This is a genomic window from uncultured Tateyamaria sp., from assembly GCF_947504105.1.
In the GTDB taxonomy this organism is placed as follows: Bacteria; Pseudomonadota; Alphaproteobacteria; order Rhodobacterales; family Rhodobacteraceae; genus Tateyamaria.
The window spans coordinates 1-57671 of the sequence record NZ_CANNGP010000012.1 but is presented as its reverse complement, the minus strand read 5'-3'; the positions used below and the strand labels follow the sequence as shown (position 1 = coordinate 57671).

At 59.0% G+C, this 57671-nt stretch carries 53 protein-coding genes, 1 tRNA gene and 1 pseudogene (1 of these 55 running past the window's edge); 28 read left to right on the top strand and 27 right to left on the bottom strand.

All coding sequences use genetic code 11. The annotated features are described in order from the left end of the window. Positions 1-262, bottom strand: the beginning of a protein-coding gene (locus Q1A75_RS09945; RefSeq protein WP_299592175.1) for a lytic murein transglycosylase. 1094 nt of this gene lie to the left of the window's left edge; 262 of the gene's 1356 nt are visible here — the first part of the coding sequence; it begins with the start codon at positions 260-262; its stop codon lies off the left edge, out of view. A gap of 68 nt (positions 263-330) precedes the next feature. Beyond that, entirely contained in the window at positions 331-1050 is a 720-nt protein-coding gene (locus tag Q1A75_RS09940; protein WP_299592177.1) for a YafY family protein, read from the bottom strand. 84 nt (positions 1051-1134) lie between these two features. Here Q1A75_RS09940 and Q1A75_RS09935 point away from each other — a divergent pair, with 84 nt between their 5' ends. After that, positions 1135-1818 carry a glutathione S-transferase family protein gene (locus tag Q1A75_RS09935; RefSeq protein ID WP_299592178.1) on the top strand — a complete coding sequence of 228 codons (684 nt, stop codon included), beginning with the start codon at positions 1135-1137 and terminating at the stop codon, positions 1816-1818. On the opposite strand, the gene rnr is transcribed toward Q1A75_RS09935, so the two are convergent. The 4 genes from rnr to dapE are packed head-to-tail and all read right to left on the bottom strand — an operon-like array spanning position 1815 to position 6232. Beyond that, positions 1815-4070: a ribonuclease R gene (gene rnr / locus Q1A75_RS09930; RefSeq protein WP_299592179.1), complete on the bottom strand. Its 2256-nt coding sequence runs from the start codon at positions 4068-4070 to the stop codon at positions 1815-1817. The two genes, Q1A75_RS09935 and rnr, sit on opposite strands and share 4 nt — an antisense overlap. 31 nt (positions 4071-4101) lie before the next feature. Continuing rightward, positions 4102-4671 carry a TIGR04282 family arsenosugar biosynthesis glycosyltransferase gene (locus tag Q1A75_RS09925; protein ID WP_299592180.1) on the bottom strand — a complete coding sequence of 190 codons (570 nt, stop codon included), beginning with the start codon at positions 4669-4671 and terminating at the stop codon, positions 4102-4104. Further along, positions 4668-5090: a GNAT family N-acetyltransferase gene (locus Q1A75_RS09920; RefSeq protein ID WP_299592182.1), complete on the bottom strand. Its 423-nt coding sequence runs from the start codon at positions 5088-5090 to the stop codon at positions 4668-4670. Before Q1A75_RS09920 ends, Q1A75_RS09925 begins: the two co-directional genes overlap by 4 nt. Continuing rightward, on the bottom strand, positions 5087-6232 hold the full coding sequence (gene dapE, locus Q1A75_RS09915) for a succinyl-diaminopimelate desuccinylase (RefSeq protein ID WP_299592184.1): 1146 nt from the start codon (positions 6230-6232) through the stop codon (positions 5087-5089). The genes Q1A75_RS09920 and dapE overlap by 4 nt, the downstream gene beginning before the upstream one ends. A gap of 244 nt (positions 6233-6476) precedes the next feature. Between dapE and Q1A75_RS09910 the strand changes: the two genes are divergently transcribed. Together Q1A75_RS09910 and Q1A75_RS09905 are read left to right on the top strand one after the other, a co-directional pair. Then, on the top strand, positions 6477-8075 hold the full coding sequence (locus tag Q1A75_RS09910) for a Hint domain-containing protein (protein ID WP_299592186.1): 1599 nt from the start codon (positions 6477-6479) through the stop codon (positions 8073-8075). Further along, on the top strand, positions 8072-9151 hold the full coding sequence (locus Q1A75_RS09905) for a Hint domain-containing protein (RefSeq protein WP_299592188.1): 1080 nt from the start codon (positions 8072-8074) through the stop codon (positions 9149-9151). Before Q1A75_RS09910 ends, Q1A75_RS09905 begins: the two co-directional genes overlap by 4 nt. Before the next feature lie 12 nt (positions 9152-9163). On the opposite strand, the gene Q1A75_RS09900 is transcribed toward Q1A75_RS09905, so the two are convergent. Further along, a complete protein-coding gene (locus tag Q1A75_RS09900; RefSeq protein WP_299592190.1) occupies positions 9164-9919 on the bottom strand; it encodes a class II aldolase and adducin N-terminal domain-containing protein in 756 nt (251 codons plus the stop codon). A 173-nt stretch (positions 9920-10092) separates the two neighbouring features. Here Q1A75_RS09900 and ade point away from each other — a divergent pair, with 173 nt between their 5' ends. The 3 genes from ade (at position 10093) to Q1A75_RS09885 (ending at position 13781) form a co-directional block, all read left to right on the top strand. Next, positions 10093-11895, top strand: coding sequence for an adenine deaminase (gene ade, locus Q1A75_RS09895; protein ID WP_299592192.1), 1803 nt, complete (start codon positions 10093-10095; stop codon positions 11893-11895). Beyond that, positions 11892-13352, top strand: coding sequence for an AMP nucleosidase (locus Q1A75_RS09890; RefSeq protein ID WP_299592194.1), 1461 nt, complete (start codon positions 11892-11894; stop codon positions 13350-13352). The genes ade and Q1A75_RS09890 overlap by 4 nt, the downstream gene beginning before the upstream one ends. Before the next feature lie 141 nt (positions 13353-13493). Beyond that, positions 13494-13781, top strand: a complete 288-nt coding sequence (locus Q1A75_RS09885; RefSeq protein ID WP_039684873.1) for an HU family DNA-binding protein — start codon at positions 13494-13496, stop codon at positions 13779-13781. Between the two features lie 53 nt (positions 13782-13834). Here the strand turns inward: Q1A75_RS09885 and Q1A75_RS09880 are convergent, their stop codons facing one another. Further along, the gene (locus Q1A75_RS09880) at positions 13835-15202 is read right to left on the bottom strand and encodes a DUF3179 domain-containing protein (protein ID WP_299592196.1); all 1368 of its coding nucleotides are present in this window, start codon (positions 15200-15202) and stop codon (positions 13835-13837) included. A 131-nt stretch (positions 15203-15333) separates the two neighbouring features. Between Q1A75_RS09880 and Q1A75_RS09875 the strand changes: the two genes are divergently transcribed. The 8 genes from Q1A75_RS09875 to Q1A75_RS09840 all read left to right on the top strand — a co-directional run bounded on the left by Q1A75_RS09875 (position 15334) and on the right by Q1A75_RS09840 (position 23762). Further along, on the top strand, positions 15334-16203 hold the full coding sequence (locus tag Q1A75_RS09875; protein ID WP_299592198.1) for a DMT family transporter: 870 nt from the start codon (positions 15334-15336) through the stop codon (positions 16201-16203). 71 nt (positions 16204-16274) lie between these two features. Next, entirely contained in the window at positions 16275-16673 is a 399-nt protein-coding gene (locus tag Q1A75_RS09870; RefSeq protein ID WP_299592200.1) for a thioredoxin family protein, read from the top strand. After that, a complete protein-coding gene (locus Q1A75_RS09865) occupies positions 16663-17649 on the top strand; it encodes a GlxA family transcriptional regulator (RefSeq protein WP_299592202.1) in 987 nt (328 codons plus the stop codon). Before Q1A75_RS09870 ends, Q1A75_RS09865 begins: the two co-directional genes overlap by 11 nt. A 52-nt stretch (positions 17650-17701) precedes the next feature. Beyond that, positions 17702-18949 carry a glycosyltransferase family 4 protein gene (locus Q1A75_RS09860; RefSeq protein ID WP_299592204.1) on the top strand — a complete coding sequence of 416 codons (1248 nt, stop codon included), beginning with the start codon at positions 17702-17704 and terminating at the stop codon, positions 18947-18949. 3 nt (positions 18950-18952) lie between these two features. Further along, positions 18953-19723, top strand: a complete 771-nt coding sequence (locus Q1A75_RS09855; RefSeq protein WP_299592206.1) for an NAD(P)-dependent oxidoreductase — start codon at positions 18953-18955, stop codon at positions 19721-19723. Next, on the top strand, positions 19723-20340 hold the full coding sequence (locus tag Q1A75_RS09850) for a sugar transferase (RefSeq protein WP_299592245.1): 618 nt from the start codon (positions 19723-19725) through the stop codon (positions 20338-20340). Before Q1A75_RS09855 ends, Q1A75_RS09850 begins: the two co-directional genes overlap by 1 nt. 186 nt (positions 20341-20526) lie before the next feature. After that, a complete protein-coding gene (locus Q1A75_RS09845; protein ID WP_299592208.1) occupies positions 20527-22434 on the top strand; it encodes a nucleoside-diphosphate sugar epimerase/dehydratase in 1908 nt (635 codons plus the stop codon). Between the two features lie 80 nt (positions 22435-22514). Beyond that, entirely contained in the window at positions 22515-23762 is a 1248-nt protein-coding gene (locus Q1A75_RS09840; RefSeq protein WP_299592210.1) for a capsule assembly Wzi family protein, read from the top strand. On the opposite strand, the gene Q1A75_RS09835 is transcribed toward Q1A75_RS09840, so the two are convergent. Next, positions 23759-24223, bottom strand: coding sequence for a glutathione peroxidase (locus Q1A75_RS09835; protein ID WP_366142194.1), 465 nt, complete (start codon positions 24221-24223; stop codon positions 23759-23761). The genes Q1A75_RS09840 and Q1A75_RS09835 overlap by 4 nt on opposite strands. A gap of 184 nt (positions 24224-24407) precedes the next feature. On the opposite strand from Q1A75_RS09835, the gene msrB reads away from it, so the two are divergent. Continuing rightward, a complete protein-coding gene (gene msrB, locus Q1A75_RS09830) occupies positions 24408-24851 on the top strand; it encodes a peptide-methionine (R)-S-oxide reductase MsrB (RefSeq protein WP_299592213.1) in 444 nt (147 codons plus the stop codon). Then, positions 24848-25354, top strand: a complete 507-nt coding sequence (gene msrA, locus Q1A75_RS09825) for a peptide-methionine (S)-S-oxide reductase MsrA (RefSeq protein WP_299592215.1) — start codon at positions 24848-24850, stop codon at positions 25352-25354. Before msrB ends, msrA begins: the two co-directional genes overlap by 4 nt. Before the next feature lie 30 nt (positions 25355-25384). On the opposite strand, the gene Q1A75_RS09820 is transcribed toward msrA, so the two are convergent. From Q1A75_RS09820 to Q1A75_RS09800, 5 genes are all read right to left on the bottom strand, one after another. Next, a complete protein-coding gene (locus Q1A75_RS09820) occupies positions 25385-27373 on the bottom strand; it encodes a hydantoinase/oxoprolinase family protein (RefSeq protein WP_299592217.1) in 1989 nt (662 codons plus the stop codon). Between the two features lie 25 nt (positions 27374-27398). After that, positions 27399-28442 carry a tRNA epoxyqueuosine(34) reductase QueG gene (gene queG / locus Q1A75_RS09815; protein ID WP_299592247.1) on the bottom strand — a complete coding sequence of 348 codons (1044 nt, stop codon included), beginning with the start codon at positions 28440-28442 and terminating at the stop codon, positions 27399-27401. A gap of 63 nt (positions 28443-28505) precedes the next feature. Then, positions 28506-29171 carry a glutathione S-transferase family protein gene (locus Q1A75_RS09810; protein WP_299592219.1) on the bottom strand — a complete coding sequence of 222 codons (666 nt, stop codon included), beginning with the start codon at positions 29169-29171 and terminating at the stop codon, positions 28506-28508. Between the two features lie 55 nt (positions 29172-29226). After that, entirely contained in the window at positions 29227-29952 is a 726-nt protein-coding gene (gene mtgA / locus Q1A75_RS09805; RefSeq protein ID WP_299592221.1) for a monofunctional biosynthetic peptidoglycan transglycosylase, read from the bottom strand. Positions 29953-29988: 36 nt separating this feature from the next. Next, positions 29989-30639, bottom strand: coding sequence for an SGNH/GDSL hydrolase family protein (locus Q1A75_RS09800; protein WP_299592223.1), 651 nt, complete (start codon positions 30637-30639; stop codon positions 29989-29991). Positions 30640-30804: 165 nt separating this feature from the next. Between Q1A75_RS09800 and Q1A75_RS09795 the strand changes: the two genes are divergently transcribed. After that, entirely contained in the window at positions 30805-31038 is a 234-nt protein-coding gene (locus Q1A75_RS09795) for a hypothetical protein (RefSeq protein WP_299592225.1), read from the top strand. Here the strand turns inward: Q1A75_RS09795 and gltB are convergent, their stop codons facing one another. The 4 genes from gltB to Q1A75_RS09775 form a co-directional block, all read right to left on the bottom strand. Further along, the gene (gene gltB / locus Q1A75_RS09790; RefSeq protein WP_299592227.1) at positions 31039-35568 is read right to left on the bottom strand and encodes a glutamate synthase large subunit; all 4530 of its coding nucleotides are present in this window, start codon (positions 35566-35568) and stop codon (positions 31039-31041) included. A 1-nt stretch (position 35569) separates the two neighbouring features. Then, entirely contained in the window at positions 35570-35998 is a 429-nt protein-coding gene (locus tag Q1A75_RS09785; RefSeq protein ID WP_299592229.1) for a GFA family protein, read from the bottom strand. Further along, the gene (locus Q1A75_RS09780) at positions 35995-36456 is read right to left on the bottom strand and encodes a GFA family protein (RefSeq protein WP_299592231.1); all 462 of its coding nucleotides are present in this window, start codon (positions 36454-36456) and stop codon (positions 35995-35997) included. Before Q1A75_RS09780 ends, Q1A75_RS09785 begins: the two co-directional genes overlap by 4 nt. A 194-nt stretch (positions 36457-36650) precedes the next feature. Continuing rightward, positions 36651-38093, bottom strand: coding sequence for an NAD(P)-dependent oxidoreductase (locus Q1A75_RS09775; protein ID WP_299592233.1), 1443 nt, complete (start codon positions 38091-38093; stop codon positions 36651-36653). A 213-nt stretch (positions 38094-38306) separates the two neighbouring features. Here Q1A75_RS09775 and Q1A75_RS09770 point away from each other — a divergent pair, with 213 nt between their 5' ends. Continuing rightward, the gene (locus Q1A75_RS09770; RefSeq protein WP_299592235.1) at positions 38307-39110 is read left to right on the top strand and encodes an undecaprenyl-diphosphate phosphatase; all 804 of its coding nucleotides are present in this window, start codon (positions 38307-38309) and stop codon (positions 39108-39110) included. On the opposite strand, the gene Q1A75_RS09765 is transcribed toward Q1A75_RS09770, so the two are convergent. Further along, positions 39107-40087, bottom strand: a complete 981-nt coding sequence (locus Q1A75_RS09765; protein WP_299592237.1) for a complex I NDUFA9 subunit family protein — start codon at positions 40085-40087, stop codon at positions 39107-39109. The two genes, Q1A75_RS09770 and Q1A75_RS09765, sit on opposite strands and share 4 nt — an antisense overlap. Before the next feature lie 199 nt (positions 40088-40286). On the opposite strand from Q1A75_RS09765, the gene Q1A75_RS09760 reads away from it, so the two are divergent. Both Q1A75_RS09760 and Q1A75_RS09755 read left to right on the top strand, forming a co-directional pair. Further along, positions 40287-40373 (top strand) — tRNA-Leu (locus Q1A75_RS09760). Positions 40374-40678: 305 nt separating this feature from the next. Continuing rightward, positions 40679-43672: a hypothetical protein gene (locus Q1A75_RS09755; RefSeq protein WP_299555771.1), complete on the top strand. Its 2994-nt coding sequence runs from the start codon at positions 40679-40681 to the stop codon at positions 43670-43672. Between the two features lie 106 nt (positions 43673-43778). On the opposite strand, the gene Q1A75_RS09750 is transcribed toward Q1A75_RS09755, so the two are convergent. The 4 genes from Q1A75_RS09750 to Q1A75_RS09735 form a co-directional block, all read right to left on the bottom strand. Continuing rightward, entirely contained in the window at positions 43779-44210 is a 432-nt protein-coding gene (locus tag Q1A75_RS09750) for a universal stress protein (protein ID WP_299555769.1), read from the bottom strand. Next, positions 44207-46795: a TRAP transporter permease gene (locus Q1A75_RS09745; RefSeq protein ID WP_299555767.1), complete on the bottom strand. Its 2589-nt coding sequence runs from the start codon at positions 46793-46795 to the stop codon at positions 44207-44209. The genes Q1A75_RS09750 and Q1A75_RS09745 overlap by 4 nt, the downstream gene beginning before the upstream one ends. Before the next feature lie 88 nt (positions 46796-46883). Beyond that, entirely contained in the window at positions 46884-47849 is a 966-nt protein-coding gene (locus Q1A75_RS09740; RefSeq protein ID WP_299555764.1) for a TAXI family TRAP transporter solute-binding subunit, read from the bottom strand. Positions 47850-48205: 356 nt separating this feature from the next. Next, positions 48206-49045 (bottom strand): nitroreductase family protein, encoded by an 840-nt coding sequence (locus tag Q1A75_RS09735; RefSeq protein WP_299555762.1) that lies wholly within the window; start codon positions 49043-49045, stop codon positions 48206-48208. A 129-nt stretch (positions 49046-49174) separates the two neighbouring features. Here Q1A75_RS09735 and Q1A75_RS09730 point away from each other — a divergent pair, with 129 nt between their 5' ends. The 7 genes from Q1A75_RS09730 to Q1A75_RS09700 all read left to right on the top strand — a co-directional run bounded on the left by Q1A75_RS09730 (position 49175) and on the right by Q1A75_RS09700 (position 54723). After that, positions 49175-49888 (top strand): 2Fe-2S iron-sulfur cluster-binding protein, encoded by a 714-nt coding sequence (locus Q1A75_RS09730; RefSeq protein WP_299555760.1) that lies wholly within the window; start codon positions 49175-49177, stop codon positions 49886-49888. Beyond that, entirely contained in the window at positions 49888-50220 is a 333-nt protein-coding gene (locus Q1A75_RS09725) for a succinate dehydrogenase (RefSeq protein WP_299555758.1), read from the top strand. The genes Q1A75_RS09730 and Q1A75_RS09725 overlap by 1 nt, the downstream gene beginning before the upstream one ends. Then, entirely contained in the window at positions 50217-50567 is a 351-nt protein-coding gene (locus Q1A75_RS09720; protein WP_299555756.1) for a succinate dehydrogenase, read from the top strand. Before Q1A75_RS09725 ends, Q1A75_RS09720 begins: the two co-directional genes overlap by 4 nt. Before the next feature lies 1 nt (position 50568). Next, on the top strand, positions 50569-52326 hold the full coding sequence (locus Q1A75_RS09715; RefSeq protein WP_299555754.1) for an FAD-binding protein: 1758 nt from the start codon (positions 50569-50571) through the stop codon (positions 52324-52326). Between the two features lie 181 nt (positions 52327-52507). Continuing rightward, a complete protein-coding gene (locus Q1A75_RS09710; RefSeq protein WP_299555752.1) occupies positions 52508-53464 on the top strand; it encodes a fumarate hydratase in 957 nt (318 codons plus the stop codon). Next, on the top strand, positions 53461-54060 hold the full coding sequence (locus Q1A75_RS09705; RefSeq protein WP_299211586.1) for a short chain dehydrogenase: 600 nt from the start codon (positions 53461-53463) through the stop codon (positions 54058-54060). The genes Q1A75_RS09710 and Q1A75_RS09705 overlap by 4 nt, the downstream gene beginning before the upstream one ends. A 3-nt stretch (positions 54061-54063) precedes the next feature. Further along, the gene (locus Q1A75_RS09700) at positions 54064-54723 is read left to right on the top strand and encodes a fumarate hydratase C-terminal domain-containing protein (RefSeq protein WP_299552410.1); all 660 of its coding nucleotides are present in this window, start codon (positions 54064-54066) and stop codon (positions 54721-54723) included. On the opposite strand, the gene Q1A75_RS09695 is transcribed toward Q1A75_RS09700, so the two are convergent. Genes Q1A75_RS09695 through Q1A75_RS09680 form a run of 4 tightly spaced genes read right to left on the bottom strand, consistent with a single transcriptional unit; the run spans position 54720 to position 56993 of the window. Continuing rightward, positions 54720-55343, bottom strand: a complete 624-nt coding sequence (locus Q1A75_RS09695) for a glutathione S-transferase family protein (protein WP_299552413.1) — start codon at positions 55341-55343, stop codon at positions 54720-54722. The two genes, Q1A75_RS09700 and Q1A75_RS09695, sit on opposite strands and share 4 nt — an antisense overlap. Before the next feature lie 20 nt (positions 55344-55363). After that, a complete protein-coding gene (locus Q1A75_RS09690) occupies positions 55364-56107 on the bottom strand; it encodes a sulfite exporter TauE/SafE family protein (RefSeq protein WP_299552416.1) in 744 nt (247 codons plus the stop codon). Next, complete coding sequence (locus Q1A75_RS09685; protein ID WP_299552419.1) at positions 56104-56460, bottom strand: LysR substrate-binding domain-containing protein; 357 nt, start codon at positions 56458-56460, stop codon at positions 56104-56106. The genes Q1A75_RS09690 and Q1A75_RS09685 overlap by 4 nt, the downstream gene beginning before the upstream one ends. Next, entirely contained in the window at positions 56397-56993 is a 597-nt protein-coding gene (locus Q1A75_RS09680; RefSeq protein ID WP_299552422.1) for a LysR family transcriptional regulator, read from the bottom strand. Before Q1A75_RS09680 ends, Q1A75_RS09685 begins: the two co-directional genes overlap by 64 nt. A gap of 391 nt (positions 56994-57384) precedes the next feature. On the opposite strand from Q1A75_RS09680, the pseudogene Q1A75_RS09675 reads away from it, so the two are divergent. Then, positions 57385-57671: pseudogene (locus tag Q1A75_RS09675) on the top strand (hypothetical protein); the annotation flags it as partial.

Genomic DNA, 57671 nt, shown 5'->3' with positions numbered 1-57671 from the left:
TGATCCATCGCTGAAAATCCGCATTGGACGCTGATGCTTCCACACGCGGTGGGGATGATGCTTGCACCGCGGCCGGACGCAGCTGTGGACGCACCACCGTTAGAGTTGTCACATCAAGTGGTGACAAGGTCTGTGTCCGGGTAACCGTATCCACAACGGGCCGCTGTTCCGGCCTGATAGAAGATGGAATGGCCTGTGCCATTGCTGTGCCAGCAATGAAAATCGCGCTGCCTGCCGCGCTAAGGGTGACTGCCCACCGCATGTTTTGCCTCATAATCGCTTGTGCCGCGTTTTCCCCAATGTAGCGAAAATCAGCCGTCCGGCAAAGGCTCAGTCGAAATGGGCGCGGTCCTTCGCCACTTCGTGAACTTCTGCCCTGATGCGCGCCAGGTGATCGCGCAGTAGCGAAACACGGTGCGGGCGAAAGCTCTGGTCCGTCACACACAGCTCATCCATGCGGTCCAAACGGAACACGCGGAAGTCCTCGCGCAGGTGACACCACGCCAACAGAACATTGGTATTTTCCATGTAGACGATGCCCAGCGGTTTGACTGTCCGCTCGGTCTGGTCGCCTTTGGCATCCTGATAGGCAAAGTGCACACTTACCTCGTCCCATGCCGCCTGTCGAAGCGTGCCCACATCAATGCGTGGCGGATCAGGCCGCCAATACCGCCGTGCATCAAGCACGGCATGTTTTAACCGGTGCGCCTGTTTCGGCGGCACGCGGGCCTGAATCTTTGCCAGCGCGGACGTCGCCGCCTTCGCAAGGGCGGGATCCGCAATGACTGCAACATCGCGCAGCCCCAGAACCAACGCTTCCAACTCGTCATTCTCGAAACCAAGTGGGGGCAATGAGGCATCTTCGATCAGCGTAAAGCCGAACCCCGCCTCCCCATCGATAACGGCGCCAAGGCCACGCAACTCGTCGATATCGCGATAAATCGTGCGCAGCGACACGTCCATTTCATGGGCAAGCGATTGCGCCGTGATGGGGGGCGTCAGCCGCCGCAAGGTCTGCATCAACTGAAAAAGGCGGTGTGTTCTGGTCATGCTTCATTCATATCACATGTGCTGCCAGTTTCTGACAGTATGCCTCGATATCTCAAGCTCAGAATTTATTTTGAGGAGAGAAAGATGCTGACCCTTGTGACTTACCCTCCCGCCTTTGGCCAACCCAGCGGCAGCCCGTTCTGCGTCAAGGCGCTGTACCTTTTGAACCTGTCCGGGCTGCAGTGGCAGCGCAAAGACACCGCTGATCCGCGCAGTTGGCCCAAGGGCAAGCTGCCCGCCCTTTGGGTCGATGATGAGATCATCGGCGACAGCGACAATATCCGCGCCTGGCTGGAAGAGCACGGCGCCCGCTTTGACCAAGGGCTGAGCGATCTGGACCGCGCCACGTCGCGCGCCTTCATCCGCATGGCCGAAGAGCACATGTACTTCCACGTTGTTATGGATCGTTGGGGGGACAAGGCCGTTTGGCCCCTGGTTAGAGACACATATTTTGCTGCAATCCCCGCTTTCCTGCGCAAATTCATCACGCGTAGCATCCGCCGCATGCTCTTGCGCGGCATGGATGCGCAAGGCCTTGGCCGCTTGACCGCGGGTGAGCGGATCGAGCCGGATCTGTTGGCCATCACCGATCGCCTGTGGCACGGCCCGTTCCTGTTCGGACCGAAACCCAGTGCGGCAGACGCCAGTGTCGCCGCCATGCTCGGCGCCATGGCCTCCACCCCCGGGGGTACGGCACTCTCACGCCGGGTAAAACAGGACGTGATGCTGGTCGACTACATGAAACGGGTCGAGGCGGCGCTGGGTTAGCGCCGCTTGCGGCTCACCTTGCGCTTGGCCTTGTCCGACCGGCGTTTGGCATTGGCAGGTTTGCGGCGCGGACTGCGACCTGCCGGGCTGCGCCGACCGCGTGGCAGGTCCTGTCCGTCCAGAGTGAGAAGCTCCAAAGCGATGCCGCCCGTCACAGGCACCGCTTCGGCCAGGCGCACGGTCGCGCGCTGCCCTAAACCGATGATCATGCCGGTGTCGGACCCCATCAGCGTGTTCGCCTCGCGGTCAAAATGGAAATACTCCGCACCAATGGACCGCATCGGCACAAGACCGTCCGCCCCGCTGTCATCCAGCTTCACAAAGATGCCGAATTTGGCAATTCCAGCCACACGGCCTTCAAGCTCGTCGCCCACACGCTCACTCAGATACGCGGCAAGGTAACGATCCGTCGTGTCCCGCTCCGCCACCATGGATCGGCGCTCCGTGTCCGAGATGTGGGTGCCCGTCTTTTCCAGGTTCTCGATGTCTTCCGGCGTCAGCCCGTCCTTGCCCCAGCCATGTGCTGCAATCAGCGCCCGGTGCACAATCAGGTCAGCATAGCGCCGGATGGGCGATGTGAAATGCGCATAGCTGCGCAAGGCGAGTCCAAAATGCCCAAAGTTCTGTGGGCTGTAATAGGCTTGCGTCATCGACCGCAGTGTCGAGATATTGATCAGCTCTGCATCTTCCGTGTCCGCCGCCTGCGCCAGCAGCCGGTTCAGATGCGCCGTCTTCAGCACCTGCCCCTTGGCAAGGGTCAGCCCTGCCGCTTGCGCCGTTTCCCGCAAACTGTCCAACTTGTCCGGCGAAGGTTCTTCGTGATTTCGGAACAAGAGCGGTGTTTTCTTTGCAATCAACGTCTCAGCCGCGGCAACATTCGCCAGTACCATGAACTCTTCGATCAGACGGTGAGCATCCAGCCGGTCCTTGAAGGCCACCGACCGCACCGTGCCATCCTCGTCCAGAACAATCTGTCGTTCCGGCAGGTCCAACTCAAGCGGCTGACGGCGTTTGCGCGCCTCGACCAAAGCCGCGTAAGCGGCATAAAGAGGCCGCAAAACAGGCTCTAACAAGGGCTGTGTGCGGTCGTTCGGGTGCCCGTCAATGGCGGCCTGCACCTCCTCATAATGCAGCGACGCGGGTGAGCGCATCAGGCCACGGTGAAAGCTGTGCCCGATCTTTTCGCCATGCGCGTCGATCTGCATCCGCACCGCGATACAGGCGCGCGGCACGCCCTCGTGCAGCGAACAAAGATCGCCCGAAAGCCGATCTGGCAGCATGGGCACAACCCGATCCGGGAAATAGGTCGAATTACCCCGCTTCTTCGCCTCGCGGTCCAACGCAGAACCGGGCGTCACATAGGCTGCGACATCCGCAATCGCCACCCAGATGACATGCCCACCTTCGTTCTTGGGATCGTCGTCGGCATGGGCATAGCACGCGTCGTCGTGATCCCGCGCATCGGACGGGTCGATGGTGATCAGCGGCATGTCCCGCAGGTCTTCCCGGCCCTTCAGGCCTTTGGGCTTTTGCGCATCGGCTTCGGCGATCACCGGATCAGGAAAGGCGTCAGGAATACCGTGTTCATGGATCGCAATCAGCGACACTGCTTTCGGCGCGGACGGATCGCCCAAACGTTCAACGATGCGCGCGCGCGACAGGCCAATCCGGTTCTTGGGGCCTGCCTGTTCGGCCTCCACCAACTCACCATCCTTGGCACCGTGGGTCGCGCCAGCAGGCACTGACCATTCCTTGTCACTGCCCTTGTCGACAGGCACGATACGTCCGCCCTCGGCTCCGGCACGAAACACGCCCAATATACGGCGCGGGTTGGTGCCAATACGGCGGATCAAACGCGCCTCGTAGTTATGATCGCTGTGCTTGACCAATGTCAGACGGGCAAGAATGCGATCCCCGGGTCCAAGGACTGGATCAGACGCGCGCGGCAGGACCAGGATCTTGGGTTCGACCCCTTCGCCCTGCCACTCCATCGGGCGGGCAAACAGATCACCGTCACCATCTGGCTCTTCCACCTGGAGAACACTGACAGGTGGCAGGCGGTCCGGGTCCTGATACGTCTTCTTGCGCTTTTCCAGATGCCCCTCGGCCTCCAGCTCTTTCAGCAGGCGTTTGAGGTCGATACGCGCAGCACCTTTGATCCCGAAGGCCTTGGCGATGTCACGCTTTGCAGTCAGGGTCGGATTGGCGGAAATCCAGTCCAGTATCTCGGATTTTGTGGGAATACGGCTCATGGGTTCGAGGTAGCACGCACATACAGGGGCGTCATCGCAAATCGTCGATTGTGTCGACATCCGCCAATGTGTCGACCAGTGCAACACGGGGCATACCCAGCGCCGCACGGCTGTCATCAAGCGCATGTTCTGTTGACCAGCGCACCTCATTCAATGCCGATTTACCCAATTTAGAGCCTGCTTTGACCCCAATCAGCCAATACCCGCCATCCGGCGCAGGCCCAAAGACTGAATCATGGTTGCCCAGCGCCGCGAATGCCTTTGAGATACGCTTTCTGGTGATATCCGGGATGTCAGCCCCGATCACGCAGACCGGACCACCTGCTTGTCGCATCATCCGGATCATCCGGTCGCCAAGGTTGCCCCTACCTTGCGGCCACCGCTCAAACCGTCCCGGCCAGACACGACTGCCCATCCCCTCGTGATCAGGCGCAACGGCAAGCACCACGCGCCAGCGGGGGTCTTCAATCCGGCGCAAAAGCGCGCCCACTTGATGTCGAAACCACCACGCAGACGCGACCATACCGATATCTCGACCCAGACGCGTTTTGACGCGGCCCGGTTTGGGCACTTTCAACATAACAACCAGCGTGGACCTCAAAGCGGCCGCTCCATATCGCGGTGCGGTATACCGGCATCATCATAGATCGGGCCAAAGGCGGCAAATCCAAGCCGTTCATAGAATGCCAACGCGTGGGTCTGTGCGCCAAGCTTGGCCTTCGAAACACCGCCCTGTCGGCGGGCAACATTAAGACACGCCTGGATGATCGCCGCACCAAGGCCCGTGCCACGCGCCTCTTTCAACACGCATACACGCCCTATCTTGGCGACGGAGCCTTGCACCAGAATGCGTGCACATCCCATCGGCGTGCCCTCAACATGAGCCAAAACATGCAATGCATCTTTGTCCCGGCCATCCACCTCTTCCGCCTCACTGACACCTTGTTCTTCGATGAATACGGTGCGCCGCAGCGCATGACATGCGGCCAAATCGTCGGTCTGTTCGATCTGCCAAGTCACTTGAAATAGTCCTGCAAGATGCGGGCATAGATCGATTTCAACTGACGAATATGTGCCACCTCCACATGTTCATCAACCTTGTGCATGGACTGACCAACCAGCCCAAACTCGACAACCGGGCAATGGTTTTTCACGAACCGCGCGTCCGAAGTCCCTCCAGATGTGCTGAGAACTGGTTTCACCCCGGTCTCAGCTTCGACTGCCGCGGCCACAAGGTCAGACAGGTGCCCCGGCGGGGTCAGGAAACTTTCGCCAGACACTTTGACCGTTACGTCGATCTCAACACCATAGGCGCTTGCCACTTCGTCCGTCTGCGCCTTCAACCACGCGGTCAGGCTGTCACCCGAATGGATATCATTGAAGCGGATGTTCACTGCCGCGCGGGCTTGCGCAGGAATTACGTTGGTGGCCGGGTTGCCGGTATCCACCGTGACCACGGCAAGGGTGGACGGGTCGAAGTGATCCGTACCCTGATCCAGCTCGTGACTGGCCAACCGGTCCATAAGACGCATCAGCGGGGGCAGAGGATTATTGGCGCGATGCGGATACGCAGAGTGACCCTGCACACCAGTGACGCTGAACCAAGCGGTCATTGATCCACGCCGACCGATTTTCATCATTTCGCCCATCGTGTCGGGGCAGGTCGGCTCACCCACAAGGCAGACGCTCATCGCTTCGCCCTCTTCCTCCATATGCGCCAATAGGGCGGTCGTCCCGTCGACCGCGTCTCCCTCCTCATCCCCTGTGATCGCCAAGATGATCCCGCCATCCGGCGGCGTGTTCGTAACGAAATCGATGGCGGCGGCGGCGAAGGCAGCGACGCCCGACTTCATGTCCGTCGTGCCGCGACCGTACATGACGCCATCGCGTTCTTCGGCACCGAAGGGCGGCATGGTCCAATCCCCGGCATTGCCGATCGGCACCACATCCGTGTGCCCGTTGAAACCAAAGGTCCGCGCATGGCCCTTGGCACCGAAACGGGCAAAGAGGTTGCGAATGCCGCCACGATCAGCCCATGCACATTCGAAACCAGCCGACGACAACAGGTCGTGCAGGATATCCAAAGCCCCCGCATCCATCGGTGTCACCGACGGGCAGCGCACAAGTTCAGCGGTCAGAGCAGCAGGATCAACAGGTTGCATGAATAAGCCCCTTTGCAAGCATGTGGCGAAAAGGACGCGTTGCGAACACCTTACGCCGCCAAGACAGTTAACAGCCCGCAAATAGCTGTGCTAGGGTCAGGGCAATAATATGACCCGAGGCAGGGCATCAGCAGTTCGGCCGCCAACGTGCGGCCACCCAAGTGCATAAAAAGGCACACAAGACGCGCGGATCAACCGCGTGCGCTGCGCTTGTTCTGTCCGCAACTATTGGGGTGGGGCAAACATGCCGGCAGCAGAGCTTCCGATTCAAACGGTGCGCGAAGGCGTTGATGCGTCCGATATGGCAGATGCCATCTTTGGCGACGGCGTTCAGGTGGTGTCAGCGTCGTATACCGGCGACCGGGACAGTGCCGGGATCTATTCGAACGGTGACAGCATCTCGCCCGGCGTGACCCCAGGCGATACCGGTGTCATCCTGTCAACGGGCGAGGTTGAGGATTTTACCAACTCCTCCGGTCAAGAGAACCAGGCGACCAACACGTCGACCAACACCTCGGGACAAAACAACAATGGCCAGTTTAATGCGGCGGCAGGGGCAAGAACCTTCGACGCATCTTATCTGGATGTCGACTTTATTCCGGATGGAAACCTGATGACGATGCAATTCGTTTTCAGCTCGGAAGAGTATCCCGAATTCCAGAACTCGATCTACCAGGACTTTGTGGGCGTCTGGGTCAACGGCGACCTTGTTGAAATGGAAGTTGGTGACGGCGATACCGACCCAGGAAACATCAACACCACCAACAACATCAACATGTTCGTCGACAACTCAAATGATGACTTCAATACCGAAATGGACGGGTTCACGATCACCCTGACCTTGACCATGGTCGTCAACCCGGACGTGGTAAATTCGATCCGGATCGGTATCGCTGATGTTGCGGACAGCCAGTTCGATTCCAACCTGTTGATTGCCGGGGACTCGGTTCAGACATCTCTGGTTGCCGTTGGCGATGACGTGAACGTCTACCCGGACGGGACAACATCGTTCAACGTACTCGACAACGATGTGTCGCCCGTGGGCAGCACGCTGACAATCACGCATATCAACGGCCAGCCTGTCAGCTACGATTCCGTCACCGGGATCGGCACGACAATCACCCTGCCGACCGGACAACAGGTCACGATCGGGCCCAACGGCGAACTGACCGTTGTTGGCGACGGTGACGAAGAAGACTTCAACTTCACCTACACCGTCACAGACGGCAACAATACGGATGTCGGTTTCGTCAACGCAACATCCATCCCCTGTTTCGTGGTGGGCACCCTGATTTCGACGCCCGAGGGCGAGGTCCCGGTAGAAAGCCTGAGCGAAGGGGATCTTGTCCATACGCAAGACGACGGCGCGCAGCCCTTGCGGTGGGTCGGAATGCGTACCGTTGCGGCACAAGATCAATATGCCCCAATCCTGATCCGGGCAGGCACATTCGGCCAACATGATGATGTCATGGTCTCTCCTCTGCACCGCGTGTTAATCCGCGACAGCCTGGCTGAACTGCTGTTTGGCGACCGGGAAGTCCTGGTCGCAGCCAAGGATCTGGTCAACGACCGCTCCGTCACCCGGCGTGAGGGCGGAACAGTCACCTATGTCCACCTGATGTTCGACAAACATCAGGTTGTGTTCTCGGGCGGTTTGGCAACCGAAAGCTTCCTGCCCGGCCCTCAGACGACCAAGAGTTTCGAGCGCGAGATCGTAGAAGAGATTTGCAGCATCTTCCCTGAACTCGACCCAGAAACGGGCGAAGGGTACGGCCCGGCGGCGCGCCGTACCTTGCGCGGATACGAGGCCGGTCTATGGCGCAAGGCGCGTGCCGCCGCATGACCTGGATCGGCGTCAACGATCACGAGGACGGTCGGTTTTCAAAAACCGGCCTGGGCAAAGACGTGTCGATTCCAAGGCTTGGGCCGATGTTAGAACGCGGCACGCTGATGTTCGAAACACAGGTGGCCGGGCACGAACGGCCGCACGAGCTGCTCGGGATCGCTCATCCGTTTCCATGGCCACGCGAGCTTTCATTTCGCGCGATACCGGGTGGTGGCATCGCGATGCTACATCGCCACAACACCGATATCACGCATGCAGCCATCCGCTGGGCCAATGATGGTCGCACCAATACATTACGTGTGACTTATGCATGGAACGCACCCGAAGGCTGGGGACGCCTTGCATTGGAACGACCCGAGGGCAACCGTATCGTCAGTCGCCCCGTTCATATGCCCCGCCCTTTCCTGACCGACGATCTGCGCGACATCGTACTGGCTCATCCCGCTCGCACCGTTTCACAAGAAGTACTGTTTAGCGCCATCAGCGATCAAATCCTTCCGATAGGTCCGATGCCATCACTTCATCCAGCCACCCCCATCGCGACGCCAAGCGGATACAGACCCGCCGAAAGCTTGCAGCGTGGGGACACGGTTGTAACTGATACAGGCGATGTCATCCCTGTGCTGCATACGGTGCGCCACACTGTTCCTGCGCGCGGCAGCTTTACCCCGGTACGCTTGCGTGCCCCCTATTTCGGTCTGCAGCGGGACATCATCGTGGCACCCGAGCAGCGGCTTGTTCTGAAAGGGTCCGAGGTTGAATACATCTTTGGCCAAGAAGCGGTTCTTGTCCCCGCCCGTCACCTTGTGAACGGTCACGCCGCCATCTGGAACTCGTGCGGCAGCACAACCGAATACGTGCAGATCATCCTGCCGGGGCACGAGTCACTCGTGGCGGCAGGCTGCGCTGTCGAAAGTCTCTATATCGGGCGGATTCGCCGCGATGCGGAGCGTTTGGATGCAAGTGTGCTCGCAGACATCCCAAGCCGTCTGCTGCCCGAACATGCGCGACCCATTCACCAGGTGCTGGGACCGTTCGAAGCGATTACGCTGGTCGATCAGCGCGCAGCTTAAACGGGCCGGTGATCAACTGGCATAGTTTGATCCTTCCTCGTCCAGAATGGCCTTCAGCTCGGCCAGATGCCGCAAATCCTGCTCGGGATAGTCCTCGATCTCTTGCGCCGTCTTTTCTGCCACTTCATCCGGAATCAGGCGCAGCGGCTTGCCGGTTTGCAGCGCCAACAGATAGGTCTGGCAGGCCCGTTCAAAATAGAACATCCGATTGAACGTTTCGGCCACTGTATCGCCAATCACCATGATCCCGTGATTGCCCATGACCATCACCTTCTTCTTCGGGTCATCGAACAGACTGGCACAGCGTTCACCCTCTTCCTCGAAGGCAAGGCCGCCGTAATCCCCATCAACCACCACACGATTGTAAAACATGCATCCGTTCTGATCGACGGGCGGCAATGTACTGTCAGCCAAGGCCGCAAGAGCCGTGGCATAGGGTGAATGCACATGCATGGCACATCGCGCATGCGCACAGTGCCGATGCATCCCGCCATGCAGCCCCCACGCTGTCGGATCGGGCGCGTCTGGCCCCTCCATACTGTCGGGATCATTGGCATCCACAACAATCAGGTCCGACGCCTTGATGCGCGAGAAATGCATCTGGTTGGGGTTCATCAAAAACTTCGTCCCGTCGTCATTGATGGCAAGGGAGAAGTGGTTCGCGACCGCTTCATGCATGTTCAAACGCACGGTCCAGCGAAAGGCAGCGGCCAGATCAACGCGCTCCTGCCAATTGTCCATGTTGGGGCGAATCCGTGCGACGGTCATGATGCTCTCCCATTGCCTGGATCAAACCGTGCACGGCGACCCTGCTTCGATCAATACAAATCCCACTCCGCTCGCGAAACCACATCAGCCAAACCCCGCCTGTCGAAATGGCAGTTTCACAACATCTGCGCGGTCCCCCTTGCACCTCCCCGCGAAACTTGATCATTTAGGACATGGAACATGACCTTTTCCCGTCCTGGCCCGATGTTGCCCCCGATCTTGTAAATGTCGCCGCTGGCCGTGCGCCTGCAGATACTGTCATTCGCGGTGGCATCTGGGTGAATGTGCACACGCGCGAGGCCCTGCCAGACCACGACATCGCAATCAAACACGGGCGTATTGCATGCGTCCTGCCGGACGCCAGCCCGCAGATCGGACCGGGTACTCAGATCATCGAGGCGCATGGCCGCTACATGATCCCCGGCCTGTGCGACGGGCACATGCATATCGAATCCGGGATGCTGACACCCGCCGAGTTTGCCGCTGCCGTTATTCCACACGGCACCACCACCATGTTCACCGACCCGCACGAGATCGCCAACGTGCTTGGCCTCAAAGGCGTCCGCCTGATGCATGACGAGGCGCTGATGCAGCCCGTAAACATCTGGACACAGATGCCCTCCTGCGCGCCCTCGGCACCAGGGATGGAAACGACAGGGTACGAGATCAGCGCCGAGGATGTGGCTGAGGCCATGGCATGGCCGGGCATCATCGGTCTGGGCGAGATGATGAATTTCCCCGGCATGGCGGCGGCCGATCCGCAGATGCTGGCCGAAGTCGCGGCGACCCAACGCGCAGGCAAGACCGTCGGCGGACACTACGCATCGCCCGATTTAGGGCCTGACTTCGCGGCCTATGTTGCCGGGGGCCCCGCGGATGATCACGAAGGGACGTGCGAAGCTGATGCCATTGCCCGGATGCGCCAAGGCATGCGGTCCATGATCCGGCTGGGCAGCGCGTGGTACGACGTGGAAACGCAGATCACTGCGATCACCGAAAAGGGCCTCGACCCCCGCAACATGATCCTGTGCACCGATGATTGCCACTCTGGCACGCTGATGAATGACGGGCACATGAACCGCGTCGTGCGGCACGCCATCGCATGTGGATGCGACCCGCTGGTCGCCCTGCAAATGGCGACGATCAACACGGCCACACACTTTGGGCTGGAGCGTGAAATCGGATCACTGACACCCGGACGCAGGGCGGATGTGATCCTGACATCCGACCTCAAGACACTGCCCATCGAACAAGTGATCGCGCGCGGAAAAACAGTCTCTATCGATAGCGAACTGACGGTTGAATGCCCGCATCTCGACTGGCCCGCCAAGGCACGGCAGACCGTGAACATGGGTGCGCCCAAGACGGCCACCGACTTCGAGATTGCAGCGCCAGAGGGGCGCAACTCCATCACTGCAAACGTGATCGGTGTTGTCGAAAACCAGGCACCAACCAAGGCGCTGAAACGCGACATGCCTGTCAGCGACGGCAAGGTCGAAAGCCACGGCGACACTTGCCAGATCGCGCTGGTCGAACGGCACCAGGCGACCGGCGGCGTGACAAACGCGCTGGTGTCCGGCTTCAACTACCAGGGCAAAATGGCCATGGCCTCGACCGTGGCGCATGACAGCCACCACATGATCGTCGTCGGCACCGACCGCGAGCAGATGGCACTGGCCGCCAACCGGCTGGCCGAAGTGGGTGGTGGCATCACCATCTTCCGCGACGGCGAAGAACTGGCGCTGGTCGAACTGCCCATTGCGGGCCTGATGTCAGACAGCCCCGCCCGTGACGTTGCCGCAAAAGCCGACAAAATGGTGCAAGCCATGGTCGACTGCGGCTGCACCCTCAACAACGCCTATATGCAGCACTCGCTGCTGGCGCTTGTCGTTATTCCTGAACTGCGTATCTCAGACCTTGGACTGGTCGACGTGCGTACGTTTGACTTCATTCCAGTCCTCGAGCAAACAACATGAAAAAATTAGAACAAGCCGGTCACGGCCACACCGAATTCCACGATGCCAAAGCCGCAGTGGCCCATCTGCACGAACTTTATGACGACGCGGTCCAGTTTTTGAGCGGCCAGTTTCAACACGCGATGGAACACGGCGCGCCCGAAGGGCGGATCAGAGCCTTTTATCCCGAGATTCGGTTTACGACTTCAACCTATGCCCGTGTGGACACACGGCTCAGCTTCGGTCACGTGGCCGATCCCGGCACCTACGCCACGACCGTCACACGCCCCGACCTGTTCAGGAACTACCTTGAACAGCAGATTGGCCTACTGATCGCCAACCACGACCAACCGGTCGAAATCGGGTACTCCAACACCCCGATGCCCGTGCACTTTGCGGTCGCGAACGATCCGGACATCACTGTCCCGCAACAGGGTGCCGCAGCATTCCCCCTGCGCGATGTGTTCGATGTACCGGACCTCAGCAACACGAACGACGATATTGTCAACGGCACATACGAGTCCATGGACGGTATCGGCCCACTCGCCCCCTTCACGGCCCAGCGCATCGACTACTCACTGGCACGGCTGACGCATTACACCGCGACAGATGCACATCATTTCCAGAATCACGTCCTGTTCACGAACTACCAGTTCTACGTATCGGAGTTCGAAACCTACGCCCGCGCGCAACTGGATGACCCCGACAGCGGCTACACGTCTTTTGTGTCTACCGGCAATGCCGAGATCACGACGGGCGACCAGTCGCTGCCCACAAGTCCCAAGATGCCGCAGATGCCAACCTACCACCTCAAGCGCGAGGATGGATCTGGCATCACATTGGTGAATATCGGCGTTGGACCGTCAAACGCCAAAACAGCAACAGACCACATCGCCGTCCTGCGCCCGCATGCGTGGTTGATGGTTGGGCACTGCGCAGGCTTGCGCAACAGCCAGGCGCTTGGCGACTTTGTTCTGGCGCACGCTTACCTGCGCGAAGACAACGTTCTGGACACAGACCTGCCACCGTGGGTGCCAATCCCGGCACTTGCAGAAATTCAGATCGCGCTGGAACAGGCTGTGGCCCAGACCACCCAGCTGGAAGGATACGAGCTGAAACGCATCATGCGCACCGGCACCGTTGCCAGCTATGACGACCGCAACTGGGAACTGCGCGACCAGCACGGCCCCGTGCAGCGCCTGTCCCAATCCCGCGCCATCGCGCTTGATATGGAAAGTGCAACAATCGCCGCCAACGGCTATCGGTTCAGGGTACCTTACGGCACACTCCTGTGTGTCTCGGACAAGCCGCTGCACGGCGAATTGAAGCTGCCGGGCATGGCCTCGAACTTCTACAAAGAGCAGGTCGCACGCCATTTGATGATCGGAATTCACGCGATGGAGCACCTGCGAACCATGCCGCTGGAACGCATCCACAGCCGGAAATTGCGGTCTTTCGAGGAAACTGCCTTCCTGTAACGGGCATCAAACGGCGAAAAACAGCGGAAAACCCCTTATTTTAGCTTGCCTTGCGCCACTATTCGTTGTGTGTTCGCACAACATTCCGTTATATTGCGGATCAGAGGCCCAAGTTGTCGGGCAGACGAAGGAGACCATGAAATGGCAAAACCAATGACAAAAACCCAACTCGTCGCCGCGCTGGCCGAAGAAATGGGGACAGACAAGAAATCCGCAGGCGGCGCGCTGGACGCGATCTGCGGGCTGATCACCAAGGAAGTTTCGGGCGGTGGCGCAGTCACTCTGCCGGGCGTTGGCAAAATCTACTGCCGCGAGCGTCCCGAGCGCATGGTGCGCAACCCTGCCACGGGTGAACAGTTCAAGAAAGAAGCGGACAAGGTCGTGAAAATGACCATCGCCAAAGCGCTGAAAGACAGCGTGAACGGCTAGGTTCAGTCTTCTGAAGACTTTAAAGGGTCGCCTGTCAGGCGGCCCTTTTTTGTTCAGCCCTCAAAAACGGTGGCTGCACCCCCGAGGTAGTTGTCCCAAGCGAACCAGTAGCTGATGTGCCCGGCCACGCGCTCCAGCCGCGCACCATCAGGGCCAAACAGAGCATCCTCGGTCACCCGCCACTCAACGCCAGCTTGGTCTGCAATCCTGCCACCCGTCTTGGTAAACGTCCGGTCGCCACGCTCATAAGCACGCACACTACGTTTCTCCACGTCACCAATCAGCAACAGCGGCGTGTCAGCGATCCCGTCATTTATGATGGGCATGCCATCGAACGCCTCCAGCGGCCAGGCGCGTGCAGCCCCGAACTGGCGGACGGCAAAGATATAATCCTTTTGCGCCAACTGCCGCTGATCCACCTGCGCCGGGAACATCAGGTCGGGCGACGCGAAATAGTCGTTGTAAACCACACCTGATCCGTAATCCCGCCGAAACCCGGTATCGAGGCTTAGCACTTTGGTCCCTGGATTGGATGCCTTCCAGCTGTCCCATGTTGTGATGACAACTGGGCGCTGCTGCAATTCGATCCCGCTGTTCACAAGCGGCCCCACGACGGGTTTGCCGGTCCATTGGTTCCAAAGCGAATGCGTCTCGCGGTCAAACATCAGCTTGTTCGAGCGATACAGGAACCCGGACGACCCGAACACCAACGGCTTTGACCGCCCCGGCACGTCCGTCTCAAACAGAATGCCCGAACCACACAACGTGCAATACGCCAGCGCCACCGGAACGCCCCCAATCACCTCGTTGAACATCTCGTGCCAGCCCATGATCCGCAACGGATAGGCCCGCACATCACCATTGATGGACACGCCAAAGACCAGATCATCGCCCCGCAAATACTCGGCGTCCCCAGCCGCGATCAGGTCGGGGTTGTCGAGCGACGGAATGCCGTCCTTGACCACACCGCCCCAGGTAATCTCTTCCAGCCGGATACGCATCTGATCGGGCTTGATATGTTCCGGGCGCAAGAAGAGGTCAAAGTCGTCATCGACCCGCAGCATCACCTCGCGCTTGTAGGTTGGAAAGTCGGGGTGTGGTTTGATTTGTGGGTTCTGCTCTTGCCACAGCATCCATTGGAACCAATCGGTGAAGAAATCTTCGCCCGTGATCGCCGTCAGCGTTTCGGCGATCTGAGGTCCGCGGGAACGGGAGAAGCGCAGGGACGCAATCAGAGCGGCGGCCATGTCCGGCGATCCCCGCTCCTTCATCCAGGCCAGCGCGTCTTCGAACTCTGTGGTTGGAGCAGACAAAGCGGCGCGCATGGCGTCCAAAGCGCTGAGGTCTTGCGACAGGGCGGCACGGGGCAACAGTGCACCGGACAAGGTGAGGCCACCAAAGGCGCGGCGGGTCAGGGTCATGTCAGTCATCCTCTGCTTTGTCGTCTATGTGCACCGAAACGCGATCACATACATTGCAAAGGGCTGTGAACAGCGCCTTGCATCCCCGCCCAATTTCCCCGAACGTCCGCCCAAGACGAAAAGGGACGGTCATGGACATCCGCGCACTTCTGATGGGCCTGACCTTTGCCCTGATCTGGTCGTCTGCCTTTACCTCGGCCCGGATCATCGTGACACATGCGCCGCCCCTTGCGGCGTCTTCCCTGCGGTTTTTCATTGCCGGGATCATCGGTGTCGCCGTGGCACGGATGATGGGGCAGACATGGAACCTGACCCGCGATCAATGGCGGGCCACGCTGATCTTTGGGCTGTGCCAGAATGCCATCTACCTGGGCCTGAACTTCTACGCGATGCAGACGGTGGAAGCGTCGGTCGCATCCATCATCGCCTCGACCATGCCGTTGATGGTCGCCTTTGCGGGGTGGATCGTCTTCCGGGACAAGCTGCCGCCGCTGGGGATTGCCGGGCTGGTGCTGGGGATCGCAGGCGTGATCCTGATCATGTCGGCGCGGCTGGATGCGGGTGTTGATCTCTATGGCGTGGCGCTCTGCGTGATTGCTGCCGTCGCCCTGACCGTCGCGACCCTGTCCATGCGCACAATGTCATCGGGCGGCAACCTCATGATGGTGGTGGGCTTGCAGATGTTCGTGGGCGCCGTCGTGCTGGGCATCGTCTCGGCCCTGATCGAAACGATCGAAGTGACACAGACACCGGCGCTTTACGCCGCCTTTGGATACACCGTTCTTGTTCCCGGTCTTGCCGCAACATGGATCTGGTTCGCGCTTGTCGCCCGAATTGGCGCAACCAAGGCAGCGACCTTCCACTTTCTCAATCCATTCTTCGGTGTGGCCATCGCAGCGGCACTTTTGGGCGAACGTCTGGGCGCGCAGGATATCTTGGGCGTTGCGATCATCACGGTCGGTATTCTTGCGGTGCAATTGTCACGGCAGGCCAAAAGCTGACCGAAGCCCACTTGCGCGCGCCGCCGCCTGCAATATTGTGCTCCGATATTTCAGATTTCGGAGCCCAATTGATGCGCCGCCGCACCTTTCTTTTGTCTGCTGCCGCCTGCGCTGTGCCATCGCTCAGCGCGGCGTATTCAGCGCAAACCTACACGCCTGCCATATGGCGCGATCTACGCGGCACCGATCAGACGGTCGTGATGAACTTTCGGGCCAGCTGGTCCCTGACGTGCCAGATCAAATCAGACCTGATTGCAGAAGCGCTGGCGGAAAACCCGGCTTATGGCGATCTGACCTTTGTCGATGTGGATTGGGACACGTTTGGCCCTTCACAAATGACCCAACGGCTCAAGGTACAGCGCCGGTCCACACTGCTGGCGATGAAAAACGGGGACGAGGTGACGCGCCTGGTGAACGAACCCTATGCCCGCAAGGTACGCGCACTCCTGGACGCAGCCCTTGCCGCCTGAGGCGACGACCCCTCGGCGCTATGCCTTTTTGCTGATCCCCGGCTATTCCCAACTGGGCTTTGCCTGTGCGCTTGAAGCGCTGAGCCTCGCCAACCTGCACCCATCGGGGCAAACGTTTTATACGTGGCGCGTGGTCGGAGAAACCGGGGATCCTGTACCCGCCTACAACGGGATCACCGCTGCAGTTGATGCAGCCCTGCCCGAACTGGCCCGCGACGAAACGCTGGTCGTCTGCGCTGGTAACCGCGCGGCCGAGGGCAGCACCAGACCGGTCCTGAACTGGTTGCGCCGCGAAACACGCAAAGGCATGGATTTCGGAGCGTTGTCTTCGGGAACCTACACGCTTGCTTTGGCCGGGTTGCTGTCAGGAAAACAAGTCACAACACATTGGGAATACCGCGAGGCACTGATTGAACTGTTGCCGGATGTGATCATCGAAAACAGTCTGTATTCGAAAGATGGACGCATCTTCACCACCGCAGGTGGGGCCGCATCGATGGACATGATGCTGGACCGGATCAAATCGGAATACGGCGTCGACCTTGCGACCTGGGTGGCAGACCAGATGGTTTACACCGACCCACGGGCGGCAAGCCATGGTCAAAGACTGTCTCGGCGCGCACGGCCAGACATGGCCCATGGCAAGCTTGGGATGGCACTGCAGATCATGGAAAACAATCTCGAAGATCCTTTGCGCCCGGATGAAATCGCGGACCTGATCGAATTGAGTACGCGGCAATTGGAACGGTTGTTTGCCAAACATCTGGGGATGTCACCCAAGCGGCACTATCTGCAATTGCGGCTCGAAAAGGCGCGTGGGTTGTTGCGGCAGACCAATCTGAGTGTCACGGATATCTGTGTCGCTTGCGGCTTCCGATCTTTGTCGCATTTCTCAAAAAGCTATCGCGGCACCTTTGGGTTGAGCCCCGGACAGGAAAAACGCGGCACGGGGTCGATGTGGCCAACGCAGCCCTGATTGCAGCAAAGCCAACCGCCATGTATCCAAACCAAAAAGAGACGAGGGACAGATGAAGTTTCTGTTTGTGCATCAGAACATGCCGGGGCAGTACCGCGAACTCATCCAGTGGTTGGCCGCACAGGGCGGCCACGAGATTGTTTTTCTGACGCAACGCCAAAAAGCACCGCAATTCGCAGGCGTTGAAACTGTCGTATACCAATCGCATCATCAGGCCAAAGAGGATACCTATGGCCTCTCACGGACATGGGAAAACGCGGCTGGTAACGGCTTTGGGGCGGTTCTGGCATTGCAGAAGATCGTCGCCAAAGGCTTCACACCGGACATCGTAATTGGCCACGTTGGCTGGGGCGAGATGTCCTTCTTTCGCGAAGTGCTGCCCGATACCCCCATGATCGGGTTCTTTGAATACTACTATTCGGTCCATGGTGGACCTGTCGGGTTTGATCCCCAAAGCCCGGTCAGCGAACACGCGCCTTTCATCATGCATGGTCACAACGTGGTGCCGCAGGTCAATTTCAACGTCGTCGATGTGGCCCACAGTCCGACCTATTGGCAACGCGACCGGTTCCCCAAACACTTCCACGACAAGATCTATGTTTGTCACGACGGCATTCGAACCGACAAGCTGACGCCAAACAAGAAGGCAAAGGTCACGCTTGGCCGGATCGGTCGGCCCCTGACCCCCAAGGACGAGATCGTGACATTCATGTCGCGCAATCTCGAAACCACACGCGGCTATCACCAGTTCATGCGCGCTGTTCCCAAGATCCAAAAGGCGCGGCCCAACGCCCGTGTCCTCGTGATCGGCGGCAACGACACGTCCTACGGTGGCAAGAACAAGCACCCTGGCGGTCTGCGCGGTCAGATGGAGGCCGAAGTGGGCCACCTGCTCGACTGGGACCGGCTCCATTTTCTGGGGCAGGTGCCGTACGAGAACTATCAAAACATCATCCAGATCAGTTCGTGCCATATATATCTGTCGATGCCGTTCGTGCTGTCTTGGTCCCTGCTCGAAAGCATGTCGATGGAAGCAACAATTGTGGCCAGCGACGTGGCCCCGGTGCGCGAGGCAATAGAACATGGCAAAACGGGTTTGCTGGTCGACTTCTTCGATCCCGACGCCATTGCCGCGCAAGTGGCAGACGTTCTGGACAAGCCGCGCGACTATGCACACCTTGGCCCTGCCGCGCGGCAGCATGTGATCGATACTTACGATTTCGAAACCGTTTGCCTGCCGGAACACATACGCCAGATCAACGCGTTGGTCCCGGCAGACAAACAAATCAAAATGGATTGACCCATGCGGATCGTGATGCTTGGTGCCGGCGGAAAGCTTGGCCGGTTGCTCAAGCCACGCTGGCAGGGTGACGCGCTTTGGACAACGCGCGCTGACGTCGACATCGCCGATCCCGATGCCTTGGCGGGTGCATTGGAGGGGGCAAACGCGATCTTTTGCCTTGCGGGTGTCACCCACGGATCCGACGCTCCCATGGAGCTGAACACGACCCTTGCCCGTCAGACACTTGATGCAGCCGGTGGCGCGCATGTTTTTCTGTTTTCATCTGCCGCTATCTACGGCGCCTTACAGGGCGCCCTCATCGAAAGTGGGCCAACATCACCATTAAGCCATTATGCCTCAACCAAGTTGGACATGGAGAGAATGGCCGCCGCACATCCAAATCCGAGCACATCATTGCGGTTGGGCAACGTGGCAGGTGCGGATGCAATCCTTGGTGGATGGAAACCCGGTTTTCAGCTCGATCAACTGGACGATGGCACAACTCCGGCACGCAGTTATATCGGGCCGGGGAAATTGGCAGAAGTACTAAACGCGCTCACGCGACACGACAGCTTACCCAAAGTATTGAACATCGCCGCGCCCAGGGCCGTGCACATGGGCGATCTTCTGGACGCGGCTGCGCTGGAATGGACGCCGCGACCGGCGACGGATCGCACGATTGCCCGCGTGTATCTGGACACGTCTAGCCTTGAACAGTTCACATCGTTTAGTGAGTCCGACAGCACGGCTGCGGGCATCGTGGCAGACTGGACGGAAGGAGCACGCACATGATGACTTGGCGCAAGCGCATCTTCGACCTGTTCTTTGCCAGCCTCCTGGTGATCCTTCTTGGCCCAGTCATCCTGTATCTGATCTGGATCGTCTGGCGGAAACAGGGCCGGCCGCTTTTCTATGTTGCAGAACGGATGAAATCGCCAACAGACAGTTTCGGGCTGTGGAAGTTCCGCACCATGACAATCGACAATAACGATCAGGGCGTTTCCGGCGGCCATAAGGAGGCGCGGATCACACCATTGGGTGCCAAATTGCGGGCCAAGCGGTTGGATGAGTTTCCACAGCTGTGGAATATCCTCAAAGGCGATCTGTCCTTTGTGGGACCGCGTCCGCCCCTTCGCGAATATGTTGAAAGGTTCCCCGAACTATACGCTAAAGTATTGAATTCGCGGCCCGGTGTGACCGGGCTGGCAACCATCCGTTTTCACAAGCACGAAGACCGTCTTTTAGCGCGGTGCAGCACGCCGGAAGAGACAGACAACACATATTGCCGCATTTGTGTGCCACGCAAAGCGCGCCTGGACCTCATCTATCAAAAGAATCAAACCACCTGTTACGACTTTGATTTGGTCTTTCAAACTATTGGCAATCTGTTCCGTCGCCAGCGGCGGTAGGATCGAATCCCTTACCGAATCGGTTGTTATGTGCAATTAGTGCGTTGAGACGCTTATTTAATGGGCATTTTTTGGCACTTTTCCGCCGGGTACCGGCCATCTTTTCTGCATGTGCAAAATGGCTGCACGATTCCTTTATGTAATCGTGTTAGCGCTGTTCGCAGCCGGGAAAGATAAGGGGGCAACATGTTGGACCTGCTCAAGCTGCTTTCGCGCACGCAAAAGCGAAATGTATTGATCGTCGTTGACACGATCCTCATTCCGGCAGCGTTATTTTTCGCGTTCAGCCTGAACTTGTCGGGTCAGGCGGCATGGATCAACTTCCAGGCGTATCTCCCCATACTGCCCTACATGCTGATCGTCGCAGCCGGGCTTTCTCTGTGGCTCGGCATCTGTTCAACAACCCTGAACGAATACGAAGCTGCATCGATCGGGCGCACCGGGGTCTTTTCCTTGCTGCTGACAATGACGTCGATACTGCTGACAACCGCGGCCAACATGCCGCTTCCGTTATCAACGCAGATCACCTTCGGCATCTCGTTCTTTGTCTTCTCGATCATGAGCCGAGCCATCCTGCTGCAGGTTGTGCTGGCCATCTACCGCAATGGGTCCGACAGGTGTCGTGTTCTGATCTACGGTGCAGGTACCACCGGTATGCAACTGGTGTCGGCCCTGCGCGGCCACGAACAGATCGAACCCGTCGCTTTTGTCGATGACAATAAAGCGCTTCAAGGGGTGAACGTGCTGCGGTTGCCTGTCCATAGCCCCGTCCGCATTGCAGAAATTGTGGCCGAAAAGAAAATTGACCGGGTGCTGCTCGCTATCCCGTCGCAAAGCCATCCCAAGCAGATGCAGGTCGCACGGCGGTTGCAGAAAATGGGGCTGGAAGTACAAACCCTCCCATCGTTTTCCCAACTGATCGGAGAAGAGGCGCTTGTCGACAAACTGAAACCGATTAACCCACGCAACTTCCTGGGCCGCGATGAGGTCATGACAACTCAGAACGGAGGTGATGAAGCCTATGCCAATCGCCGTATCCTGATTTCTGGCGCGGGCGGCTCCATCGGTTCGGAACTCAGCCGTCAGGTTCTCGACTACCATCCGGAAAAAATCGTTCTGTACGAGCTGAATGAGCTTGCGCTTTATCAGATCCATCAGGAACTGACCCAACTTGCCGAAGGCAGCGACATCGAAATCGTGCCGTTGCTGGGGTCGGTCACCGACGGGCGGCAGGTGCGGAGTGTGCTGAAAGATCACGACATCCAGGTCGTTTTACACGCCGCCGCTTACAAGCATGTACCACTTGTTGAATTCAATCCGCTCGCGGGGCTGGCAAACAATGCCCTGGGCACTCAGACACTGGTCACCGAAGCGGCCAGAGCCGGAGTTGAGCGGTTCATGCTGATTTCGTCGGACAAGGCGGTGCGGCCCACAAACATGATGGGCGCATCCAAACGTCTGGCTGAACTGGCGGTGCAAGACATCGCACAGCGCATCGCAACGCCAAAGGGTTTGAAATTTTCGATCGTCAGATTTGGCAACGTGTTGGGTTCTTCCGGATCGGTGGTGCCACTGTTCCAGGAACAGTTGCGACGCGGTGGACCGCTTACCGTTACACATCCCGAGGTGTCCCGTTATTTCATGACTGTTCAGGAAGCTGTGAACCTGGTGCTGCGCGCCGCATCCATGGCCAAGGGCGGCGAAGTGTTTGTTCTGGATATGGGCAAACCTGTTAGAATTGAACGACTTGCCAGGCAGGTGATCGAAAGCGCCGGTTTCACGGTGCGCGATGCACAATACCCCGACGGAGACATCGAGATCGAGTTCACCGGCCTGCGCCCAGGCGAAAAGATGACCGAAGAGCTGACGCTGAGCGGAACACAGGTTGGCACCGGACACAAAAAGATCTTTTTCACCGTCGAAGACTGCCTGAGCGAGATCGAAGTCGCGTCTGCCATGCGGTCACTGCGTCAGGCACTGGCGGCAAGTGACGAAACCGCGGCGCGCGGTGTTGTAAAGCGCTGGGTCGAGGGGTTCGGACAGAAAGAGCCGCAAGCGGAAAACAGCATAGAGATTGCACATCCCGTCCAATAGAACATCAAACCTGTTATGATACGGTTCGATTACAACACAGAAACATCTTGCAACTTCTGTTTCATTTCAGAGGACTGACAGTGAAATACCTTACCAAACACAAACAACATGCGTTTGTCCTGGGGCTTGTCTTTGTAGCGGCCCTTGATGATCCCGCTCTGGCGGAAACCAACTACACTCTCAGCTTCGGTGCCATCTCGGACGACTTTCTGGGGCGAACCGAGCAATACGGCATTCTTGCATATGATGGTCTCTCGATATCGACCAGCACGCGGGTCGGGCAGTTTGCCTTCGACCTGACGCTGGGCGAAACCTTCGAAAACGAAGCCGTGGACAGCGTGCTGATCTTCGGCGATGCGGGCTACAGGTTCGGCAATGACAATTGGCAAGTTGGTGTTGGACAGTTTGAAAGACACTGGTCGCCGTCAGAATACACATCCTTGATCTTGTCGCGGAACGCGCCTGCCTTCCCGTCCGTGTACATCCGCAAGGAAGAGGCACGAACTTCTGATGTGCCGGTTCTCAGATGGATAGGGCCCTGGAACGGGGAAGTCTTTATTGGGCAAACCGACGATTTAAACCAGCCTGACAACTCGCTGATATTGGGCATGCGGCTGGGCTTTGAGCCCATTCCGGACCTCGAAATCGAATTGGTCCGGGTCGCGCAGTATGGCGGATCAGGCCAACCGGACGGGTTCGACACATTCCTTGATGTACTGGTTGGCAATTCCAACGAGGGCGACAGCGCGCCAGCCAACCAAATCGCTGGTGTCGGGGCATCTTACCGCTTTGGCCCGGACACGTTCAGCAACCGCATATACGGCCAGGCCGTGGGTGAAGACGAAGCAGGCGGACTGCCGTCGTGCTTCTTCTTCCTTGCCGGGCTTGAAAACAAATCGCGGCTCTTCAATGCCGACAGCACGATCACGCTCGAATATGTGGATACGACGGTGAACTTCTCAGACGCCGGGTTCTGCGGACCGAACACTGCCTACAACAACGATGTCTATTCCTATCGGAATGAGGGTGTGGTGATGGGCGCCGCCATCGGATCGGAAAGCCGCTCTGCCAGCCTCCGGGGCAAACATGATTTTGACACCTGGGCGCTGGACTGGAACATCGGCAAATTCACGATCAACGATGCGTCCAACCCCAATCACAGCCTGAGCACCACGCGGGAAACAGGCACGGTTGTCTCGTTCGGCGCCAGCACGCAGCTTTGGGGCGGTACATTGCAAGGGATCGTTGCACACCAGTCATTTGATCTGGACACCGCGGAACAAGACAGCGGCGTGCGCGTGGGCATCAACTACAGCCAATCGTTCTAGGGTCCTGACCCCGTCAGGGCCGCTTCGACAGCATTGGTGATATCGCGCGACATGGGGGCCGTTCTGGCCCCCCATGTGCCCAACACGGCGCCATCCGCACCGATCAACACCTTGTTGAAATTCCAGCGCGGCACGAAACCCGCTTGGTCCCGAAGGGTCCTGTAGAACGGATGCGCGTTATCACCCTTGAGCGGCAGGATATCCGTCATCGGCATGTCCAGACCAAAGGCCATCTCACAGAACGTGCGCACCTCGTCTGCGCTGTCCAGTTCTTGCCTGAACGCATCAGATGGCACCGCCAACACAACCAGACCTTCGTCCCTGTAGGTGTCGTAAAGGGCCTGCAATGCCTCGTATTGGCCGGTATAGGCGCATTGCGATGCGGTATTCACCACCAGCACCGGCTGCCCGTCCCAGGCGGACATGTCGATCACACCACCATCAATTGACGGAAATTGCATATCGCGCATACCCGCGCTCGCAACCGGTGCAAGTGCAACAAAAAGACAAACAAGAAATGCACGCACGTGATCACTCCTCTTTCGGGGTCACAGCAAATGTAGGACGCAGGCGCGCGCAGTCATCCCCTTTCAATTCCAACCAACAACCCCAAATATAAGGAAACACTGAACGGACGGACAAACCATGACCAAGTACACAAAAAACCCCGACGTCATTGCAACACTCTCGCCCGAGGAGTTTTACGTCACACAGGAAAGCGGCACGGAACGCCCCGGCACAGGCAAGCTGCTGAGCAATAAGGAACCGGGCATCTATGTCGACATCGTATCGGGCGAACCGCTTTTTGCATCCTCCGACAAATATGAAAGCGGCTGCGGCTGGCCCTCGTTCACCAAACCCATCGAAAACGTGACCGAACATCAGGACGCCAGCCACGGAATGGTCCGCACCGAAGTGCGCAGCAAGCACGGCGACAGCCACCTCGGTCACGTCTTTCCCGACGGCCCCCGCGACCGCGGCGGCCTGCGCTACTGCATCAACTCGGCCTCTCTGCGGTTCGTACACCGTGACGATATGGAGACCGAAGGCTATGGTGCCTACCTGAACCAAGTGGAGGATGTGGCATGAACGACCAACGCGCAGTACTGGCTGGGGGCTGTTTCTGGGGCATGCAGGACCTGATCCGCAAGAAACCGGGGGTCAAGGCAACCCGCGTCGGCTACACCGGCGGGGACGTCCCCAATGCAACCTACCGCAACCACGGCACCCACGCCGAAGGGATCGAGATCATCTATGACCCCTCGGTCATCACCTTCCGCGACCTGCTTGAGCTTTTCTTCCAGATCCACGACCCAACCACACTGAACCGGCAAGGCAACGATGTGGGCCTCAGCTACCGCTCTGCCATCTACTACGTGGATGACGCCCAAAAGCAGGTGGCGCTGGATACCATCGCGGATGTGGAAGCCTCCGGCATCTGGCCCGGCAAAGTGGTGACCGAGGTCGAACCAGTGGGCGATTTCTGGGAAGCCGAACCCGAACATCAGGACTACCTCGAACGCATCCCGAACGGCTATACGTGCCATTTCGTACGCCCCGACTGGGTTCTGCCCAAACGGGCCGCTGAATAGAGGCAATGGCGGGCATCGCGCCCGCCCTTTTCACAGGGCGATACCCGGTCGCCCTGTCGCCTCGGCAACCAACACGGCCTCGACAAACACCTCGCGCGCCTCCGCCTGCGCCGTGCGAATGTCCCGCGCGACATGCAGCTCGACATCAGATGCCCCCGCAGCAAGCGCCGAAGCACGCGCATCCTCGGCCAAAACAGTCTCTAGCCGGGCCAAAGCAGCCTCTGACGCTGCAAAATCCTCGGGCCCTGACAGCAAATGCACGCGAAACAGACCCTCGGACGGAGAGGTGACCGTTCCCGTCCGCCGCACAGTCACACGGCCCACAACAGCCCCAATCGCATTGGCAACGCCGCCATCCTCGGGCAGCTGCATGTCACAGCCCAGGCGCGCGCCCACCGCAGGGTAATATGCCCGCGCCGACGCACCCAACCCCACAACAGACACGTCCAGACCGGTGGACACACGCACCAAACCTTTTGCCCCCGAAAGACCGCGTTGCATCAACGAATGGGTTGCCAGGGCCTCGTCCAGCCCATCCTCGGCCAATGCCGCCTCAAGCAGCGCAACGCTGGTCTGATATGTCAGCCGATCGACAACCATCTGCGCCACCTGCTCCGCCGATTCCGCAAGCCGCTCTCCGGCACCAGTACGCCGCCGCCCGAACAAGACGCAGGCCATCCGCGCAGCCTCGGCATCCCATGTGCTCAAACCACCCAGCACATGGCTCGCATCCGATGGGGTCAGACCCGCCACCTGCACCAACCCACGGCCCACAAGGCGCTTGAGCGCGCCATGCTCCATCCGTGTGCGCAACACGGCACCCAAGCCATGCACACCGTCACCAATACGGGCCAACAGGTCCGCATCCCGCGCCGCCAAACCATCCGTCTGCACACCCGGCACTGCCCGCACGAAACGTCCGTCATGCTCACCCGGCGTGGCGCTCCGCATCTGCGCCTCGAGCACGGGCAGCACGGCCTCCGGCGCCTCCGGCGCCAGCAAGGACACCGGCAACACCCGGCGCGGTCCAAGGGTCACGCCACCGCGCAAACCTTCGGCAACAAAATGCACCTCGCTGTCACCGCCCAACCCGGTCGTGCGCATCGCCACGGCCTCGACCATGGTGCGGTGCGGACCAACACGCGCACCATCCGGATCAATCACGGGCCGACCACCCCGCAACACGGCCACATCCGTGGTCGTACCCCCGATGTCGCTGACCAGCGCATGATCCGCCCCGGTCAGCCAGCGCGCGCCCACAATGGACGCCGCCGGACCACTCAGGATCGTCTCGATGGGCCGCGCCCGTGCTTGCGTGGACGACATCAACGCCCCGTCTCCCCGCACAACCATCATCGGCGCTCGGATGCCAATGGTGCGCAGTTCCGCCTCGGCCCGACCGATCAGCGCATCAATCATGCCAATCAGCCGCGCATTCAGAACAGCCGTCAACGCGCGCTTGGGTCCGCCCAGTTTCGCAGACAACTGGTGAGAGGCGGACACGGGCAACCCCGTTACATCGCGCACCAGGTCCATGGCACGCACTTCATGTGCAGGGTTGCGCGTGGCGAACTGCCCGGCGACGGCAAACCCGCTCACATCCTGTTTATGCGTCTCCAAAAAGGCTGAAAGGGCTGTTTCGTCAAGCGGTGCAGCCTCAGACCCGTCATGCTTGTGCCCGCCTGCCAGAACAATGACAGGATCACCGCCCAGCGCATCAGCCAGCCCCTGCGTCTCAAGATCCTGCGCCCGAAAGCCGATATAGACCAACGCGACGCGCCCGCCCTGCCCCTCAACCAAAGCATTGGTGGCAAGGGTCGTGGACAGGGACGCCATGCCAACCTCCGCCGGATCAACGCGGGCCTCTTTCAACACTGCACGCACAGCGCGCCCAACACCCACGGCCAGATCATGGCGCGTGGTCAGCGACTTGGCCCGGGCCAGAACCCGCTCCTCATCCTGCAACAGAACCGCGTCGGTATAGGTGCCGCCCGTATCCACACCCAGCAAAATCGCCATGCTCATTCCCCGTTTTCGAGCAGCCCTACAGCGCTCGCTTGCGACCCGTCGCGCTCAATTGCGTCACCGCCCAGCGCGCCGCGTCAGCCACCGCCGCATCCGGGTCGTCTACCAGGGCCTGCACGGCAGGCAACAGGTCAGGGCGCCCCGAATTGCCGATGGCATAGGCCACGTTGCGGACAAACCGATCCCGCCCGATCCGTTTGACGGGCGACCCCGAAAACCGCGCCCGAAACCCTGCGTCGTCAAGGGCGGCCAGCTCAGCAAGAGGCGGCTGCCCCACAGCGCCTAAATAGCGCATGTCGCTGGCAGCAACGGCAAACTTGTTCCATGGGCAGACCGCAAGGCAGTCGTCACAGCCGTAAATCCGGTTGCCCAGACTGGGGCGCAGCTCTTCGTCCACCGGCCCCTTATGCTCGATCGTCAGGTACGAAATGCAGCGCCGCGCATCCAGCTGATAGGGTGCCGGAAAGGCGTTCGTCGGACAGATATCCAAACAGGCGCGACACGACCCACAATGATCGATCTCGGGCGCGTCGGGTTCCAGTTCCAAAGTCGTGAAGACAGACCCTATAAAGGCCCAATTGCCCCAATCCCGGCTCAACAGATTGGTGTGCTTGCCCTGCCAGCCCAGGCCCGCTGCCTGCCCCAAAGCCTTCTCAGGCACGGGTGCAGTATCGACAAACACCTTAATTTCACCACCCGCCGTTTCAATCAACCAGCGACCAAAACGCTTCAAACGCTTCTTGACGATATCATGGTAATCCCGCCCCTGCGCGTAAACGGAAACAGCCCCCAATTCGGGCCGTTCCAGCACCGCCAACGGATCATGCTCGGGTGCATAGCTCTCGGCCAGCATGATCACCGACCGCGCATCGGGCCAAAGCGCCGCCGGATTGCCGCGCCACTGCATCCGCTCCGCCATCCAACCCATCTGCCCATGCCGCCCGGCCTCAACAAAGGCAGCCAACCGCCCCGGCACATCCGGCACAGCATCCGGGCGACAGACCCGCGCCATCACGAACCCCTCATCCAGAGCCCGGCGTATGACCCGTTCCTTCAGGTCCATCTCTTCCATGTTTCAAAAAAATCCCGGGGGTCCGGGGGCTGGCCCCCGGTCCGACGCAAAGGATCAGAAATCCAGATCATTGTAATGCCGCGGCGGCGGGAACCCCGGCACCTGATCGGCCAGGATACTCCGAAAGGCAGGGCGCGACTTGATCTTCGCATACCAATCCTTGACCACCTCGCTGCGGTTCCAATCCACATCAGAGATATAGTCCAAAGACGACAGATGCGCAGCCGCGGCGAAATCGGCCAGTGTCATGTTGTCCCCCGCCAACCAGCGACGGTGATCCAGCAGCCACGTCATGTAGTCGAGGTGATACTTGATCGCCTTCGCCCCATCCTTGACATTGCGGCTGTCGGGAAAGCCCTGCCCCATCATCTTCTTGTTCACCCGCTCGTAAAGCAGTTTCGACGTCACTTCCTGGTGGAACTTATCGTCAAACCAACCCACCAAGCGGCGCACCTCCAGCTTGGCCACAGCGTCCGAGGGCATCAGCGACGGCTCGGGCCGCGTCTCTTCGATGTACTCACAGATGGCGGCGCTTTCGCTCATCATCACGCCGTCCAGACGCAACACAGGCACCTTGGCCGCCGGGTTGCGACGCAGGAAATCCGGATCCGCCTCCCAATACCGCTCCTCGACCAGCTCAACCTCGATCTTCTTCTCGGCAAGGCTCAGACGCACCTTGCGGCAGAACGGGGACAGGGGAACGTGGAACAGGCGGGCCATGGTCAATCCGGTTTGGTCAAACGTTTGGCATCCATGCACGGCTGGCCCGCGATTTTCAACTCTGGAAACACCCCGCACGGCCATCCGCGCGGATCGTGGCCGCCCCATCCAGGATCTGACCGGCCCGTTTGCGCACGTAAGACGAGGGCTGACTGGCTGACCGGCCCTTGGGGTTCGGCAGGATTGCGGCCAGACGGGCTGCCTGCACATTCGACAGCGCGTCGGGGCCAACACCAAAGTAATGGCGCGCAGCGGCTTCCACGCCAAAAACACCCTCATCGAACTCGGCCACGTTCAGATAAACCTCTAGAATGCGGCGCTTCGACCACAACGCCTCGACCAACGGGGTCATCGCCGCCTCCATCACCTTCCGCAGCCAGGACCGGCCATGCCACAGGTACACGTTCTTCACGACCTGCTGGCTGATGGTGGATGCACCACGGCTGGCACCCGCATCAATCGCGCGGCGAATGGCCACCACGTCCAGACCCCAATGCAGACAGAAATTGGCGTCCTCGGCGGCCACGGCCGCCCGCGCCATGATCGGGGCAATCTCCTCTATCGGCACCCATTCGTGATCCACTCCACCCAGACGGCGGGATTCCTGCATCATGTACAGGGTTGTCGGCGGGTTGATGACCGACCAGACCAAGGCCGCCACCACGGCGATCAGAAACACCACGCTCACACCGCGCAATGTCCACCGGAACAGCCAACGCCCGGGACGAAACCGGCGCTTTGTCTTGGCCTTTGATGTGCGTTTACTGCTCTTTCTTGCCATGTGTTCAGCTATAGGGCGCGGAACATCCCAAGTGAACTATCGCGCCAGAGATTGGGCAAGATAGGTGCCAATACGACGCGCTCCTGACGGAGAGGGATGGATACCGTCAAACGCAAATAGCGACCGGTCAGAAGGGTCGATCACGTCCTCGCTGTCAACAAAGCGCAGGCCGGGGGTGACCTCGGCCAACCGGGCAAGACGCGCGTCATACTCCACCAGATACGGACGGCAACCGATGAACTGCCCCGACCGTGCGCTGGCGTAGTACCCCATCCAGATCACCTGTACCCCGCTCCGGCGCAGCCGGGCCAGAAAGGCGGGGACCTCGCCCGTCAGGTCCGGCGCAATCAAACCGTTCAGAACACTGTGACAGGCACGACACCTGCAATCGTTCAGAAAATCATTGGCCCCACCATTGATCAGGATCACATCCCATGGTCCGTCACGGTATTGCGCCCGCACATCGAAACCCGTGGCACGTCCCAAGGCCGACGCGTTGGAAAACCGCGACGCCGCAACCGCCTGATTATCGACCCGGGCACCCAACACATCACCCATGACAGAAGGGATGTCGCGACCCGTCCATTTGTGCCAGGCCATGATACTGTCGCCGATTGCCAAAACACGTATCTGCTCGGCCGACGCCGCACCGGTCATGACCCAAAGAACAAGAACAATCAGTCGCATGCATGTAAGATATGGCAGGCGTTCACGAAGGCCAGACAGCAACGCACGGTTTACCAATTCATCAAAAATTAAACTTAATTACAAAGTGTTATTCACTAATGGATGTTAACACTATCTGCTATCCTCACCGTGGTGGAGGCGTTCAAGCCCACACGGAGATAGGAGATGATCGAAACAACAACCGGCGTCCAACCGGGCGCCATCGCCCACCAGTACCGCGTGCTCAACCCAGCCGACGCAGCGCTGGTCTGGGTGCTGAAATGGTCCGGTGACGCGAACCATGTCATTGCCAACCAACTCGGCACAATGCCAACGCGTGTCGCCGACATCCTCGCAGAGAACACCCATGTCGGCAGCAAGGAACGGGCAACCAGTATGGTCGCCCGCCCCGAGGGCTAATTATTCTGCCGGAATCGCGGTTGCCTCTTCGCTGATCGGGTGCGCCAGCTTATCCAGCATCTCCTTCGGACAGATCTGAAGGAAATTGTGCTGCTCGACATCCCAGTGCTGAAGGATGTTGGCAGCCTTGGCGCTGCCCGTCTCTTCAAGATGGCGTTCCAGAAGCCCTTCCAGCTGGGCCTTCCAATGCTCCACGGCCACGGGGCAAGTCACCAGTGTCTCCATGTTCATGAGCGCCTGTGATTTGCCGTCAGGATCATAAAGATATGCCATGCCGCCGGTCATACCCGCGCCAAAGTTGGCGCCGATCTCTCCCAGGATGACGGCAACACCGCCGGTCATGTACTCGCACCCGTTCGATCCGCAACCCTCGATCACCACCGTGGCACCCGAGTTGCGCACCGCGAACCGTTCGCCCGCGCGACCGGCGGCAAACAGGTACCCATCGGTCGCGCCGTACAGCACTGTGTTGCCGATGATCGTGTTGTCCGCAGCCACGATGGGGGATGCCATCGGCGGACGCACCACGATGGTACCGCCCGACAGGCCCTTGCCCACATAGTCATTGGCATCGCCGGACACTTCCAGCTTCAGCCCCGGCGCGGCGAAGGCCCCCAGGGATTGGCCAGCCGATCCCGTCAACTTGACGGTCAGGTGGTCAGATTGCAGCGTATTCCGCATCCCGAACTTGCGCACGATATGGCTGCTGGTGCGGGTGCCCACGGTCCGATGCGTGTTCTGCACGGCATATTGCAGCTGCATCTTCTCGCCATCCTCAAGGAACCGCGCCGCGTCGCGCACAATCTGCGCGTCCAGCGTGTCCGGCACCGCGTTGCGATCCTTGTCGCGGTTATAAACGATGTCTGCCGCCCCATCGACCGAGATCAGCATGGGGTTCAGGTCCAGATCATCCAGATGGGCCGATCCGCGCGACACCTGCGCCAGCAGGTCCGCCCGGCCAATCACCTCGTCCAGCGACCGCGCGCCAATCTCGGCCAGCAGCTCGCGCACTTCCTGCGCATAGAACGTGATCAGGTTGACCACCTTGTCCGCGTTGCCCGTAAACTTCTCGCGCAGAGACTCGTCCTGCGTACACACACCCACCGGGCACGTGTTCGACTGGCACTGACGCACCATGATGCAGCCCATCGCGATCAGGGCGGCGGTGCCAATCCCGTATTCCTCGGCCCCCAGCATCGCCGCCATCACAATGTCACGGCCGGTGCGCAGACCACCATCGGTTCGCAGGGTGATCCGGTCCCGCAGGTTGTTCATCGCAAGTACTTGGTGGGCTTCGGTCAGGCCCATTTCCCATGGCAGGCCAGCGTATTTGATCGAGGTCGCAGGCGACGCGCCCGTGCCACCATTATGGCCCGAAATCAGGATCACGTCGGCTTTCGCCTTCGCCACACCGGCCGCAATCGTGCCAACGCCGGACGAGGCCACCAGCTTCACCGTCACCTTGCAGCGCGGGTTGATCTGCTTGAGGTCATAGATCAGCTGCGCAAGGTCCTCGATCGAATAGATGTCGTGGTGCGGCGGGGGCGAGATCAGGGTCACACCCTTGGTCGAGTGCCGCAGCCGCGCAATCAGGTCGGTGACCTTCATGCCAGGCAGTTGCCCACCCTCACCGGGCTTGGCGCCCTGCGCCACCTTGATCTCCAGTTCTTCGCACTGGTTCAGGTACTCGGCGGTCACGCCAAAGCGGCCCGACGCCACCTGCTTGATCTTGGCCGACGGGTTGTCACCATTCGGCTCGGGGTGGAAGTGGGCTGGGTCTTCGCCGCCCTCACCACTGTCCGACTTCGCGCCAATCCGGTTCATCGCCACGTTCAGCGTCTTGTGTGCTTCGGGGCTCAGCGCGCCCAGCGACATCCCCGGCGTGACAAAGCGTTTCCGGATCGAGGTGATGCTTTCCACCTCTTCCAGCGGCACGGGCTTGCCCAGTGGCTTGATGTCCAACAAGTCCCGCAGATGGATAGGCGGGTTCGACCGCATCTTGGCCGAATACTGCTTCCACAGCTCGAACGACGCACGGTTACACGCCATCTGCATCATATGCATGCTGGTCGCTTCCCACGCATGCGTCTCGCCCGACTTCCGCGCCTTGTAGAAGCCGCCGATGGGCAGCACGTTTGTGCCCGTCCAGCCTTGGGCATGGACCTCTTCGGCCTTGGACTGGATGCCGGTCACACCGATGCCGCTGATGCGGCTGGTCATGCCCGGGAAATACTCGGCACACATCGCGCGGGACAGACCCACGGCCTCGAAATTCAAGCCACCGCGATAGGACGACACGACGCTGATACCCATCTTCGCCATGATCTTGAGCAGCCCCTGGTCAATGGCGTTGCGATAGCGCGCCACAGCCTCGGTCAGGCTGCCATCCAGCAGGTTTCGGTCAATACGGTCGGCCAGTGAATCCTCGGCCAGATAGGCGTTCACGACCGTCGCACCACAGCCAATCAGAACGGCAAAGTAGTGCGGGTCGATGCACTCGGCACTCCGCACATTCAGCGAACAGAAGGTCCGCAACCCCTGCCGGGTCAGATGCGAATGCACAGCAGATGTCGCCAGTATCATCGGCATCGCCACCTTGTCCGCATCCGAATGCTGGTCGGTCAGCACGATGTGGCCAGCACCCGACCGCACAGCCTCTTCCGCCGCGGCCCGGATGCGGGCCAGTCCCGCGCTCAACGCGCCCTGTCCGGGCTCGAACGTACAGTCGATCTCGACCAGATCGGCATTCAGCTGCGTGATCAACTCATCCCACTGCGCATTGCCCACGAACGGGCTGTCCAGCGTGATGATCTCGGTCTGCGCGCTGCTTTCATCCAGCACGTTCTTGAGGTTCCCGAACCGCGTCTTCAGGCTCATCACCCGATACTCGCGCAAGCTGTCAATCGGCGGGTTCGTCACCTGGGAAAAGTTCTGCCGGAAGAAATGGGACAGCGGCCGGTACTTCTTGGACAACACGGCCGACGGCGTATCGTCGCCCATGGATGCCAGCGCCTCTTTCCCATCCTCAGCCATCGGGGACAGAATATTCTCCAGCTCCTCAATCGAATAGCCAGCGGCAATCTGACGGCGGCGCAACGCCTCACCCTCAAACAGCGCCTTCTCGGTCACACCGGACAGGGCAGATTCAAGATCGGTGATCTTGCCCACCCATTCACCAAAGGGCTGCGACGCCGCCAGCTGGTCCTTGATCTCGGTGTCGTGGAACAGCTTGCCCTCGACCATATCAATGGCCAGCAACTGGCCCGGGCCCAGCGCGCCCTTCTCAACCACGCCAGCCTCTTCCAAGGGCACCATCCCGGTCTCGGACCCGGCAATGACCATCCCGTCATTGGTCACGACATACCGCATGGGGCGCAACCCGTTCCGGTCCAGACCGGCACAGACCCAGCGGCCATCGGTCATCGCCAATGCGGCGGGACCGTCCCACGGCTCCATCACCGAGTTGCAGTAGGAATACATGTCGCGCCACGCCTGCGGCAACTCAACGGCCTGCTTCGACCACGATTCAGGCACCAGCATGGTCTTGGCCATCGGCGCATTGCGGCCCGCACGCACCAGCATCTCGAACACGGCATCCAAAGCGGCCGAGTCACTCGACCCGCTGGCAACGATGGGCTTGATGTCTTCGGCCATCTCGCCAAAGGCACCGCTTGCCATGCGGATTTCGTGGCTCTTCATCCAGTTCAGGTTGCCCTTCAACGTGTTGATCTCACCATTATGGGCCAACATGCGGAAGGGCTGGGCCAGCCACCACTGCGGGAAGGTGTTGGTGGAATAACGCTGGTGATAAATGGCAAAGGCACTCTCGAACCGATCATCCAACAGGTCCGGATAGAACTCCGCCACCTGCTCGGCCAACATCATGCCCTTGTAGATGATCGACCGGCACGACATCGATGCGATGTACAGCTCTGGCACCTGCGCGGCAGCCGCAGCTTTCTCGATCCGACGACGAATGACATACAGCTCACGCTCAAACGTCTCTTCATCCACACCCTTCGAATTCGAGATCAGGATCTGCTCAATCTCGGGCCGGGTCGCGTTCGCCTTATCACCCAGGCACGAGATATCGACCGGCACATGGCGCCAGCCATAGATGTAATAGCCCATGCGCAGCACTTCGGTTTCCACGATGGTCCGGCAGGTCTCTTGCGCGCCAAAGTCGGTGCGGGGCAGAAACACCTGCCCCACGGCCACCATCTGATCACGATTGGGGGTGTGGCCCGTACGCTCGATCTGGTCGTAAAAGAACGCCTCGGGGATCTGCACATGAATACCCGCGCCGTCGCCGGTCTTGCCATCCGCATCCACAGCACCCCGGTGCCAAATGGCTTTCAGCGCCTTGATCCCGTTTTCAACAACAGCCCGGCTTTTGGTGCCATCCACGGACACAACCAGACCCACACCGCAAGACGAATGCTCCTCGGCCTCGGAATACAGACCATTCTCGGCCATAAACGTGCGCTTGGCTTCTTCGCGGCGAACCCAGTCAGCATCATATTTGGTCATGTCAGTCTCCTTCCGACGATGTGAACATCGCAATCGTTTCGTCTGTGGTCAGGCGACGGTGGTCGCCACTCAGCGCATAGCCCGCAGGGCACATGTCGCTAAAGAATTCGAGTTTGAGCGGCACATCATCGATGTCCGCAAACAGGCCCGCAGCCGGATGGCGCGCACCATCGGCAACGGTGGAATAGAACAATGTCGATCCGCACGTGCCGCAAAACCCCCGCTCCGCCCAATCGGACGACCGAAAAGTCGTCACGGGGCCGTCGAACGACAATGTGCCCTCATCCACGGCCAGCGACATGAACATCGAACTGGTGTGCTGACGGCACATGTCACAATGACAGGCGCGCACAATCGGCTTGCTGATCGTCGCTTTGGCGGTGACGGCACCGCACATGCAACGCCCTTCTATGTCTCTGGGAAGGGTCATGGTGTCGCCTCGCTGCCCAGAGCAGGATTGATCGCCAACACGTCGGCGCGCGTAAGCCGCTTTTGCCCTGCATCTTCCAGATGCAAGCCTTTGGGCGTGTGATCGACATAGATTTCGTGGCTCAGGGTGAACGCGTCCGGGTCATCAAAGATGCCCAGCGGCAGATCGGCACCGCCAAACCATTTGTCCTGCTTCGTTTGACGGAAATACAGGTTGGTCCCACATTCCCGGCACCAGGCCCGTTCGGCCCAATCACTGGTTGCACGGGTCGCGATGTGTTCGGCTCCGGTCCAGGTCAGATCATCGGTCTTCACGCTGACCTCAAACAGCGCCGATCCGGTCCAGCGGCGGCAGGACGGGCAATGGCAGATGCCAAAAGTAGTCGGCACATTACACGCAGCAAAACGGACCGCCCCACACAGGCAGCCTCCGGTCGCTTTGTCCAACATGTCGTTCATCTTCAGACGTCCTTAACCTTCTGGGTCATTCGGGTCAGCGATGCTGTCCTGTTGCCTTGATCTTTTGTTCAGGTTTCGGGCCCATCCGAAACTTCGCGGTTTGGGCCGGAAAATGTGCGGTTTTCCAAAATCGCTGGAAAACGGCGGCTTTCAGGGGTACCAAACTTCGCAGTTTCGATCCGAAACTACGCGGTTTACTCTGCCGCGATCACCTGCGCTGTCGCGTTGAACTGTTCAAGGATCGCGTCGGCACAGTCCCGTCCATCCCGGATCGCCCACACCACCAGCGAAGCGCCCCTCACGATATCACCCACGGCATAGACACCGTCGACGGCGGTCTTGCCCGTGGTGAATTGCGCCTTGATCGTGCCCCAGCGGGTGACGTCCAAACCGTCCGTATCCCAAAGCGTCGGCAGATCCTCAGGCTCAAAGCCCAATGCCTTGATGACAATATCCGCCTCTTCGACATAGTCGGCACCTTCGATCACCTCGGGCGCTTGGCGACCCGTGGCATCAGGGGCACCCAGACGCATCTTTTGCACCATGACTCCGGCCACCTTTTCGCCGTCGGTGGTAAAGCCCTTGGGCGCGCTCAACCATTCGAACACAACGCCTTCTTCTTCGGCGTTCTGCACTTCGCGTTGCGAGCCGGGCATGTTCGCGCGGTCCCGGCGATACAGGCATTTCACGCTCGTTGCACCCTGCCGGATCGACGTCCGCACACAATCCATCGCGGTGTCGCCACCACCGATGACAACCACCCGCTTGCCTTCCGCGTTCAGGCGACCGCTATCAAAGTCAGCGACATCATCGCCAAAGCTTTTGCGGTTCGACGCTGTCAGGAAATCAATTGCCTTCTCAATGCCTGCTGATTCACCGTTAGGCATTGAAAGGTCACGGCTTTTGTACACGCCCGTGGCGATGATGACGGCATCATGCGCCGCGCGGATATCATCGAAAGCGATGTCTTCGCCCACGTTGCAATTCTGCTTGAAGGTCACGCCGCCCAGCTCAAGCTGTTCGTTGCGGCGCATGACCACGTCCTTCTCCAACTTGAAGCCGGGGATGCCATAGGTCAGCAAACCGCCCGCACGATCATAGCGGTCATAGACGGTGACTTGAACACCGGCGCGGCGCAGCACGTCCGCAGCGGCCAGCCCGCCGGGACCCGCCCCGATGATGCCGACAGATTCGGCCCGCTCCGTGCTCGGCTTGATGGGCAGAACCCAGCCCTCTTCCCAGGCTGTGTCCGTGATGTATTTCTCGACCGACCCGATAGTGACGGTGCCGTGGCCCGACTGTTCGATCACGCAATTGCCTTCACACAGACGGTCCTGCGGACAGATGCGGCCACAGATCTCAGGGAAAGTGTTGGTCGCCTGGCTCACCTCATAAGCTTCACGCAAACGCCCCTCGGCGGTCAGTTTCAGCCAATCAGGAATATTGTTGTGCAAGGGGCAATGAGACTGGCAATAGGGCACCCCACATTGCGAACAGCGGCTTGCCTGCTCCTTCGCCTTCGCATCGGCGTACTCGGCATAAATCTCCCGAAAATCCTCGCGACGCACCTCAGCCCCACGCTTCTCAGGCATGTCACGTTCGATCTTCACGAATTTCAGCATCGGTTGTTCGGCCAAGGTTTATCCTCCAACAATCGGTCTGCGCCGTTTATGATATCGAGAAGAAGATTAAAAGTCAGTAATATTGACATACTTTGCGATTCTTCATCAAATCACTACGTCAGTTCGACAAAATTACCTGAAATATATATCCGATACGGACCTATATTCTCGCTTTACGTTCAGAATCAAAGGCTTGTAACGTCACTGTATCATAGGGCTGGGCGCAAGATGACTCTTTTTCAACTTTTGATGGTGGCCATTATTCAAGGCATCACCGAATTCTTGCCCGTGTCATCTTCGGGGCACCTGATCTTGTTACCAGCGCTGACTGGTACACCAGATCAAGGCTTGGCTATCGATGTTGCAGTACATGTGGGCACCTTGCTGGCCGTGATCCTGTATTTCTGGACCGATGTGCGGATCGCCGCACAGGGCCTGACGCGGCTCGCGCAGCGCAAGGTCGACACGCAGGGTGCGTTTCTGGCGCTCTGCCTGATCACAGCGACGATTCCTGCGCTGATTGTTGGCCTCGTCATCAAGGTGACCGGGCTGGACGAAGCGATGCGCAGCGCCGCCGTGATCGGATGGACAATGCTGATCTTCGGCTTGCTTCTCTATTGGGCCGACAGACGCGGCCTCGCGGATCGTAGCGCAGAACGGTGGACCATCAAACATGCGGGCCTTATGGGCCTTGCCCAATGCCTTGCCCTGATCCCCGGCACATCCCGGTCTGGTATCACGATCACCGCCGCACGCGCCCTTGGCTACGAGCGTGAAGGGGCGGCCAAGTTGTCCATGCTGATGTCGATCCCGGTGATCCTCGCCTCCGGCGCAGTACTCAGCATCGACGTTGTGAGCGAGGCAAACTGGGCGGTCATGCGCGACGCGATCATCGCTGCAGCCTTTGCTTTCATCGCTGCTCTGGCCGCTCTGGTTTTGATGATGCGGTTGCTGCGCAGTGTCAGCTTTACGCCTTACGTGATTTACCGTGTCATCCTCGGGGCTGGTTTGCTGATCTGGGCCTATAGCTAGGCGCGCAGGTTCCGAGCGCTTTCCTTGATCGCATCGTATTGCCCTGATGGACGGAAGCGCCACAGATAGTCTTGCAACACAGAACTCATCGCGATCGGATCGATCCCAAGATCGCCAAAGCCCTTGGCGTCCTCAGCCACCACATTGTCATTGCGCAGGTTGCGAACCTGATCACGCGTAATCTGCGCCGGGATCAGTCCCAACGTCAGCGCATTCAGCGTGTCAAAGCCCAGCCCCATTATGGAAGCAAGCCAGAAAGGAATGTTCACAACCGCACGGCGACGGCGGATCACTTCGAGCATGACAGCCAACAGTTCGCGGAATGTGCGAACGTCCGGACCACCAAGCTCGTATACACCCGCCGCGGCATCCGTGGTCAGCGCGCGTTCAGCCGCCTTGGCCACATCATCAACATAGACGGGTTGGAAACGGGTCTCAGCACCCACAACGGGCAAGATCGGACTCAAGCGTGACATAGACGCAAACCGGTTAAAGAACTGATCTTCGGGACCAAAGATGATGGATGGACGCAAGATCACGGCGTCCGGCATGTTCTGCAAGACCGCGGCTTCGCCCTCTGCTTTGGTCCGGGCATAGTCGCTGGCACTTTCGGCATCAGCGCCAATTGCGGACACGTGGACCATCTGCCGCACGCCTTGCTCGGCTGCGATGCGGGCAATCCGTTCCGCACCTTCGGCCTGCACAGCATCAAATGTGTTCTTGCCATTTTTGGCGAGGATACCAACGCAGTTCACAACGGCGTCTGCGCCCATCATGACTTGTGCCACCGACGCATCATCGCGGATGTTGCACAGAACAGGTTCAACCTGGCCTACAACACCGTAGGGTTTGACAAAGATCGCCTCGTTCGGGCGGCGTACGGCGACGCGTACGCGCCAACCTGCCTTGGCCATCCGTCTTGCGATGTACCGCCCTACAAAACCGGATCCGCCATAGATCGTGACCAGCTGGGACATATTTTGCTCCTCGCGCACAGGTTCGAAACGGGTCTATCCCTCACCTGCCGCGCAGACAAGACGCCAATTTGGCGCGGAGTCAGGCCTGAGCCACATGTGAAAGCCCTAACCGCAAGCCCCCTGCATGCCGGAAACGAACTTAGCAGAATCGGATTGACACCCCCAACCACCAAGCTTAAACGACGCTCCACCAACCCGTGCCCAGATGGCGGAATTGGTAGACGCGCTAGCTTCAGGTGCTAGTGTCCGTATGGACGTGGAGGTTCGAGTCCTCTTCTGGGCACCATCCTTTCCAAAACCAGCAAAGCGGCACTTGAGCGGAGCGGTTTCAAGGTATTCTTAACTGCTGCAGGACATTGACCCAGCTCCAATCGCTTGCAGATGTCGGGACGAAAGCTCTGTCCTAGGCCATAGAGTAAAGTTGCCGAAAAAGCGCAGCCGAGGACCCTCAATTCCACCTCAAGGGGCTACGCTGGAATACTTTTTAAATTCTGGCGGTTTATTAAAACCCGTTTTGCGGGAATACTACTGAGCATTCTCAATCGGTGTTTACTCATGTTCCGGCCAAGTTTTTTTGCACTCACGTTTTGCTTGTTTCTGCCACTGCTCAATGCCGCCACCATTTTCGCGGCGAGCGAAGAGACTAAGGCCCAGCCCGCCGGCTTGCCTCTTCCAAATAGCCTTCCACTCATTGACTACGAGAAGGTTCTGTTCCCATGGGTCGCCAGACGCGAATACGTTGGTCTGAACTGGAAGCGAGACAAAAGCTGGCGAGACACCGGACCCTTCGTTTTCAACATGAGCTTTGGCATCCACCCCGCCGTGCGCATGTATTACTCACCTGAAATCATGTCTTGGCTTGAAAATGGCCGCGAAGGTGCAATTCAGGATGGCGCAATCGTCATCAAGGAAATGGTGAATCCACCGTCTGCCAAATACAACGAACATCACGCGGCGCTTGTCGAAAAATACAAGGATGACCCCGAAAAAGTCACCAAGGAAATGGCCGACTATGCCTATGACACCGGCGGGCTGAATTGGACGGTCATGGTCAAGGACAGCCAGCTGTCGCATGGCGGGTGGTTCTTTGCCTCGGTCTATTTCGCCGACAAGGACGACATGAAAGCGCGCAAGCCGGTCATCGACAATTTCCAGCCGCCCTACAGCCCACCGCTCGGAGCGGGCGGCGACGGGATGTGTATGCGCTGCCATGCGTCTGCGGCCGAAGAGCTGATCTTTTCCGCACTCGAGAACATCGAAGGATATCCGGGCGAACCGTTAATCTTCCGCGTCGATGAAAGCTGGCGAGACCTGCCAAAACAGCAAAAACCTGCATTCGGTGTGGATCTGACGACGTTGATCGAAGCCTATTTGAACGATCCCCACGATCCAGCCGCCATGCGCGCCGCACATGTGGCGGCCGCAACCGCGTCTCCCGTCGATCAGAACCCTGAGTTCACCGCCATGTTCCCCGGCACGGGCGGGGTCGATATTACGCGGGCCAACTTGCAAACCCTGCCAAGCGAATGGCTGGACCATGTGCCCGCCCGCCCCAATGACACCCAGCACTTCCTGACCTCCGACAACTGTCTTGGATGCCATGGCGGCCTGGGCGGTGCGCCATCAGGCGTGACCATGTTCATCAAGAACGGCCCGGACTATGGCGACGGGTATAACATCTCTGAATATGGTGAATGGCGCTGGTCCCCCATGGGTCTGGCCGGGCGCGACCCGATTTTCTATGCGCAACTGGAATCAGAGTTTGCGCTGCTGGACCAAGCCGGTGTCGGCGACTTGTCCGGCAACCTGGGCACGACATGCCTGTCCTGTCACGGTGCCATGGGACAGCGCCAGCTCGAGATTGACGCATATGCCAATCCCGATCTCGGGCTGGACGGCAATAACTTCAAACCCGAATACGTCCTGTTGCATGACCCGCTGACGCTGGAAGAAAAAGACCAGCAAATCGCGGATGGCACTTACCCCTATCACGAGTACGGAAACCTCGCGCGCGAGGGCATCTCGTGCGCCGTGTGCCACCACATCGCGCCGCCAGAGCGGGCAGATGGGCAACCGGATTACAACAAACTCGATACCTATCTGATGAACGGCACCACCGGCGTGTTCCGCATGAACGCGGCGGATGAATTGATCGGCCCCTATTCTGACGTCCGGCAAAAGCCGATGCAGAATGCGATGGGCATAACGCCGCTGCACAATGACTACATCAAGGACAGCGAGATGTGTGGCGCCTGCCATACGATCAACCTGCCCAATGTGGATGCTGCAACTGATCAGCCATTGCCCGGGTTCACACCTGCCGAACAGGCCATCCTCAACGACTCCGCAAAGAATGCGGTTGCGTTCCTGAAGGATGAGTTTGGCGTCACATATCGCGAGCCGCTGGTGCAGTTTCAGCACTCGGTTGAACAGGCGACATTCATTGAATGGCAGAACAGTGAATTCGCCGACGCGGGCACGGCGCAGTCCTGTCAGGACTGCCACATGAAAAGCAACTTCGAAACTGTGGGTGGGACGGTGAATATCGAAAGCCTGACCACCCAAATCGCATCAATTCAGGACACCAACCTGCCCGAAGTGCCCAACGCGCTACCGCATGAAGAAATCGATGTGCCGTTCCGCGACACCTACAAACGTCACAACTTTGTCGGTCTCAACGCCTTTATGGTGAAGATGTTGTCGCAGTTCGACGAAGAGATGGGATTGGGTCCCAAGGATCCAATGACTTACGCGACAAATGGCGCGCAACTGTCACTCGATACGATGGCTCTGCAGGCGCGGGATGAAACGGCAGATGTTGCAATCGAAAGCCTGACGGAAAGCAACGGCACGCTCGAAGCCGTGGTCAGTGTCGATAACAAGACCGGTCACCGTCTGCCATCAGGCGTGGGCTTTCGCCGTGCATTTTTGGAAGTTCGAGCAACGGATGCCAGCGGCAAGCAGTTGTGGTGCTCTGGTTGCACAAACGGCGCGGGGGTCATCATCGGGCCAGACAAACAACCATTGAAGACTGAATTCCTGGACTTTGTGCCACAAGGTGCAACCGAGGCGCTGTATCAGCCTCATCACGATCTCATTGATGATGAAACCCAGGTCCAGATCTACGAAGAGCTGACTCAGAACGCCAAAAAGGAATTCACAACCAGCTTTGTGCATCGGGTCTACCACCCCAAGGACAATAGGCTGTTGCCATGGGGCGCGGCCGAACCCGGCACCGAGGCATTCAAAAAACGGTTCGGTATGTCAGAGGTCACGGCCGCATTCATGAAGGCAACCATGCCCGAAGGGCGCGCAGAGCATGATGCAGGTGTGAAGGCTGGCAAAGATGAATTGACCTATGTGATCACGTTGCCATCAGATGTCGACACCACGGACGTCACCGTATCAGCGACGCTCTACTCTCAAGCGATACCACCCTACTACCTCAAACAAAGGTTTGAAACGGCCCCGAACGGTCCAGCGACGCAACGTTTGTACTATTTGGCCAGCCGTCTGAAAACCAAGGGCACGCTTATCGAGGACTGGAAATTGAAGATACAAGGCGATACCGCCCAGTTGCGCTGAAGTCCTCAAGCAAACGGATATTGAAACCGAATGCCTGATACAGTGCGACGATACAGGTCAAAATCGCCCAAATTTACGCCCTACAGGAAGTTTGAATACAGCGGTGTCATTGCGACAAACGCGATACAAGAACAGAGACATTTGCATTGCGGGCAATCCGAGCCGCGTTGGGGCCGATGACGCGATCTGACAGATCAGGCTTGTGCGCGCCCACGATGATGAAATCAGCATCGCATTTTTGGGCGGCCTCTAGGACCTGTTCATAGACCGTGCCGATTTCGACAATGCACTGAACTTGCCCGGCTTCCGGCAACACATCGTCGACCAGTGCATGCAAAGCAGCTTGGGCAGCATGGGCAGCGTCCTTGAGTGTACCCTCGCGAAAGAATGACCCGACAAACGACATGCCGTAGTCGGGCAGAACGGTCACGACACTCAGTACGGCACCTTGCGGCTGACCGATCTTGTCAGCCTCGGCCAGCAACGCACGCGCGTCATCCATATGGGTCAGATCCACGGCGCATAGGACATGTCTCATGCCAAAACCTCCTTTGGCTGGCGCCGACGCTGCAACAGGAAGACCAGCAAGACCAGCAACAATGCCGGAAGGTAGAAGATTTCCTTGGGCGGACGATCGGCAGGCACTTCAAGCTCTACCAGTTCCCAATCCCAGTCGATGCCCAGTTGTTCCGCTGGCCCACCAAAACTCAGATTGTCGACGAACAGCTTTCCGTCCTCATCCCTGAACTCAATACCCGACGCGTCCAACAGCCGGGTTGCGCCATCGCCACCCGCGGCACCGACAGGCAACAGATATTTGGCATCCACCGGATCGCCGTTCAGATTCTCGCCAATCAATCGTACGCGCAAGGAGGCCTCGGCAGGCGCCGTTTCGGCCATCTGGAACAATGCACTGCCAGGCCGCGTCTCAAACTCTGGCGCGAACTGGTTCAGGAAATATCCCGGTTGAAACAGCACGAAGGCTGCGAACAGCAATATCGCGCTTTCATACAGTCGTGATTTCACCATGAAATAGTTCATCGTGCCCGCCGCAAACAGCAGCATAGCAATGAGGGCCACTATAAAGACAAACACCGCCTGCACAGGTCCCACATCGATCAACAACAAATCCGTGTTGAAGATGAACAGAAACGGCAAAAGTGCTGTTCGGATCGAATAGAAGAACGCTTGGAAACCTGTCTTCAGGGGGTCACCTTTGGAAATGGCGGCCGCCGCAAAGCTCGCCAAACCCACTGGAGGCGTTACATCCGCCATGATCCCGAAATAGAAGACAAACATGTGCACTGCGACCAGTGGAACGATCAACCCGGCTTGTGCGCCCAACTCGACAACCACGCCGGCCATCAACGACGAAACAACGATATAGTTGGCCGTTGTCGGCAGCCCCATGCCCAGTACGATCGAGATCAGCGCCACAAAGAACAACATGGCAAGCAGGTTGCCGCCCGACAGGAACTCGACAAACTCGGCCATGACCTGACCGATACCGGTCAGTGTAACAGCGCCCACGATAATACCGGCAACCCCCATGGCCGCGGCCAGCCCAATCATGTTGCGCGCCCCCGCGATCATACCTTCGGCAATATCACTGACACCGTCTGCCAGCCGTTGAACAACGCCGCCTTCACCCCGGAAATAGGCTTTGAGCGGGTTCTGCGTCAGAAGGATGAACAGCATGGCAATTGTCGACCAGAAGGCTGACAGGCCGGGCGATTTGCGTTCGATCATCAAGAGGTACATCAGCAGGAGGATTGGCATGATGTAGTGTATGCCAGTCTTGAAGATTTCGCGCACCGGCGGCAGGTGCTGCATGGAATCCAGGCTGGTTTCTAGATCCGGGCCCTTGGCCGCGAACTGAACCGCGGCGATGTAAGCGATCAGCATGAGGGCGATGATAACCGCCATCGATGCACCGCCTGCGACGCCGTAAATTGTATCGACAACAAATCCGGTCAGAAACAGCAGGCCGCCCGCGATGACAATAGAAATCGCGATGATGAAGATTGCCCCCAGAATGAACTTGACCGGGTGCATACGGCTGGTGCCGGTCATGCCCATCTTCAGCGCCTCAAGGTGCACGATGTAGACCAACGCCACATATGAAATGGCCGCGGGCACAATGGCGGTCTTGACCACCTCAACATATGAGATGCCGACATATTCCGTCATCAGGAATGCAACGGCCCCCATCACCGGCGGGGTCAGCACCCCATTGATGGACGAGGACACTTCGACCGCGCCTGCCTTGGTAGCAGGAAAACCGACCTTCTTCATCAAGGGGATGGTAAACGTGCCGGTAGTCACAACGTTTGCAATCGAAGATCCAGAGATCAGACCCGTGGCCGCAGATGCGATCACAGCTGCCTTGGCCGGACCGCCGCGAAGGTGACCAAGCGCCGCGAATGCAAGTTGGAGAAAATAGTTCCCGGCACCAGCTTGGTTCAAGAGAGCGCCGAAAAGAACAAACAGAAATACAAAACCTGAAGAAACGCCAAGGGCCACACCAAATACACCCTCGGTCGTCAGCCACATGTGGCTCATTGCCTTTTCGAAGGACGCACCTTTCCATTGCACCACTTCGGGCAAACCTGACCACGACCCGAAAAAGACATAGGCAAGGAAAAACAGCGCCACGCCCATTAGCGGGAATCCAAGCGATCTGCGGGCAGCTTCCATCAACAGGACAAGCCCAATACCCGCCATGATCAGGTCCGTTGTATTCGGTGCACCTGTCCTGTCCGCGACACCGCGGTAGTCCCACCACAGGTAGGATGCGCCCAGTGCCGCGATGATCGCGACAAGCCAGGTCAATATGGGAATATGATGTCGTGGCGAAGATTTCAGGCCGGGGAAGGCGAGGTACGCCAACAAGACCGCAAACCCAAGGTGAATAGCCCGCGTCTGCGTGTCATTCCAAACAAAGCCGACCATGAACGGCAACGGAGAAGCGATCCAAAGCTGATAGATCGCCCAGCACAAGGGCAAGACCCACAAAGCCCGTCGGCCAAATCCGTCCTTTGGCATACGCCCGCCTGTATCGGCGTCGGCGACAATGTCCTCAAGCGCCGGATTCGTTCCGGTGTCTTTTTGCGCGTCTGCCATAAGGTCCCCCAGTGTTCAGTGTTGGCCCAAGGCGCCCCAGGCGCCCTGGGCAGTCTTTTTCATCCCACGTAGGGACGCAAAGCGCTGATCAAAGCAGACCTGCTTCCTTGTAATACTTCTCGGCCCCCGGATGCAGAGGCGCGGACAGGCCGTCCTTGGCCATTTGTTCTTTGGTCAGACGACCAAAGGCTGGGTGCAGCTTTTTAAAGTCGTCGAAGTTTTCAAAAACCGCTTTGACCAAAACATACACGACGTCATCGGACGTCGATGCATCGGTGACAAATGTCGCCTTGGGGCCCCAGGACTCAACATCACTGTCGTTGCCAGGATACAGACCGCCTGGGATAGTTGCAGCTGCATAGGCTGCATTCTCTGCCAGAACAGTGTCGGTTCCGGACGTGGTCAGATCAAGGATCTTGATATCACAGGTCGATGTTGCTTCCATCGAGGATCCGTTCGGCAACCCGGCGGCCCAGATGGCAGCATCCAACTTTCCGTCGCACAGAGCGGCAGACTGCTCGGACGACTTGAGCTCGGCAGCAAGAGCAAAGTCATCAGGCGTCACACCCGCCGCAGCCATCAGCACATCCGCCAGCACCCGGGTACCCGAGCCAGGATTGCCGATATTGACGCGCTTGCCTTTCATGTCACCCACGGATTCGATGCCACTGTCTGCACGCACCATCACGTGCATGGGCTCGGGGTGAACCGAAAACACAGCGCGCAGATCGCCGTAAGGTTCATCGCTTTCAAAGGCACGAATGCCTTCCATGGCCGCTGACTGGACGTCAGACTGAACAACCCCGAAATCCAGTTCACCTTCGCGGATGGTGCGTGTGTTGTACACTGAACCGCCCGTGGACTCGACGGAACAACGCACACCGTGATCCTTTCGGTCCTTGTTCACCAGTCGGCAAATCGCACCGCCAGTAGGATAATACACGCCAGTCACGCCACCGGTGCCAATGGTGATGAAAGTCTGCTCGGCATGGACAATACCACCCGTTGCCGCCAGAGCGACGGCTGCCGCCGTCAGTTTCAGTTTCGCAAACATGTCTTATCTCCCTAGTTGTTATTTCTAATCGACTTAACCGCTCTCGGGTTTCCCTGCTTGCGTGAATGCAGGTTCCACAGCGCGGATCACTTCTTTGCTTCATCGCCCGCTGTCGCCAGAAGCATAGTGATGATTGTCTCGCGCAACACAAGCTTTGCGAGTAGTAGGACAAGAATTGTGGGCTTTCAGTTCAAACATGAAGCCTCGAAAACGAGCTTCTAACGCTGATCGAACGACGTAACGTGGACCCGAGTCCGATGGTCGCGCGCGAAGTGACCTTGTCAGGCGCCAGCGCGAAATTGCGCGCCATGTACGGACCCACACAGCCGTCATTCCGGATCTTCAGGACCAGCGGTTCAGTCCAGGCAGAAACCCCGTTTGCGGATATACGCGCCAAAGTCCGCGCGTTCCGGTTGGCTGTATTGGCGCACCTTGTCATCTGACCACCCATATGGGTCCGCTTCCCCAAACACGTCGACAAAGCGCTGATTTTCATAGGGCTGCTCGTCGACACGGTCTGCATCATAGGCTTGGACAGTCGCACGCAGGTAGTCGTCCTCGTGATACCGGTCCACATGGCACGTAACGTTCAACGGCAGTCGTTTTGCAATCTCGGGCGTCTTGCTTGGATAGCCCAGCGCCAGCCCTGCAAAAGGAAACACATGATCGGGCAGCCCAAGCAAATCCGACACCGCTTGCGCGTCGTTCCGCACGGCGCTGATCGGGCAGCACCCCAGACCTAGGGCCTCGGCTGCTGTGACAAATGCTCCGAGTGCGATGGCCGCGTCCGCTGTCGCGTTGATGACAGCATCCAGATGGTCATTGGCAAACGGCACGTCATGCCACGCATGCAAAAGCCGCTGACGCCGGTTGTTCCCGCAAAACACCAACAGCACAGGCGCCTGCGCGACCCACGCTTGGCCAGACACAAGCTTTGCAAGCTGTGCGCGCGCTTCGGATGATTTCAACACAACGATGTCGCGCTGCTGCAAATCACTTTTGGTGGGCGACGCCAGCGCAATGGCGCAGAGCGTTTGCAACAGATCGTCCGGAACCGGCGTCGCTTCAAAGGCGCGGCACGACCCGCGGGCCGCCATCGATTGCAGCAGCGGCTCCTCTGACATCCCAGTATCGGGCGCGTCAGAATAGCGTGCGGCCAACGCAGTGTTCAGGTCTGGTTCGGAACTTTGTGTCATCCAGCCATCCGGATCGAGTAATTGTAAGCTTTTCTAACAAGAAGCTTCAGAAATTATCGCACTCATTAAGCATTTCTGTAAGCTATACTCTGACACGAAACATGCAGCCCGGGAAAGTCCCAGCCAACCATGACAGCACATTCGCTCAAGGTAACCATCGAACGTGGCCCGGACACGTGGGATGTGTTCGACGTGCCCGCATACGAAAGCCAAACCGTTCTCGACGTTGTGTCTTGGGTGCAGCAGAATGCCGACCCAACGCTCAGCTACCGGTTTGCGTGCCGTGTGGGGATGTGCGGCAGTTGCGCAATGATGGTAAACGGGGTGCCCCGGTGGACCTGTCGCACGCACATGTCCAAGGTCCTCAAGGACAACGCAGTGACTATTGGCCCTCTGCGCAATCTGCCGGTGGTCAAGGACTTGGTCGTCGATATGGACCCGTTCTTTGACAAGTGGGTCGGGGCCGAAGGTGTGCATCATGGCACCCTGACCCGCGACGACCCAATCGCTCCCGTGGACGAAACCAGCGAAGCACGGATCGAGGCGAATGCCGGGATCGAATGCATCAATTGTTCGGTTTGCTATGCGGCTTGTGACACCGTTGCGGGCAACCCCGACTATCTTGGCCCGGCTGCGCTGCAACGCGCATGGACCCTGCTCAATGACGCAAAGGACGAAGGGCGCGTCGCCATCCTCGACGCTGTCTCGGGCAGTGGCGGCTGCCACAACTGCCATTCTATGGGGTCCTGCACCACCTACTGCCCAAACGACCTCGACCCGATGTCCGCCATCGCCGGTCTGAAACGCGAAACGGCCAAGTCATTTTTTCGGAGGGGCCGCTGATGCTGAGCTTGCGCCTCTACATGCTGCAACGGATCACGGCCCTCCTGATGGCACCGCTGGTGCTCGGCCACCTCGCCGTGATGATCTATGCAATCCAAGGGGGGCTCAGCGCCGCCGAAATCCTGGGTCGGACCCAAGGGTCCATCGCCTGGTTTCTGTTCTACGGCCTGTTCGTCGCCGCCGTGTCGATCCACGGCGCCATCGGCCTGCGCACGGTTGTGCATGAGTGGGGCGGTCTGAAAGGCGTAGCGCTCGAGGCATTCATGTGGGCGGTGGGCTTTGGCCTCCTCGCACTGGGGGCACGGGCCGTCTGGGCCGTGACATTCGCATGAGGGCGGCAGGCATCACATCACGGGCGCATCCCCTGTGGCTCGCCTACATCCTGCACCGGCTGTCGGGGCTCGGCCTCGCCCTGTTCCTGCCCGTCCACTTCTGGATCCTGTCGCTGGCCCTGACGGACCCCACGCGGCTGGATGGTTTTCTGGCGCTGACAGACATCGGCGCGGTCAAACTGGCAGAGGTCGGCCTGGTCTTTCTGCTGGCCGTCCACATGTTCGGCGGCCTGCGCCTTATGGCGATGGAATGGCTGCCTTGGACACCACCACAAAAGACCTTGGCCGCAGGTGCGACGGCCCTGTCCTTCCTGATTGCCACCCTCTTTTTGATGCAGGCGGTGTGACATGAAACTGAGCGATATCGAACGCCACGACACAGACATCCTGATCCTCGGTACCGGGGGCGCGGGCCTCTTCGCGGCGCTGCACGCACAACAGACCGCCCCCGAAGGCACCAAGATCACCATCGCGGTCAAGGGGCTGATCGGCAAATGCGGCTGCACCCGCATGGTGCAGGGCGGCTACAACGTGGCACTTGGCGGCGGCGACACGGTTGAGCGGCACTTCATGGACACGGTCCAGGGCGGCAAGTGGCTGCCCAATCAGGACATGGCGTGGCGCCTGTGCGAACAGGCCGTGGTGCGCATCCGCGAGCTGGAGAATGAGGTCGGGTGCTTCTTCGACCGCAACCCGGATGGCTCGCTGCACCAAAAGGCCTTCGCGGGCCAGACCGCCGACCGCACCGTGCACAAGGGCGACCTGACGGGAATCGAAATCATCAACCGCTTGATGGAAAAGGTGCTGGCGAGCGGTGTCGAAAAGATGCAAGAACACCGCGCCGTGGGGCTGATCCCGACCAAGGATCGCAGCGCCCTTGCCGGTGTTCTGATGATCGACATGCGCACTGGACGCTTCCGTCTGGTCCGAGCCAAGACAGTGCTGATGGCCACCGGCGGCGGCCCAACCATGTACAAGTACCATACGCCGTCCGGTGACAAGACGATGGACGGCCTCGCCATGGCTCTGCGCGCGGGGCTCAGCCTGCGCGACATGGAGATGGTGCAGTTCCACCCCACCGGGCTTCTGGCCGGCGACCATACACGTATGACTGGAACGGTGCTCGAGGAAGGGTTGCGCGGCGCGGGCGGGCAACTGATCAACCACGCCGGCCAGCGCTTCATGTTCGACTACGACGGCAAGGGCGAGCGTGCCACCCGCGACGTCGTCAGCCGCGGCATCTATGCCGAGATGCGCAAGAACAACAATCCGGATCAGGAAGGTGTGTTCATCTCCATGTCCCACCTTGGCCCGGACTGGGTGGCTCAGAAATTCAAAGGCATGGTCAAACGCTGCGCAGACAGCGGGTTCGATCTCGCCGCGGGCAAGGTCGAGGTGGTTCCGACAGCCCACTACTTCATGGGCGGTGTCGTGGTCGATGTGGACACCCGCACCGCGATGGAGGGGCTGTACGTCGCGGGCGAGGACGCAGGCGGCGCGCACGGATCAAACCGGCTGGGTGGCAACGGGGTCGCCAACTCCACCGTCTACGGCGGCATCGCGGGTGGCACGATGGGCCATGACGTGGGTGCGATGACACTGCGCGACCCGGACGAGGACGTGCTGGCCACCGAATTCGAACGCGCCACCTATCCACTGACCCGGAAACCCGACCTGATCCTGCCCCTGCGCAAGCAGCTACAGGACCTCATGTGGGAAGAGGTCGGCGTGATGCGCACCAAGGCGGGGATGAAACGCGGTCTCGACGGCATTGCGCAGGTGTCCGACACGCTGATGGACTTTGGCGTGGACGCCAGCAACCTCGCCTTCAACCTCACATGGCATGACTGGCTGAACCTGCGTTCGCTTTGTGATATCTCCGAGGTGATCACCAAGGCTGGGATCGTCCGTGAAAACTCCCGTGGGGCGCATTATCGTGAGGACTTCCCCGAAGATGGCGGGTTGGAGAACAGCGATTTCACAGTCGCGACGCAAGACGGCGAAGGCGTCAAGGTCACCCGTGAACCGGTGAAATTTACCATCGTACGTCCCGGCGAAACGATCCTACCGGACGGCGAGCCAGAAACATTGGTGGCGGCGCAATGACCATCATCAAGTCAAAGAACCGGCGCGTATGCGCCATGCCCGACCTCCCCCCGGGGAGGGCATACAGAACCATCCGCCGTTATCCCGGTACCGCAGCTAGACTGAAAGTTGGTTTGCCCTTGCTGGAGCGCCTCCCGAGGTCGGGCATGGCACATACGCTTGTACAGTTAGGAGACGTGACATGATCCCCATCTCCCTCATCCAATCCACCGCCGAGGTCCTTATGGACAAGGCGGCCATCGAAATCCCGCAAGACTACCTCGATGGACTGCAACACGCCGCCAAGACCGAAGACGGTGACCTGTCCTCCTTTGTCCTCAAAGCGATGCTCGACAACTACGAAGCGGCCAAGGAAGACCGCCGCGCCATGTGCGGAGACACAGGTGTGCCCCGCTGGTTCGTGAAGATGGGGAACGAGGCGCGGGTGGAGGGCGGCATGGTCGCGCTTGAAGCTGCCTTGCGCCGCGCCACGGCCAACGCAACCAATGGCGTGCCCCTGCGGCCCAACCGCGTGCACCCGCTTTGGCGGACGGACCACGACAACAATGTCGGCATCGGCGCGCCCGAGATCGAATACGGGTTCGAGCCGGAAGGCGAATGGATCGACCTGATCACCGTGCACAAGGGCGGGCTGTTCGGCACCGACTACCGGATGCTGTTCCCCAGCGATGGCATTCAAGGGATCAAGCGGTTCTACCTCGACAGTCTCATGGCATTTGGCAAACGCGGCCTCGCCTGCCAACCCGCCATCATCGGCATCGGTCTAGGCGGGTCCAAGGATATCTGCATGACGCTGGGCAAACGCGCCTCGACCCTGCGCATCGTGGGCAGCCGCAATTCCGACCCGCGGATTGCCGAGATGGAGGATGAGTTCAAGGACCTTGGCAACTCTATCGGCATGGGCGCGATGGGGTTTGTCGGCAAGAACATGGTGATCGATTGCAATATCGAGGTCGGGTATTGCCACACCGGCGGTATGCCCATGTCGGTCCACGCCTTCTGCCTGTCCTCCCGCCGCGCCGTCGCGCGCATCCATGCAGATGGCCGGGTGGAACACCGCACCGACCCTGATTGGTTCACCGACTACCAGCGCCGCGAAACAGTAGAATGGGAACCACAGCGAGAGGCCGCGGAATGAAGGTCCTCGTAGTTGGTGCAAACGGGGACATCGGTCAAGCTGCCTGCGACGCCTTGTCTGAACGCAACGAGATCATCCGGGCAGGGCGGTCTTCGGGCGATATTCAAGTCGATATCGCCGATCCAGCTTCCGTAGCCGAGATGTACAAAAAGGTCGGCCCATTGGATGCGCTTGTTTCTACAGCTGGCGATGCGCATTTTGCGGCACTTGTGGATCAGACCAAAGAAACCTTCATGATCGGTCTCACCCAAAAAGTGATGGGTCAGGTCAATCTGGTTTTGCAAGGCTTGGATCATCTGAACGACGGCGGTTCATTCACTTTAACAAGCGGTGTATTGGATCGAGATCCGATCCCGATGGCCACAAACGCCGCCGCTGCCAATGGGGCCTTGGGTGGCTTTGTGAAGGCCGCCGCGCTTGAGATGCCACGCGGTTTGCGCATCAATGTGGTCAGCCCTGAAGTGCTCGAAGCCTCCATGCCCCGCTATGGCAACTGGTTCAGAGGGCATATCCCGGTATCGTCGCAAAAGGTCGGAGCGGCATATGTGAAATCCGTCGAAGGTGCCGTGACGGGCCAAGTTCTGATCGTGGAGTGAAACATGCGCGAAATCGTTCTATCGACCACCCCAACCGATGAGGCCATTGCCGACCTACGCCTCGGCGATGTCGTCTACCTCGACGGCCTCATGTACACGGCGCGCGAGGGTGTCTACATGCGCGCGCTTGAGGACAAGGCGAATATCCCGATGGAATTGCCCAGCCAATCGGCGGCCAACTTCCACTGCTCGCCCGCCGCCCGCATCAACCCCGATGGCAGCTTTGATATGGGGGCGGTGACAGCCACAGCCTCCTTCCGCTTTGCCAAATGGCTGCCCGAATGGATGGCCAAGACCGGGGCAAAGCTGATCGTCGGCAAGGGCGGCATGACCTCCAAGGACTACAAAGAGTACTTCGCCCCAAACGGGGCCGTCTACCTGTCGACCGTCGGTTACGGCACCGGCGCCTTGCTGGGGCGCGGGGTCGAAAACGTCGAGGCGGTGCATTGGAACAAAGAACTGGGGCTCGCTCAGGCGATGTGGGTCATCAAATGCAACCGCATGGGGCCGTTCATTGTTGCCTCGGACCTGAGCGGCGATTGCCTTTTTGAACGCGAAAACGCCAAGATCGCTAAGAATGTCGCGCGCGTGTACGCGGGTACAAAGCCAGCCGTTCTGAAGCGATATGGCGAAAGCGACGACCGGACGGACGAAGTGATCTAGATCAGCCCATGCATGGCCAGAACCTTGCGCGTGGCAGGGCGGGCAAGCATCGCATCCCGATGCATCTGAAGCTTTGGAAAATCAGCAATCTCGACCTCTGCCACTTCCATCCATCGCGAAAACTGAAACAGGTACGGATCGCAATAAGTGAATTGCTCTCCCATCGCCCAAGGACCTGATGCAACCGCTTCCTTTTGAAGGTAAGCGGCACAATCCGACAAGTTCTGCGCGACACGTCCCTGCATGTCGCGCAAAGATGCTTCTGCAACCGCCCAGCGTGCACCCCGGTGCTTGTGCGCGAACGCCACATGCGCCGTCGCGCACAGGTACGCGCAGAGTGATCGGGCCTGCGCCTGTTTGAACGGCCCACGCGGTTGAACCCCGGCATCGGGGTAGGATTGGGCAATGTATTCCAGAATGGCAGGGCTTTCGCTGATCACACCCTCTGCCGTACCAAGCGCCGGAATACGGCCCTTTGGGTTCCGCCGTAAGAAAGCTGGCATGCGATGTTCGCCCTTGGCGATAGATACCTCAATCGGCTCGTAAGTCGCGCCTACCTCCTCCAGCAATACATGCGCTGCGACGGCAGAGGATCCCTTGGAATAATATAACTCAAGCATGCCAGACTATAGTCATGTTCTCAGGCAATCTCGCTCATCAACACGCCCAACCCCATCAACAAGGTCAAGATGATCAGAAGACGCCGAAACCCGGTGTCGCTGAGTCTGTGAAAGATCATGATGCCCGCCTGAGCTGCCACAATCCCGCATGGCATTGTGATGATCAGCGCGGTCAACGCAGTTTGATCATAGGCGCCTTTAAGGAACAGTAGAGTGACGGTTGTGGTCAGAATGGCCGAATTCAGGGGCTGCATGACCGCGCGCGTCTCGGATTTGGTCCAGGGACGAATTGACAACCACATCGCAGGCAATGCGCCCGACACACCTGCGGTACCGCCCAGAACGCCCCCCAGAAAACCGACAGCTATGTCTGTGACCGGTGTGTCGCGCGAGAAGGAAGGCAATGCGGATCGGAAGCCAAAATACCCGCCGTAAACAATCAACAGAATCGCTATACCGATGCGAAGCGTCCCCGTATCGATGACATCAAGCAGCATCAGACCAATGGGCACACCCGCCAGCCCAGGCAGGACGAACCGCGCCAGCCGCCAGGGACGCAGAAAGATTGCGGCACGTACGATCCACAATCCCTGTAAACCGACAAGCACCGACATGAATGCTACAATCGCAACCGCTGTCGTTGGTGGCAGCACGACCAGATAGAAACCAAGTGCAAACAGCGCGGTGCCCGTGCCGGACAACCCGTTGATGAACCCGCCGGCCATAGCACCAAGCACAAGAAACAGGATCGTTTCAGCAGTCATGATGAACGATCTGATGCATTTTGAATGACCCAATCGAACGCGCTAAATATCTCATCAATTGCGCGCATCTTGATCTGGTTTTCTGCATAGGCGAGGCCCAGCACACGGGTGGGTGCATTGAGCCCGAGGCTCACGCGTTTCACCGGCACCTGGTGCAACGGCTTGACGGCAAGATCGGGCATAATGGATACGCCCAGATTGGCGTGCACCATGGTGACAATGGCCTCGGGTGTGTCGAGTTCCATTGTTTCGGTTACGCGAATGCGTTTTGACATGATCCAATTGTCGATCAAGGTGCAAAGAACCGCACTACGATTGAAACGGATGTATGGCTTGGTTGCGAGCAGCCGCATGGGGTCATTTCGGACTCCTCGATGGCGGCGATCAGTTGCATCGGTTCTTCGGTCAACGGACGAAATGCAATGCCAACGGGCATGAGGTGTGGTTTGGTGATGATCGCAGCATCCAGATCGCCGCGCTCAATATCCACCAGCAAAGCGCCGGTTAAACCCGGACGGATATGTAGACCGACACGGGGAAAGCGGCCCTTGAATACTGCCATGGCCTGGGGTGTCAGGCCCGTCAGAGTTGTTCCCAAAGCCCCAAACTTCAGCACGCCACTCAACCCACCATCAGCAAGGACGGAGGGTACAAGGTTGTCATAGTCCGAAATCAGCTTGCGCGCCTGCGCGACAACTTCGTGTGCGACCGGGGTCAATTCGGGCGTCCGGGTGGAACGGTTGAACAGGGTCAGGCCTAGGTCGGCTTCCAAAGCCCGCATTTGTTGGCTGACGGCAGCATGCGTGACGTGCACGGTATCCGCGGCCGCACTGAAGGTCTTGTTGTCCGCAATCGCAACAAGGGTACGTAGTAGTCGAATGGTCATGTTACGCGCATCAACCGAAAGCCTAACTTTCAAGTCCAACCGCTAAACCCGAAAAATTGAAAGATCAAATTACATTTTGGAATGTGTGAGAAGTACAAGCGAATTGTTGTCTTTGACGCCGCGGCGAATTGGGACAAGCGCCGAGCAAAAGCGGCAGCGCCAAACCGTTGGCATGTCAAATCAACGACCACCCCTTTGATTTCCGGTGCCACTCCGACCGACGCAAAGTTGCCTTCTGATACAACAGCGCAAGATCCTGCAAGCCGAGCAAAGCAACGCCTTATATCTTGGTGGTGTTCATCAATGAAACGGTCAGCACCTAAGTAACGCGTCCGACAAATCTCTGTTTCACACCATCAGAATTACTCGGCCAAGCGAAGGGAAGAAAAATATGTCCCCTCAAGCCCAAACAGCTGCTGAAATCGCCAACACGCTCTTTGATCATTATCTTGCTCGGGACGTGTCCGCGATGATTGCCATGTTTCAACCCGAAGGTACCGTCGAGTACGGTCCGGCCCCGTCGAACAAGTTGGCCCGGGCCGCCCGCGACCTGATCGGGCAGAATCTGACGTTCTCGGCCATTTACAACATCGTGACGGTGCCACTTGCCCTTGCTGGCTATCTTAGCCCGCTTGTCGCCGCGATCCTGATGTCGTCTTCGTCCATCGCAGTTCTTGC

What these genes read in the sequence shown, in the direction of transcription:
- Q1A75_RS09940 (WP_299592177.1), bottom strand. Translation starts at nt 1,050, where the DNA reads ATGACCAGAACACACCGCCTTTTTCAGTTGATGCAGACCTTGCGGCGG.
- Q1A75_RS09935 (WP_299592178.1), top strand. Translation starts at nt 1,135, where the DNA reads ATGCTGACCCTTGTGACTTACCCTCCCGCCTTTGGCCAACCCAGCGGC.
- rnr (WP_299592179.1), bottom strand. Translation starts at nt 4,070, where the DNA reads ATGAGCCGTATTCCCACAAAATCCGAGATACTGGACTGGATTTCCGCC.
- dapE (WP_299592184.1), bottom strand. Translation starts at nt 6,232, where the DNA reads ATGCAACCTGTTGATCCTGCTGCTCTGACCGCTGAACTTGTGCGCTGC.
- Q1A75_RS09910 (WP_299592186.1), top strand. Translation starts at nt 6,477, where the DNA reads ATGCCGGCAGCAGAGCTTCCGATTCAAACGGTGCGCGAAGGCGTTGAT.
- Q1A75_RS09905 (WP_299592188.1), top strand. Translation starts at nt 8,072, where the DNA reads ATGACCTGGATCGGCGTCAACGATCACGAGGACGGTCGGTTTTCAAAA.
- Q1A75_RS09900 (WP_299592190.1), bottom strand. Translation starts at nt 9,919, where the DNA reads ATGACCGTCGCACGGATTCGCCCCAACATGGACAATTGGCAGGAGCGC.
- ade (WP_299592192.1), top strand. Translation starts at nt 10,093, where the DNA reads ATGGAACATGACCTTTTCCCGTCCTGGCCCGATGTTGCCCCCGATCTT.
- Q1A75_RS09890 (WP_299592194.1), top strand. Translation starts at nt 11,892, where the DNA reads ATGAAAAAATTAGAACAAGCCGGTCACGGCCACACCGAATTCCACGAT.
- Q1A75_RS09885 (WP_039684873.1), top strand. Translation starts at nt 13,494, where the DNA reads ATGGCAAAACCAATGACAAAAACCCAACTCGTCGCCGCGCTGGCCGAA.
- Q1A75_RS09880 (WP_299592196.1), bottom strand. Translation starts at nt 15,202, where the DNA reads ATGACCCTGACCCGCCGCGCCTTTGGTGGCCTCACCTTGTCCGGTGCA.
- Q1A75_RS09875 (WP_299592198.1), top strand. Translation starts at nt 15,334, where the DNA reads ATGGACATCCGCGCACTTCTGATGGGCCTGACCTTTGCCCTGATCTGG.
- Q1A75_RS09870 (WP_299592200.1), top strand. Translation starts at nt 16,275, where the DNA reads ATGCGCCGCCGCACCTTTCTTTTGTCTGCTGCCGCCTGCGCTGTGCCA.
- Q1A75_RS09860 (WP_299592204.1), top strand. Translation starts at nt 17,702, where the DNA reads ATGAAGTTTCTGTTTGTGCATCAGAACATGCCGGGGCAGTACCGCGAA.
- Q1A75_RS09855 (WP_299592206.1), top strand. Translation starts at nt 18,953, where the DNA reads ATGCGGATCGTGATGCTTGGTGCCGGCGGAAAGCTTGGCCGGTTGCTC.
- Q1A75_RS09850 (WP_299592245.1), top strand. Translation starts at nt 19,723, where the DNA reads ATGACTTGGCGCAAGCGCATCTTCGACCTGTTCTTTGCCAGCCTCCTG.
- Q1A75_RS09845 (WP_299592208.1), top strand. Translation starts at nt 20,527, where the DNA reads ATGTTGGACCTGCTCAAGCTGCTTTCGCGCACGCAAAAGCGAAATGTA.
- Q1A75_RS09835 (WP_366142194.1), bottom strand. Translation starts at nt 24,223, where the DNA reads ATGCAATTTCCGTCAATTGATGGTGGTGTGATCGACATGTCCGCCTGG.
- msrB (WP_299592213.1), top strand. Translation starts at nt 24,408, where the DNA reads ATGACCAAGTACACAAAAAACCCCGACGTCATTGCAACACTCTCGCCC.
- msrA (WP_299592215.1), top strand. Translation starts at nt 24,848, where the DNA reads ATGAACGACCAACGCGCAGTACTGGCTGGGGGCTGTTTCTGGGGCATG.
- Q1A75_RS09820 (WP_299592217.1), bottom strand. Translation starts at nt 27,373, where the DNA reads ATGGCGATTTTGCTGGGTGTGGATACGGGCGGCACCTATACCGACGCG.
- queG (WP_299592247.1), bottom strand. Translation starts at nt 28,442, where the DNA reads ATGGACCTGAAGGAACGGGTCATACGCCGGGCTCTGGATGAGGGGTTC.
- Q1A75_RS09810 (WP_299592219.1), bottom strand. Translation starts at nt 29,171, where the DNA reads ATGGCCCGCCTGTTCCACGTTCCCCTGTCCCCGTTCTGCCGCAAGGTG.
- mtgA (WP_299592221.1), bottom strand. Translation starts at nt 29,952, where the DNA reads ATGGCAAGAAAGAGCAGTAAACGCACATCAAAGGCCAAGACAAAGCGC.
- Q1A75_RS09800 (WP_299592223.1), bottom strand. Translation starts at nt 30,639, where the DNA reads ATGCGACTGATTGTTCTTGTTCTTTGGGTCATGACCGGTGCGGCGTCG.
- Q1A75_RS09795 (WP_299592225.1), top strand. Translation starts at nt 30,805, where the DNA reads ATGATCGAAACAACAACCGGCGTCCAACCGGGCGCCATCGCCCACCAG.
- gltB (WP_299592227.1), bottom strand. Translation starts at nt 35,568, where the DNA reads ATGACCAAATATGATGCTGACTGGGTTCGCCGCGAAGAAGCCAAGCGC.
- Q1A75_RS09785 (WP_299592229.1), bottom strand. Translation starts at nt 35,998, where the DNA reads ATGACCCTTCCCAGAGACATAGAAGGGCGTTGCATGTGCGGTGCCGTC.
- Q1A75_RS09780 (WP_299592231.1), bottom strand. Translation starts at nt 36,456, where the DNA reads ATGAACGACATGTTGGACAAAGCGACCGGAGGCTGCCTGTGTGGGGCG.
- Q1A75_RS09770 (WP_299592235.1), top strand. Translation starts at nt 38,307, where the DNA reads ATGACTCTTTTTCAACTTTTGATGGTGGCCATTATTCAAGGCATCACC.
- Q1A75_RS09765 (WP_299592237.1), bottom strand. Translation starts at nt 40,087, where the DNA reads ATGTCCCAGCTGGTCACGATCTATGGCGGATCCGGTTTTGTAGGGCGG.
- Q1A75_RS09750 (WP_299555769.1), bottom strand. Translation starts at nt 44,210, where the DNA reads ATGAGACATGTCCTATGCGCCGTGGATCTGACCCATATGGATGACGCG.
- Q1A75_RS09745 (WP_299555767.1), bottom strand. Translation starts at nt 46,795, where the DNA reads ATGGCAGACGCGCAAAAAGACACCGGAACGAATCCGGCGCTTGAGGAC.
- Q1A75_RS09740 (WP_299555764.1), bottom strand. Translation starts at nt 47,849, where the DNA reads ATGTTTGCGAAACTGAAACTGACGGCGGCAGCCGTCGCTCTGGCGGCA.
- Q1A75_RS09735 (WP_299555762.1), bottom strand. Translation starts at nt 49,045, where the DNA reads ATGACACAAAGTTCCGAACCAGACCTGAACACTGCGTTGGCCGCACGC.
- Q1A75_RS09730 (WP_299555760.1), top strand. Translation starts at nt 49,175, where the DNA reads ATGACAGCACATTCGCTCAAGGTAACCATCGAACGTGGCCCGGACACG.
- Q1A75_RS09725 (WP_299555758.1), top strand. Translation starts at nt 49,888, where the DNA reads ATGCTGAGCTTGCGCCTCTACATGCTGCAACGGATCACGGCCCTCCTG.
- Q1A75_RS09720 (WP_299555756.1), top strand. Translation starts at nt 50,217, where the DNA reads ATGAGGGCGGCAGGCATCACATCACGGGCGCATCCCCTGTGGCTCGCC.
- Q1A75_RS09715 (WP_299555754.1), top strand. Translation starts at nt 50,569, where the DNA reads ATGAAACTGAGCGATATCGAACGCCACGACACAGACATCCTGATCCTC.
- Q1A75_RS09710 (WP_299555752.1), top strand. Translation starts at nt 52,508, where the DNA reads ATGATCCCCATCTCCCTCATCCAATCCACCGCCGAGGTCCTTATGGAC.
- Q1A75_RS09705 (WP_299211586.1), top strand. Translation starts at nt 53,461, where the DNA reads ATGAAGGTCCTCGTAGTTGGTGCAAACGGGGACATCGGTCAAGCTGCC.
- Q1A75_RS09700 (WP_299552410.1), top strand. Translation starts at nt 54,064, where the DNA reads ATGCGCGAAATCGTTCTATCGACCACCCCAACCGATGAGGCCATTGCC.
- Q1A75_RS09695 (WP_299552413.1), bottom strand. Translation starts at nt 55,343, where the DNA reads ATGCTTGAGTTATATTATTCCAAGGGATCCTCTGCCGTCGCAGCGCAT.
- Q1A75_RS09690 (WP_299552416.1), bottom strand. Translation starts at nt 56,107, where the DNA reads ATGACTGCTGAAACGATCCTGTTTCTTGTGCTTGGTGCTATGGCCGGC.
- Q1A75_RS09685 (WP_299552419.1), bottom strand. Translation starts at nt 56,460, where the DNA reads ATGCGGCTGCTCGCAACCAAGCCATACATCCGTTTCAATCGTAGTGCG.
- Q1A75_RS09680 (WP_299552422.1), bottom strand. Translation starts at nt 56,993, where the DNA reads ATGACCATTCGACTACTACGTACCCTTGTTGCGATTGCGGACAACAAG.